We start from the raw sequence: 57,671 nt of genomic DNA on the forward strand, positions 1-57,671 counted from the left end.
GCGCCCTGTGCGGCACCGCCGCGCTCGCCCTGACCCTGCCCGTCCTGTCGGCCGGCCAGGCCTCGGCCGCGTCCAACAGGACGCGGCCGACCCCCTTTTCGGCGTTCTGTGCGGCGTACTACGCCTTCTCGCCCAGCAGCAGCCGGTCGAACTCCCGGCTCACCACCGACCAGTCCCACATCGTCAGCGCGTGCTTCGCCGCGGGCTCCGTCGCCGCGTGCCAGTTCTCCTCGGTGACCGTGAGCTTCAGGATCCGCTCCGCGGCCTCCTCCGGCGTCGAGACGACCCAGTCGGTCGGGAAGAGCGTGCGCGGTCCGTTCTTCAGCGAGGCGAAGAACGGCCAGTCGCGGACGACCGGGAGGGCGCCGCTGACCGTGCCCTCCACCAGTCCGCAGTGGAAGCTCTCGCGGACCGAGCTGCTGAGGATGACGCCGACCTCGGTGAGCGCCGCCGGCACGTCGTCCGTCTGGCCCACCAGGTGCACGGCGCCGGCCGCCTCGAGCTCCGCCAGGTCGGCCTGGAGGAGGTCGTCGTAGGCGCGGACCGCGGCGCCCGCCTTGCGGGGCAGGCCCTCGCCGATGATCACCAGGCGGTAGCGCTCGTCCTTCTCACGCAGCAGCCGCAGCACCTGCACCGCCCAGCGCGGGTCCTTGGCCACGGCGCTGACGCCGACCAGGCCCAGGTTGAAGCGGGCGTCGGGCCCGGTCTTCGCCCGCTCGAAGGGCACCAGGTCCATGGCGTTGGCGACGACGTGGGTCGTGGCGGTGTCCGGTCCGGCCAGCTGCGGCAGGACCTTCTCGACCACCTCGCGCAGGTGGTCGCTGACGAGTATCAGATCGTCGACCCGCGTGAAGTCCACGACGTGCGGCCAGAACGCGAAGGCCTCGTAGCTGTGCAGCCTGATGACCATGCGCGTGGTGCCGGGGTCGACGGCGGTGAATATCCCGGCCGCGTTGGTGCACCAGTCGACGAAGACGGTGTCGGCCCAGTCCAGGTGGGGCCGCAGGGCCTCCTCCAGCTTGGCCTGGAACGCCGGCTGGCCGCCCAGCGCGTGCTCCATGATCCGCTTGATGCCGCGGACCAGCGGACGCAGCGTGTCGTCCTCGTTGACGTCGAGAAAGCGGATCTCGACGTCGGGGTGGTTCTCGTAGCGGTCCCGGATCGCCTTCAGGAAGGCGGCGTTGGCATATGTCGTGACCAGCAGGCGCAGCGGGCGGTCGGTCGGCGCCGGCGCGGCCGGCAGCGCGCGGCCGCGCGGTGCGGAGAGCGCCTGGAACGCGGCGCTCTTGCGGAAGGCGGCGAGGTAGGAGTCGGGGTCGTCGGCCATCGGCGAGGACACGCCGTCGAAGTGCAGACTCCGGTTGAAGGCGAGGCCGAACGCCGTGGAGAGCTGGTCGGCCGCGGCCCCGAGGTCCTTCTTCTTGTACCGCTGGTCCGCGAGGGTCAGCGCGGCCTCGATGGCCTTGTTGCGGAGCTTCGGGTTGTCGTGCGCGCGGGCCAGGTCGGCGCGGGCCGCGTCGGCCAGCAGGGCCGCGCTGAGCTTGCGGTTGCCGATCCGGTCGGCGGCCTGGTTCAGCACCAGCGTGGCGCCCGTCTTCCGGCCGCCCTTGGTCATGCTCAGGCTCACCCGGCGGGCCAGCTTCGCGCGCATCGCGTCCGGCACCCGGGGCGCCATGACCGCGGTCCGCCAGGCCTTGGCGCCGATCGCGGTGCGCATCACGGCGGGCGACGACGCCCGGCGCAGCACGGCGCCCGCGCTGTGCCGCACGCCGCGCTTGGTGGAGCGCAGGGTGACGGCCGGGGACGGGACGGTACGGACGGCGTCCCGCAGCGCGTAGTGCATCGGGCGCTCACCGCGCGCCTGGAGGGCCCGCAGGCCGGGCGCGACGCCGAAGACCGCGTCGGCGCGCCGGTTGCGCTCGGCGAGCCGCCAGACGGTGTAGACGGCGTGCGCGTCCAGGGCGACGAGGACCTGCGCGCGGCGTGCGTGACGGAGGACCCACCGGTTGCGTTCCGTGCCTGCCCAGGTCCTGCGGGCGGGCGGCAGCTTCGCGACGCGCTTGCCGAAGACGACGCTCCGCTCGGTGGCCGCTTCGGGCAGCGAGCACACGTCGGCGGCGTCGAGCACGCCGTCCACCGCTTCGCGTTCGAAGTAGCCGGCCAGCTGAACGGTCGCTCCCGCGGCCCGGAACTGGTCGACGGCGGCTTTCAGCATCGAGAGCGTCGGCGCCGTGCCGGCGATCAGGAGTACGTGGGTCATGTGAGGAGGTCCTCCACCTGTTCTGCGTTCCGTGCCGGGGACATGCTGTGGGCGTCGGTCCGGCGAAGAGACGTTTCCGTCCCTGCGTCGGCCGGACCGACGCCGTAGGTCACAGCCGTCCCGCTACACGGCCTTCCCGTTGCCGGGCAGCAGCCGGCTGTAGATCTGGTCCAGGACCACGGCCTGGGCCTCCCAGGTCCACTTCTCCAGCAGCCCCGGGTCGTCGTAGGCCGCCCGGTACTGCGCCGGGTTGGCGAGGACGGCCTTGACGGCGCGTACGTAGTCCTCGGTGTCCTGCGCCTTGAAGATCTCGCCCTGGCCGGTCTTCTCGACCATCTCCGCCATGGTGCGGATGTCGCTGACCACCAGCGGCAGCCTGGCCTGGGAGTACTCGAAGAACTTGTTGCTCAGGGCCAGCTCGTGGTTGGGCAGGTGGTGCAGCGGGCTGACCGCGGCGTCCGCCGTGGACAGGAACTCGGGCACCTGCCAGTGCGGCACGAACGGCAGGATGTGGGCACGGTCGCCGACGCCCAGCTCCTCGATCAGCTCGATGATCTTCTTCGTGGCGGGGAAGTGCTTGCCCGACGGCGGCAGGGAGACCAGCGCGACGTGCACGTCCGGCATGTGCGTGAGGCCCTCGATGATGGTCTCGACGCCGCGCACCGGGTTGATGCCGCCGCAGTACGCCAGCAGCGGGGTGTCCGCGTCGACGCCGCACAGTTCGCGCAGGTCGGGGACCGGGTCCACGTCGGCGACCTCGTCGGCGGCCGGGTGCATCACCGGGGCGTTCAGGACGACGTAGGGCGTCTCCGTCAGCTTGTGGCCCTTGACGAGCAGCTCGGCGAGCGAGGGCGAGACGGTGATCGCCGCGTCGGCGAACACCGCGTGCTCCTTCTCCCACGCCACGTGACCGGGGATCCAGCGGTCCTGGTGGGAGTGCAGGCCGGGGACGAACTCGTGCGCGTCCCAGACCAGCTTGACCGGGTGTCCCTCGGCCCGCAGTCGGACGGCGGCACGGGCCGCCACGCCCAGCATGCGGAAGTCGTGCGCGTGGATCAGGTCGGGCTTGAGCTCGTCGATGTGCGGGCCGAAGGCCAGCTCGAAGTCCCACAGGTACGGCAGCAGTCGACGCCAGGCACGCCGGCCCATGGTGATCTGCCAGAACTTGATCTGCAGATGGTCGAGCGGCGTGTTGAACTTGGACCGCTTCCGCTTGGCGCGGCCGGTCATGCGCGAGCGCAGCGAGACCCACTTGCCCGTGATCTTCGCGGCGGCCTTGGGCACGATCAGCCGGGCGGCCGCGCCGCTGGCGCTGGGCTTGCCGGGGCCGTCGGCCTTGGCCGCGGCGGCGCGGAAGCGGAGGTCCGCGCGCCAGGCCTTCACCTGCTGCTTGCGGTAACTGGCGATCTGGGGCGTGCGATACGCGAACGGGCTGCGCCAGCGCAGCCCGTGCCTGTCCTGACGGCTGGGACCGAGCGGACCCGGCTTGGGCACCAGACGGACCTCGGCGTCGCCGATGTTCCAGGTCTGGATCTCGGGAGCGGGCGAGATTCCGAAAAGAACGACCTCCCACCCGGCTTCGGCGGCAGATCGAGCCGACTTCTGGACACGCGAGTCATTTCGGACACCGTTGTCGACCAGCATCACAATTCGGCCTCGGGAGGCCTTGGGCCTTCTCTGCCCGTCGGTGCTGTCGAGCTCCATGTATGTGTGCCTTTCCTGAAATCTGAAGCTTCTGGCACGTTGCAGGAGCCCGCAAGGATGTTCGAGCTCGCACACCAGTTCCGTCCAAAGCGGGCGTCTCGTGCAGTGCACTTGGGCGCTAACGGCACGGCTACAAACCCGATAACCCAGCGCAACACAGCATACCTTCAGCGAAGAGCCGCCCAACGGCCCGTGCCCCGCCGTTGCACGGCCGTTGCCGGGTCGTCGCCGGGCCGTCGCCAGGGCGCGACGTCGCTCCCCGCCACGCCCGTATGATCTGGGTTCGGCCGTCCATACGTTTATTTGGCAGGAGCAGCGCACGTGAAGGTCATCAGTGTCGTGGGCGCACGCCCCCAGTTGGTCAAGCTCGCCCCGATCGCGGCTGCATTCGCCGACACCCCTCACGAGCACGTCATCGTGCACACCGGCCAGCACTACGACGCGGACCTCTCCGACGTCTTCTTCTCGGGCCTCGGCATCCCCGACCCCGATGTGCACCTCGGCGTCGGCTCCGGCGGTCACGGAGAGCAGACGGGCGCGGTCCTCGCCGCCATGGACAAGGTGCTGGAGACGGAGAAGCCCGACTGGGTGCTCGTATACGGCGACACGAACTCGACCGTCGCCGGCGCGCTGTCCGCGGTGAAGCTGCACTACCGCGTCGCCCACCTCGAGGCCGGTCTGCGCTCCTTCAACCGGCGCATGCCCGAGGAGCACAACCGGGTCCTCACCGACCACGCCGCCGACCTGCTCCTCGCCCCGACCGAGGAGGCCATGCGCCACCTCGCCAACGAGGGCCTGAGCCACCGCTCCACGCTCGTCGGCGACGTCATGGTCGACGTGTGCCTGCGCATCCGCGACGCCGTGCTCGCCGGTGAGCACCCCCGCCCGGCGCTGCCCGAGGGCATCGACGCCGACGCCCCCTACCTGGTGTCCACGCTGCACCGTCCGGACAACACCGACGACCCCGAGCGGCTCGCCGCCATCATCGGCGCGCTGGCCGCCCTGCCCGTGCCGGTGGCGCTGCTGGCCCACCCGCGTCTGGTGGCCCGTGCCGAGCAGCACGGCATCAAGCTGAACCAGGGCGCGGTGCACGTCGGCCGTCCCCTTCCCTACGCCGGGCTGGTGGGCGCCGTCCTCGGCTCCGCCGGTGTGGTCACCGACTCCGGCGGCCTGCAGAAGGAGGCCTTCCTGCTGGGCCGCGCCTGCACCACCGTCCGCCCGGAGACGGAGTGGGTCGAGACCCTCGAGGACGGCTGGAACCACCTCGTGCCGGACCCGCACGAGACCCCCGGCTTCACCGAGCTCGCCACGCGCCCGGCGCCCGAGACCCCGCGCGGCACGCCGTACGGTGACGGGAACGCCGCCGTGCGCGCCGTCCAGGCCATCATCGAAGCCTGACCGAGCGCCCGTACTCGTCACCGTTCCATCAGTCTCTCGGAGCACCCCTTGCGAAACGTGATCAAGCGCACCAGGACGACGGGCCCACGCCCCGACGGAGTCCGTCCGCACATGATCTACCTGGCCATCGGCTTCCCGCCCGCGGCCAAGAGCTGTGCGTACCGGATGCGCGAGACGGCGAACAAGTTCGTCGAGCTCGGCTGGGACGTGACCGTGCTCACCATCGCGGAGGAGTCCTGGGAGCGCGAGTACGGGCTCGACCACACCCTCTCCGACCCGGTGGACCCGCGGGTGCGGATCGTCGAGCTCCCGCTGGCCCGCGAGGACCTGGAGACCGACATCCGGCTGTTCACCGAGGACCGGGCGCTGAACCCGATCCGCTGGATGCAGCGGGAGCGCGACCGGCACCTCGAGCACTTCCCCGAGCCGGTGTTCGGCGGCTGGCGGGCGGCCCTGGAGCAGGGCGTCGTGGACATCCACGAGGAGTTCCCCGCCGACCTGCTGCTGGCGAGCTGCGCGCCGTACGTCAACCTGGCGGCCGCCTGGAAGCTGTGGGAGACGCACAAGGTCCCCTACGCGATCGACTTCCGGGACGGCTGGTCGGTCGACGTCATCGGCGGCGGCGAGGCGTTCACCCACGACTCCGAGTCCGGTGAGTGGGAGACGCGCGTCCTGTCGCAGGCCGTCGCCATCTGGTGCGTCAACGACCCGATCGCGGACTTCTACCGGGAGCGCTACCCGCAGCTCGCCGAGCGGGTGCACGTGGTGCGCAACGGGTTCGACCCGGACAGCGTCCCCGAGGTGCACGGCCGGCCGGACCCGGAGAAGGGCCTGACCTTCGGCTACCTGGGCTCGGTGAACTTCAAGCCCGCGTTCCTCGCCACCGTCCTGGACGGCTGGCGGGCGGCACGGGAACGCGACCCCCTGGTGGCCAGGTCCCGGTTCGAGATCCGCGGGCACATCGGCGCGGGCGCCAGCCGTGAGGCCAACGCCCATATGACCCTCATCCGGCAGGCCGAGCCCGACGGCGTGCTCTTCGGCGGCCCGGTGCCCAAGGCGGAGGTCGGACCGACCTACGGCCGCTGGGACGCGCTGGTCCTGATGCTCGTCGGCGGCCGCTTCGTCACCTCGGGCAAGGTGTACGAGTTCATGGCCTCGGGGCTGCCGGTGGTCTCCGCCCACGAGGTGGACCACGACGCCTCCGCCGTGCTCGCCGGGCACCCCCTGTGGACCGGGGCCTGCGGCCTCGACGTGGAGGGCATCGCGGACTCGTTCGTCAAGGCGGCCCGGATGGCCGTCGAGACGACCGCCGAGCAGCGGGCCGAAGCACGCGCCCACGCCGCGCGGTTCACCCGCGGCCTGCTGATGGCCCCCGCGGCCGAGCAGTTGAGCGACGCCGTCCGCCCCGCGCTCGCCGGGAGCCCGCGGGCATGACGAACGTCAAACGGGGGGTTCTGCGGCTGCCCGGAGCGGTGGCCCGACGCGCACTTCACCCGAACGTGCTGCGGACCGGCGCGGGTGCGCGCGCCTGGCGGTTCGTGGTGTCGGCTCCAGGCCTGTCCGACTCGTTGCGCTTCCGTATCGCCCAGCGCGTGCGTGAGGGCCTGGACAAGGCCAACCGGCCCGAGGGCGCGGTACTCACCCTCAGCTCCGCCGCCAGCCGCACGAGCAACGCGCGCCACCGGGCCGACCTGCTCGGCGACGCGGCCCGGCTCGAACTGGCGCGCGGCCGGACCCCGCGTGCCCTGACCGCCGCGGTCTCCGCCGAACTCTCCTACGCCGACGCCCAGTTGGCCGACGGCGACGCCACGACAGCCGCCGCCTCCGCGGTCCGCGCGCTCCAGCTCTCCTTCCACCGGGTGCTGCACTTCGACCGGACCTCCTCCCCGCTCGCCAAGGACCCCGGCGCCTACCTGGCCCAGCTGCACGCCAGCTCGGCCGTCCGGGCGCTGACCGAGGGAGCGGGCCGGGCCACCGAGGCCGCCGCCCCGCCGACCGACCGGCCGCTGCGCCTGCTGTTCGTCACCTGGGGCAACGCGAACTTCCTCCGCGAGATCCACGACCACTACCGGGCCCACCCCGACGTCGAGGTGCGCTCGCTGGACCTGAAGGACGAGCCGGACCTCGACGAGCTGGCCGGCTCCCTCACCCGTATCGCGGCCCACCGCCTCGGCGAGGAGCCGGAGTTCGGCCGACGGGCCGAGGAACTGCTGCGTCCGCACCTGGACTGGGCGGACACCGCGTTCGTCGACTGGTGCGTCGGACCGGCCGCGCTGCTGACCTCTGTCGACCCCGGGGACACCCGGATCGTCGTGCGCCTGCACAGCGCCGAGACCTTCAGCCCGTGGCCGTTCCTGGTCGACTTCTCCCGCGTCGACGACCTGATCTTCGTCGGCGCCCATCTGCGCGACCTGACCGTCGCGGTCGTGCCGCAGCTCGCGGCCGGGCAGGACCGGCCGGTCCCCCGGCTGCACGTCATCGCCAACGCCATGGACCTGGCCGCCCAGGCCCGCCCCAAGACGGACGAGGCGCGCTTCACCCTCGGCGTGACGGGCATCTCGTCGGTGGCCAAGGATCCCCGCTGGGCCATCGAGGTCCTGCGCATCCTGCGCGCCGAGGACCCCCGCTACCGCCTCCTGCTGATCGGCGAGGACGTGGACGCGAAGCTCAGCGCCGCCGCCCGCGCCTACGCCCGGCTCTACCGCCAGGACCTGGCCGAGCTCGAGCCCTTGGGCGCCGTCCGCAGGCTCGGCCAACTGGACGACGTCCCCGCCGCGTTGACCGACGTCGGCGTCATCCTGAGCTCCTCCGTGCGGGAGAGCTTCCACTGCGGGTTCGTCGAGGGCGCCGCGAGCGGGGCCGTGCCGGTGGGCCGCGACTGGCCGTTCTTCGCGGGCAAGGCCAACGGCGCCCGCACCCTGTTCCCCGCCGACTGGGTCGTCACCACCCCGCAGGAGGCCGCCGAGCGGATCCTGAAGGTCACGGCGACCCCCGAGAGCTGGCGGCAGGCCGGACAGGCGGCATCCGCACACGCTCTGGCAGCATGGGACTGGCCGGTCGTACGCGAGGAGTTCGACCGCGTCCTGCTGCCCTGAAGCCGAAGGACTCTCCTTGACCTCGATACCCGGGCCTGGTCGCGACCGGCTTCCGTCGCTGACCGGGCTCCGTTTCTGGGCGGCTCTGCTGGTCGTCCTGTACCACCTTTCCCGCCAGGTCGGCACCGTCCCGTACCTCAGCGAGACGGTCTGGTACGGCCGTAGTGGTGTGACGTTCTTCTTCGTTCTCTCGGGTGTCGTCCTCGCCTGGACGTACGACGGCGCCCGGGTCCCCGTCAAGGTCTTCCTGTGGCGGCGCTTCGCCCGCATCTGGCCCCTGCTCGCGGTCAGCGTCGGCCTCTCGGTCGCCGTGTGGCACGTCATGGACCGGGCCGTGTCGCTCAAGGCGGTCGCCGCGACGCTGCTGGCGGTGCACGCCTGGTTCCCGCAGCCGGTGATGTTCACGGGAGGCAACCCGGCGGCCTGGTCGCTCAGCGACGAAGCCTGGTTCTACCTCGTCTTCCCCGCGCTGCTGGCCCTGCTCGCCGGGCGCCGTGCCCGGGTCTGGGTCTGGACCGCGGTCGCCGTCACCTGCGCCGCGCTCGTGCTGTGGCCCGCCCTGTCCGGGTTCTCGCCCACCACCCGCAGCTGGGCGCTGGACTACCTGCCGCTGACCCGCTCCCTGCAGTTCGTGCTGGGCGTGGTGGCCGGGCTGGCGCTCAAGCGCGGCTGGCGGCCTCCCGTTCCGCTGTGGGCGGCCGCCGGGCTCGTCATCGGCTGGCATCTGGCCCTGATCCCCTGGTCGCACGCGGTGCCGGACGCCCTCTGGTACAGCCCCTACACCGCGTCACAGTGGCTGTCCGCACCGATCTTCGCGGCCCTGATCTGCGCCGCCGCCCGCGCCGACCTCGACGGCAGGCGCACCGGTCTCGGCGGGGCCTGGATGATCAGGCTGGGGCACTGGTCGTTCGCCTGGTACCTGATCCACGAGATCGTGATCCGGGCGGCCGTCTTCCACTGGGGCAGACCCGCCCCCGGCGCCGAGACGCTCGTCTTCTGGGCAGGCGTGCTGGCGGCCAGCCTGGCCGCAGCGGGCGCTGCGTACCACTGGGTGGAGCACCCGGCGGAACGCCGGCTGCGCCGCGTCGGCCCGTCCGTCAGCAGCCCCCGGCAGACCGAGCCCCGGACCCCCGTGGGCACGCAGTAGGCGACGGCGACACCGCGAAACGGCTCCGGCCCCTGGCCTCGTCCAAAACGAGGCAGGGGCCGGAGCCGTCGGCTTGTATCGCGTGCTCAGCCGCGTGCTCAGCCGCCGATGACGACGCGACGGACGCCCTTCCAGGCCTCCGGGTCCGTCGTGCGGCGACCGTCGACCAGGACGGTGACGTCCGGCAGGTCCGCCGGGGTCAGGGTGCGGTACTCCGCGTGGTCGGCCTGCAGGATCGCCGCGGTGACCTTCTCGCCGGCGTGCGGGGTGAGACCGTGGGCGGCGAGCTCCTCGTCCGTGTACATCGGGTCCGAGACGAAGGGGACCGCGCCGCGCGCCTTGAGGGCCTCGACGGTCGGGAAGACGCCCGAGAAGGCCGTCTCCTTCACGCCACCGCGGTACGCGGCGCCCAGCACCAGCACGCCCACGCCGGTCAGGTCGCCGTAGGCGGCGGCCAGCAGGTCGACGGCGTACTCGGGCATCGCGGCGTTCGCCTCACGGGCGGAGCGCACGACGGTCGCGGCCGGGTCGTTCCACAGGTACATCCGCGGGTAGATCGGGATGCAGTGACCGCCGACGGCGATGCCCGGCTGGTGGATGTGGCTGAAGGGCTGCGAGTTGCAGGCCTCGATGACCTTCTTGACGTCGATGTCGTTCTGGTCGGCGAAGCGCGCGAACTGGTTCGCCAGGCCGATGTTGACGTCCCGGTAGGTCGTCTCGGCCAGCTTGGCCAGCTCGGAGGCCTCGGCGGTGCCCAGGTCCCAGACGCCGTTGGCCTGCGGCAGGTCGGCGCGCTCGTCGAAGTCGAGGACCTGCTCGTAGAACTCCACGCCACGGGCCGCCGACGCCTCGTCGATGCCGCCGACCAGCTTGGGGTAGCGGCGCAGGTCGGCGAAGACCCGGCCGGTCAGCACGCGCTCCGGGGAGAACACCAGGTGGAAGTCCTCGCCCGCGGTCAGGCCCGAGCCCTCGGCCAGCATCGGCGCCCAGCGGGTGCGGGTGGTGCCGACCGGGAGGGTCGTCTCGTAGGAGACCAGCGTGCCGGGCTTGAGGCCCTGCGCGATCGCCTTCGTCGCGGAGTCCATCCAGCCGAAGTCCGGGGTGCCCTCGGCGTCCACGAACAGCGGGACGACCACGACGACGGCCTCGGACTCGGCGACCGCGGAGGCGGTGTCCGTGGTCGCGCTCAGCAGACCGGCGTCGACGGCCTGCTTCAGCTTGACGTCGAGGTCGTGCTCGCCGGGGAACGGCTCGACGCCGGCGTTGACCAGCTCGACGACCTTCTCGTTGACGTCCGCGCCGATGACCCGGTGGCCCTTGGAGGCGAACTGCACGGCCAGCGGCAGGCCGATCTTGCCGAGTGCTACTACACAGATGTTCATGGAGGGTCGCTACTTCCTTTTGGAACCGGTCGGCTTCTTGAAACCGGCGGACTTCAACTTTCTGACGCCGACCGCTCTCACGCGGCCGGCCAGGGACTTCAGCTTCCGGGGGGGAGCTGCCAGCGCCCGGAGGATCAGTGCCCTCTTCGGCGGGTGCATCTGGGCCGTGTCGATCACCACGCGGCCCTTGTCGTTGACCAGGGCGGACGCCCGGTAGGGGTCCCCCTCCCGCCCCCACTGGCGGGCCAGCGGCATGGGCAGGTCCGTGCCGCGCACGGGGATCTCGTACGTCGTGCCGACGAGAGTCACATACAGGCGCACACCGCGCTTGGCGGTGACGTACTCCAGCGGGATCCGGGCATGCAGCACGCCGGAGGCGCCGTCCTCGGCAGGCTTCACCACCTGCTCGCCGACCGTTTCCGGGAGCTTGGCGCCGCTCTTCAGCTTCCGTGCGCCCGGCTTGTCGGCCGACTTGGGCATGGCGCCGTTCGCGAGCCGCAGGCTGACCCCGTCGAGGCCGCCGAGGACGGGCACCCGCACGGACACCGTGTAGGTGAGGCCGTCGCCCTCCTGCTCCCAGTCGGAGGCGAGCAGCCGGGTGCCCGGGGCGAGCTGGGCGGCGACCGAGCCCCCGGGCAGCACCTCGAACAAGCGGTCGGGCAGGCCGAGTCGCGGGTCGCGGAAGCCGGGGTAGCGGGCGAAGGCGCGGTCGTCCTCGACGAGGAACATGACCCCGTTCTCCGCCTCCGAGCTGATCATCTCGACCAGTTCGTCGACCGCGCCGGCCTGGGCCAGCGCGATGCGCACCCGGCGCTTGACGTCCATGGCGTCCCGGATGCCGTCGGTGAAGTACGCGTCGGCCAGCTCGGCGATGCCCGCGCAGATCCGCCGCTGGAGCTCGCGGTCCAGACCCGGGAAGTCGTCCTGGACCAGCTTGGCCAGCTCCCAGGTGAAGTGCCTGCGCAGCAGGGCGTCACGCTGCGGTCCGGCCTCGATGAGGGCGGCTGCGGAGCCCATCATCTCGGCGGTGCACTCGAGCCGGGAGAGGTGGTCGGCGCGGTAGGTGATGTTGCTGTTGTCGCCGCGCTTGACCGCGTAGTAGCAGGTGTAGTTGGCGACCACGGAGATCTTGCGGGCCCGTACGAGGGCCTCGATGGTGAACGGCTGGTCGCTGCCCACGGCCATGTGCTCCGGGAAACGCAGCCGGTGCTTCTCGACCATCTCCCGGCGGAACAGCTTGGTGTTGGCCAGGGTGTAGGGCACCCCCGGCTCGTCCAGGGCGACTTCGCGGTTGCCGTGCTGGAAGAGCTCCTGGTGCACGTACCGGCCGTTGGTGCCGACCATCTTGCCGACCACGACGTCCGAGTCGTGCTTGTCGGCGTACTTCACCATGCGCTCGAGGGCTTCCTCGCCGAGGTAGTCGTCGGAGCCTATGAAGTACACATAACGGCCGGTGGCCACGTCCAGCGCACGGTTGCTGGGCGCGGCCGGGCCGCCGGAATTCGGCTGGTGGATCACTTTGACGGTGTCCGGGTACAGCGCCGCGAACCGGTCGAGTTCGCGGCCGCTGTCGTCCGTGGAGCCGTCGTCGACAGCGACGATCTCCAGGCGCTCACGTCCGATGGTCTGATTGACCAGGGAGTTCAGGCACTCCGTCAGGTACGGCATCGTGTTGTAGACCGCGACGACGACACTGACGTCAGGCGCAGCACTCATGCTCGGGCTCCTGGTCTCCGCCAGCCGGGACGGCTGGGTCCTGCGGGGAAAGTCTCACAGAACATAGGAGTCCTACCGAGCACGCACCGTTCCCCCGATGTGTGATGCTCAGCTGCCATGGACGGCCAGGTCCTCCACCGGAAGGGTAACGCTGGTGTTCGTCATGGCCGATTCGAGGAGCGCAGCGGCCACCTCGACGGTGCGCATGCCCTGGCGCAGGGTGCAGATGTCGGCTTCCTTGCCGAGCACGGCGTCGCGGAAGAGCTCGTGCTCGACCTGCAGCGGCTCGCGCTTCGGGATGGCGTACCGGATCATGTCGCCCTCGGAGACACCGCGGAAGGCCTGCAGGGCCTCCCACTCGGTGGTCACCGCGGCGTTGGAGTGGAACGTGAGGTCGGCGGTGAGGGTGTCGGCGATGAAGCAGCCGCGCTCACCGGTGACCGAGGTGAACCGCTCCTTCAGCGGGCTCAGCCAGTTCACCAGGTGGTTGACCATGGTGCCGTCGTCGAGCCGACCCACCGCGGAGACCATGTCCTCGTGCTCACGTCCGCTCTTGGAGACGGTGTGCGCGGCGATGGACACGTACTGCCGACCGGTCACCCAGCCGGTGAGGTCGATGTCGTGCGTGGCGAGGTCCTTGACCACGCCGACGTCCGCGATGCGGTGCGGGAAGGGACCCTGACGACGGGTGACGACCTGGTAGACGTCTCCCAGCTCGCCGGCCTCCAGCCGCGCGCGCAGCGACATCAGCGCCGGGTTGCACCGCTCGATGTGACCGACGCCGGCCACCAGCCCCCGCGACTCGAACGCCTCGACGAGACGGCGGGCGCCCTCGACGGACTCCGCGAGCGGCTTCTCGACCAGCGCGCACACGCCGGCCTCGGCGAGCGCCAGGCCGACCGGCTCGTGCAGCGCGGTGGGACAGGCCACGACGGCGTAGTCCACGCCGAGGGCGATGAGCTCCTCGACGGTGTCCAGGATCGGCGCGCCCTGGGCGGCGCCGAACTTGTCGCCCATCGGGTCGACGACGCCGACGAGGTCGACGCCGTCCAGACCCGACAGGACACGGGCGTGGTGACGCCCCATGGAACCGAGGCCGACGAGTCCCGCCCGCAGCGACTTCCCGGTACTCACAGCTGCTCCCCCAGAGCATTGACGGTGGTGACGATGCGCTCCAGGTCCTGCGTGGACAGGGCCGGGTGCACGGGCAGCGACACGACCTCGGAGGCCGCGCGGTCCGTCTCGGGCAGGTCCCAGGTGCGACCCGCCTTCTGGTCCGGCTCCCAGTACGGCTTCAGCCGGTGGATGGGCGTCGGGTAGTACACCGCGTTGCCGATGCCGGCCTCGGTCAGCTTGGCCATGGCGGCGTCGCGGTCGCCCTGGATGCGGACCGTGTACTGGTGGTAGATGTGCCGGGCGCCGTCGGCGACCTTGGGCGTGATCACGTTCGGCGTCGTGATGTGCTCGGTGAGGAACGCGGCGTTGGCGATGCGCTGCTCGGTCCAGCCGTCCAGCTTGCGGCGCTGCACACGGCCGATGGCCGCCGACACGTCCGTCATCCGCACGTTCGCGCCGACGATCTCGTTGGCGTAGCGCTTCTCCATGCCCTGGTTGCGCAGCAGGCGCAGGGTCCGCGCGGTCTCCGCGTCCCCGGTGGAGATCATGCCGCCCTCGAGGCTGTGCATGTTCTTCGTCGGGTAGAAGCTGAACGTGCCCGCGGCGCCGAAGGCGCCGACCGGGGTGCCGTGCAGCGCGGCCGCGTGGGCCTGGCAGGCGTCCTCGATCACGGCGAGCCCGTGCTGCTCGGCGATCGCCATGATCTTGTCCATGGCGGCCGGGTGACCGTACAGGTGCACCGGCATGATCGCGGCGGTGCGCGGCGACAGGGCCGCCTCGACCGCGGCCGGGTCCAGGCAGAACGTCTCCGGGTCGATGTCGGCGAAGACGACGTCGGCGCCGACCAGCCGCACCGCGTTGGCGGAGGCGGCGAAGGAGAACGACGGCACGATGACCTCGTCGCCCGGGCCGAGGCCGAGGGCGAGGAGGGAAAGGTGCAGCGCGGAGGTGCCGGAGTTGACCGCGACGCAGTGGCGGCCGGCGACCAGCTCCGAGAACTCCTCCTCGAACGCGGCCACCTCGGGCCCCTGCACGACCATGCCGCTGCGCAGCACGCGCACGGCAGCCTCGATCTCCTCTTCGGAGATCACAGGCTTGGCGGCCGGTATGAACTCATGGGCGTCGGTCATCGACATCCCCTCCTCGTACGGCGACCTCGAAGGCGCACCACGTCATGCGTCGTCGGGAAGGGGCCGTGTCGATGCTCAGCACGGCCGCATCCCTGGTTGTCCGCCGAGCCTCGGTGCGGGCGGACGGTTTGTATACAGGACCCCGCTCCCCCCAAAGGGTTCCGTGCGGGAAGTCAGCCGTGTCCGGTTGTGAAGACCGGATGTGCTCATCGGCTGTGGTCACGGTGTGCATGTCTCTGGCCACCGGGACCACGGTGCACGTTACCAGCCTGCGGACGGCGATTTTCCCTAGGGTTACCACAGCGAAACCCACCGTACGGGTGGGCTGCACCACAGCGAGACACAGAGTAACTCCCCTGTGAACTCACTGCGACACGGCGCATGGACGCTCACCCGGAGAGACGGCGGTGCGGGCATCCGATGGTTCCGGATGCCCGCACCGCCGTTCGCTCAGACGAACATCAGTCCTCTGTGGTTGCTGTGACGGACGGCACGCTCTGCTGCGCCGCCGCCGTCTTCTTCGACGCGGCCTTCTTCGCCGTCGTCTTCTTGGCGACGGTCTTCTTCGCGGCCGTCTTCTTGGCCGCGACCGTCTTCTTGGTCGCCGCCTTCTTCGCCGTGGCCTTCTTCGCCGTCTTGCGCGCGGCCGTCTTCTTCGCCGGAGCCGCCTCCGCCTCGGCCTCCTCGACGGGCGCCTCGGCCTCAGGGGCCTCTGCCTCGGCGGCGACCTCCGCCGGGGCCGACGGGACGACCACGACGGCCGTCTCCTCGGACGCGGTCGGCGCGGTGGCCTTGCGCACGGCACGGCGCCGCGGGCGGGCCGGGGCCGCGCTCTCGACGACGGGCTCGGCGACCTGCTCGGCCTCGGGCTGCTCCACCGGAGCGACCTCGGCGGCCGGCGCCTCGACGACCGGAGCCTGCGCGGGAGCCGGCTCGGCGACCGTCACCACGGCGGCCTCCGCACCCGCGGGCGAACCGGCCGGCGCGGACACCTTGCGGGTGGCACGACGGCGCGTACGCCCCTTGGGCGCGGCCTCGTCGACGACCGGAGCCTCCGGCGCCTCGACGACCGGGTCCTCCACGGCGACCGGCTCGGCCTGCGCGACGACCGACTCGACGACGGCCTCCGGCGCGGCGGGCGCCGCCACGACCGGCTCGGCGACTTCCTCGACGGCCTCGGCGGGCTCCGCCGCGGCGAACGACTCGGAGCCGCCCGCCCTGCGCGACTGACCGCCGCGCGGCGCACCCGCCGGAGCGGACGCCCGGCGGCTCGCCCGACGACGGCCCCGGCCACGCGTGGCGGCGGCCTCCGCCTCGGCGATGCTGCTGTACAGCTCCTCGTCGGGCGCATAGTCGGGGGCCGGGAGCGCGATCGGCTCGGCCGCCTCGGCGGCGACCTCGGCCTCGCTCTCCGCTTCCTCCTCGGCGCTCACCAGGGTCTCGGCGACCTCGGTGGCCACAGCGGCCTCGTGCTCGTGCTCGTGGACGTCACCGCCGCGGCCGCGCTTCTTGCGCTTGCCACCGCCGCCGACCGCGGTCGGCTGCTCCATGTGGACGATGACACCGCGCCCGTTGCAGTGCACACAGGTCTCGGAGAACGACTCCAGCAGACCCTGCCCGACCCGCTTACGGGTCATCTGCACGAGCCCCAGCGAGGTCACCTCGGCGACCTGGTGCTTCGTGCGGTCGCGGCCCAGGCACTCCAGCAGGCGCCGCAGCACCAGGTCCCGGTTGGACTCCAGCACCATGTCGATGAAGTCGATCACGATGATGCCGCCGAGGTCACGCAGCCGCAGCTGACGCACGATCTCCTCGGCCGCCTCCAGGTTGTTCCTGGTGACCGTCTCCTCGAGGTTGCCGCCCTGACCGGTGAACTTGCCGGTGTTGACGTCGACGACGACCATCGCCTCGGTCCGGTCGATCACCAGCGAACCGCCGCTGGGCAGCCAGACCTTGCGGTCCAGCGCCTTGGCGAGCTGCTCGTCGATCCGGTAGGTGGCGAAGACGTCGACCTCGGAGGTCCACTTCGACAGCCGCTCGGCCAGGTCGGGCGCGACGTGCGACACATACCCGTGGATGGTCGACCAGGCCTCGTCACCACTGACGATGACCTTGGTGAAGTCCTCGTTGAAGATGTCGCGCACGACCCGGACGGTCATGTCCGGCTCGCCGTACAGCAGCGTCGGGGCGTTGCCGCCGTTCTTCGCCTTCTTCTGGATGTCCTCCCACTGCCCCTGCAGCCGCTCGACGTCACGGCGCAGCTCGTCCTCGCTGGCGCCCTCGGCGGCGGTGCGCACGATGACGCCCGCGTCCTCGGGGACGATCTTCTTGAGGATCGTCTTCAGCCGGGCCCGCTCGGTGTCGGGCAGCTTGCGGCTGATGCCGGTCATCGAGCCCTCGGGCACGTACACGAGGTAGCGGCCCGGGAGGGAGACCTGGCTGGTCAGTCGGGCGCCCTTGTGCCCGATCGGGTCCTTCGTCACCTGGACGAGGACCGACTGACCGGACTTGAGAGCGGCCTCGATGCGACGCGGCCCGTTGGCCATGCCGAGCGCCTCGAAGTTGACCTCACCGGCGTACAGGACGGCGTTGCGCCCCTTGCCGATGTCGATGAAGGCGGCCTCCATCGACGGCAGCACGTTCTGCACCTTGCCCAGGTACACGTTGCCGACGTAGGAGGTCGACTGCTCCTTGTTCACGTAGTGCTCGACGAGCACGTTGTCTTCCAGGACGCCGATCTGGGTGCGCTCGCCGCTCTGGCGGACGACCATCACCCGCTCGACGGCCTCACGGCGGGCCAGGAACTCGGCCTCGGTGATGATCGGCACCCGGCGGCGGCCCTGCTCGCGGCCTTCCCGGCGGCGCTGCTTCTTCGCCTCGAGACGGGTCGAGCCCTTGATGGACTGCACCTCGTCGGACGGCTCGGAGGGCTTGCGCGGCTCACGGACCTTGACGACCGTGCGCTCCGGGTCTCCGTCGACCGCTTCGGCCTCGCCGGAGGAGTCACCGGCACGACGACGACGGCGACGGCGGCGACGGCTGCCGGCGGTGGAGCCACCGGCCGCGTCCTCGTCCTCCGCGTCCTCGTCCTCCTGCTCGGCGGTGTCCTCGGCGTCCTCCACGGCCTGCGCGGCGGCGAGCTCGTCGGCTTCGTCCCCGGACTCCCCCTCGCCGTCGGCGGCATCGCCACGACGACGGCGACGGCCGCCACGGCGGCGACGGCGACGCGAGCCGGTCTCCTCGGTCTCGTCGTCACCCTCGTCGGTCTCGTCGACCTCGTCGGGCTCCTCCGACTCGCTCTCCGCCTCGTCCTCGACGGCGGGGGCGGCGGTCTCGACGGGCACGGCGGTGCGGCCGGCCTCCGGCTCCTCGCCGAAACCGGCGCCACGGCGGCGACGACGGCGACGCGAACCGGTCGGCTCCTCGGTGAGCTCCTGAGCCGGCTGAGCCTCCTCGGGCTCCTCGACCTCGGTGGCCTCCGCCTCGGCGGCGGCCGCCTCGGCCGCGGCCCGCAGCGGGGTCTGGAACTGCGGCTCGGCGAACACGGGCGCCTGGAACACGGCGACCGCGGGCCGCGCCGGACGACGCGGCGCGTCCTCCTCGCCATTGCCCTTCACGGGCTCGGGCGCGGAGAAGCCACCGGCGGCCCGACGGACCACACGCCGACGCCCACGCCGCGAACCGGCGTCCTCGTCGGCCTGAGCAGCCTGAGCGGCGGGAACTTCGGGAGCCTTCGGCTCTTCGACGGCGGCGACGGGGGCGGTCTCGGCGGCGACCTCGGTGGTCTCGGCGACCTCGGCCTCGGCGGGCGCAGAGACGCGGCGCGTGGCGCGACGGCGGGTACGGGGAGCGGCTTCGGCGACCTCGGCGGGCGCTTCCTCCGTAGCCACATCCGTCACAGCCGGAACCTCGGCCTCGGCGGCGACGGCGGGCGTCTCCGCCTCCGGGGCGCCGGCGGGCGCGGTGGCCCGGCGGGAGGCACGACGCCGCGTACGCGGAGCAGCCTCGACGACCTCTTCGGCGACCTCGGTCACCTCGGCCGCAGCCTCGGGCTGGGACTCGACGGCGGCGGCCTCGGCAGCCACCTCGGCGGGCGTGGTCACGCGGCGCGTGGCCCGGCGACGGGCACGGCGAGGAGCGGCGTCCTCGGCGGCGGCCTCCTCCACGGGGGCTTCCTCGACGGCCGGTGCGCTCACCTCCGCGGCGGCCACGGGCACGACGGTCTCGGCGACCTCGGCGGCGGCCGGAGCCCCGGCGGGCGCGGAGGCACGCCGGGTGGCCCGGCGGCGCGTACGAGGAGCGGCCTCGACGACCTCTGCCGCCTCCTCCGCCTTGACGTCCTCGTCGAGGACGTCCTCCTCCGCCAACTGCTCGGCGGACTCGACGGCCGGTATGGCCGGCGCCGTGATCTCGGCCGAGGTGTCGGCGGCGCCGACCGGCGGACCCGCCGGTCGGGAAGCGGCCCTGCGCCGACGACGCGGCGGCAGGGTGTCGCTGGGGCTGTTCGATTCGGAGTCCGTCACGGACTCTGTGGATTCGGTTGGCTCGAGCATGCGGGCGTTTCTCCCGTCAGGCTCCCGGGCGCCGCGCCTGGTCCGGCGTCGATCACGGGGGATCGATCGCCGTTGACGTCCGCGGCTCGCGCGATGCGCGGTGCCGCCGTCCGGGGCGCGGGCGCCGCACGGGAGCTCTCTGTGTCCTGTCTCGCCGGTTCCGTACGCCGAATGCGTACGGCCTGGCGAAAGTCTTCTGGTCGGTGCGCTGCCCGACCCAGGTGGCTCCCGAGTACGAGGGCGGCGCTACGACGTCCGTCCCTTCGCGGGACCTTCCCTACGCGGGCGCCTTCGCGGTGGCAGCGGGATCGCCCGTTGTGAGGGCCTGAGCTGCCTCGCGGTCGGGCGCGAGCGGGTCGGTCACCGTGCCGGTCTCTTCATCGAACAGCCCCTGCGCCAGCCTGGTCACCGCAGCGGGGACCGGCGGCGCCAGGTCGGCCACGGCGCGGAGACCGGACAGGACGTCGTCGGGTCGAACGGCAGGCGTCACGTGCCGAACAACCAGCCGCAGTATCGCACAGGGCTGGTCGGTCGGCCTATCAGCAGGTTCACTGTGCGTTTCAAGTTGTACGACCGCGGCACGGGCGTCGAAGGTACGGACGCCGTTCTTGGCCATGCGCTGGACCTCTACGGCGTCGGCCTTGTTGAAGGCGTCCACCGCGCGATCGGCGTCGGCCGGGTCCACGCCGTCCAGCCGCAGCTCCCATACGGAAGCGGTCAGCCGGTCGGCGAGACCCGAGGTCCGGGCCTCGACCGCGTCGACGACGTCGAGCCCGGTGGGCAGCGACTCGTCGAGAAGAGCTCTCAGTTCCTCCGGGTCACGCACCGCGGTGAGCGCGATCTCCAGGTACTCCGCCTCACTGCCCGTGCCGGTGGGTGCGGCATTGGCGTACGACACCTTCGGGTGCGGCGTGAACCCCGCCGAGTACGCCATCGGCACCTCGGCACGGCGCAACGCGCGCTCGAAAGCACGCTGGAAGTCACGGTGGCTGGTGAACCGGAGGCGGCCGCGCTTGGTGTAGCGCAGTCGGATGCGCTGCACCGCGGGTGCGGGCGGCGGGCCTTCGGGCTGTCGCTTGCCCAGTGTCGTTCAGTCCTTCGTGAGAGCGGTCGTGCTGCTACCAAGAGTACGTGTCTCGTCCGCCGATGGTTCCCGACGGACGACCGCCTCCCGCTGCTCCGGCTCCCCGAAGAGCATCCGCCGTACGTCCGCGCGGGCCTGGCGTGCCGTCTCTCGGGCGGTGGCCAGCGCCTGCCGGGTGGCCCGGCTCACGCTGCGCGCCGCCCGGGCGGCGGGACGCAGCACGGCGTCCCGGACGACGTGCCCGACCGGGGTGAGGACGGTCCGGTACACCCAGCGCACGGGCTCCACGAAGATCCACCGGAAGAGCGTCCCGAGGAACCGTCCGGCGGCGAGCGAGATCCGTCCCGCGATCCGCCACGCATGCCCGAGGGCGTCCCCCACCTCACGCGCGACGACCGCGAGGACGCGCCCGACGGGGACGAGCACCCAACGCCACAGAGCGACCGCGGGCAGCACGACCAGCACCCTGGCCGTCCAGTACAGGGCGACCCCGATCCCGCTGACCAGCACCCCCAGGAACCACCCCACCCCACGCGCACACCAGGCGATCGCCCGCCCGACCGGCGCAAGAACCCACTCGTAGACCCACCGGGCGGGTACGACGAGCAGATACCGCGCCAGCCACGCGACGCCGGTGTACGCACCGACGCAGATCCCCTTCAGCAGCCAGAGGACGGCAAGCCCAACGGGCGTGAGCACACGCGCGTACACCCACGCGAGCCCCCGCCCGACCGGCGCGAGAACGTGCCGATGGACCCACACCGCAGGCACGACCAGCAGCAGGTTCCCGAGCCGGCCGAGCACCCTGCCCAACGGCACGACGACATACCGCCACAGCCCGATCAACGGCCAGACGAACAGCGCCTTCCCCAGCCACAACAGCCCCCGCCCGACCGGCCGCAACACGGTGTCCCGAAGAAGCCGCCCCACGACGACGAGCGCATCCCACGCCATCCGCACGGGCAGGACCAACACCAGCACGACAATCCGCACAGGCAACCGAACCGCCACGACAAGACACCCTGCGGGCGCCTGCGCGGGCGGCCGGGCAGGCGGTTCGGCGGGCGATTTCTGCAGGTCCATGTAGACGTAGACGCTACATCCGCCCCGCCGGATGCAGCGCCTGGATGCAGTGCTGAGAGCCCGTCAGGAACGGGCGCGGAGGTCCGCCGACCGGCCTCCGGGCACCCCTCCCCACCTGCGCGGTGTCCGCGTTGCGGAATACACCGAGCGGGTGAAGAGTGGTTTATATCGGCTCTGCCTTGTTCGAGTGCCAGATCTTCTCCGCTCCGGAGTTTCTGTGTTCCGGAGCGTTTCTGAGAGACCGCCTACAAAGCGCATCTGGAATCACTATGCCCAGAACCGGCCGGCGACACGTCTTCGACATGGTCAACACATCCCTCTTGGCTGCAGCGCTCGCATTGCCAACGGGCCTGACGAGTGCGGCGGCAGCACCTCGGACCGACGACGGGACGAACCCGGCCGCAGCACTCGCACAAACGGAATCCGCCTCGCCGACGCCGACGCCTACTCCGCCTCCGTCTCCACCTCCGACAATTACCCCAACGCCTACCCCGACCCCCACTCCCACCCCCACTACCACCCAGCCCTCGACTGATACGTCGCCAACGCCCGCGACGACCCCTCCGTCCACACCTTCCACACCGCCCACACCGAACGACCCGCCGAATGCGGACGATACGGATAATTCAGGGTCCGAACCTCCGGCGGACCAGAAGAAAAACATTGAAGATCTAACGACAAGCCTGAACGAACAGCAGGAAACAGTCCCCGAAGAGCTCGCGCCGACTGTGGAAAATTTGACCACCACCCTGGAAGCGGTCGAAGACCCCGCGACGACACCGCAGGACAGGCAAGCGGTCATCGAAAGCACGAAAGAGCTGACCGCGACACTGGCAGTCATCAGCGACGACAGCGCCCCTGACGAACTGCAAGAACAGTTGACCCCGTTGGTGAAACAGGTAACCGCCACTCTGGAGGTGGGCACCGATCCGAGCGTCCCGCCCGAGGAACGATCCAGGATCCTCCTGGTCGTGAAGCGGACCACATCCGTCCTCGGCGCGATCCGCTCCCCCGAGACGCCGCAAAACCTACGCGGGCAACTGATCGCCATCGTGACGGACGCGAACTCCGCCCTGGAGATGAGCCGCGGCGGGGAGGAGACCGGCACGGCCCTGATGCTGACGAGCACTTCGGCGGAACTGGGCCTCGAACAGGACACACCGCACTCGGACCAGCCCACACCCCACTCGGACACGCCCACACCCGACGCCGACCGGCAAGAGCTTGTGGATGACGCGCAGCAGGGCAATCAACTGGTGAAGAAGATGAGCGACCCCAGAACATCACCGCAGGAGCGAGCCGAAGCCCGGGAAGAGCTGAGGGACCGGACCCCTCGGATGAAGGGCAGGCAAGAGGCAGCCGCCTCCGCGCACAGCCTGCCGGAAGCCCCCCTCGGCAAGGCGGCTGAAGCGTGCACCAACGCGATATTCAACGCCAAGTCGGAGCGTGAACTCGCCAAGGGGCTGGAGGATCTGGTTCCCCGGAAGTGGGACACCGAAGGGGTCAAGGACTTCTGGAAGGCCAAGGAAGAGCGCGACGACTCGCTCGATATCCTCGCCCAGTTGCAGAACGACGAGCGCACCCACGCCCCCTTCCCAGTCGCACCGCTCATCACCGAGCTCGCCGAGCTCATACCGGGGGACGACCTGCTCTCGACTCTCGGCAGAAAGCCTGCTTCCTCCTGCAGGCAGACAGCGGTGTACCTGCAGGCGGACGCCGGGATCACAGTGACTCCCTGGCTCATGGAGTCCGACGGCGGTTGAGGACCGGAACAGCGCCGTCAACGACCGGCAGATCCCAGCAGCTCCGCCACGGACACCTCCGCACCAGCACGAACCGACGCCGCCCCGTACCTGTCCAGCTCCCTCTTCTCTTCCGAATAAAAACCCCGCTCATCCTGGAACCGGAACGACGAGATCGAAGATATGGGCCGGCCCCCGGGCGACCAGATCGCCGTCACATAGCGGGGCTTACGCGTGACATTGATCAGATTATTGTTGTGCCACACTCTCCCGTGATAAATGAGCTGCTTCTCACATCCTTCCTCTGGAGGACAGTAGTATTTCTCGTCACTCTTGTTCCATGAATAATGAACGGCACCGAAATTCTTCACATCGAGCTTCCCACGGTCCTTCCTCATGTACGAAACCTGCACGCGGACGCTTACTATTTCGTACGCGGCATCCACGGGGAGTTGGAGAACGCGCTCAAGAGCGTATTCCTGCCCGACTTCGAGCCGCTCACCGGGACCGTAGAAATGCCCGCTACTGATCATGGTGTATGAGAAGTCGCCGACATAGAGCTCCGCCTCCCCCGCCAAGCCACCCCCCTTCCCCGCACTCTCCTCCCACTCCGCCAACAAGTCCCGACTCCCGGATTTTCTGGAGTAAGCGACATCTCTGCCACGGACCGCATAGCTGTCATTGACGATATAGACCGGGATCCCGCCGGTATTCTTCATGTAAAGCGTCAGCGGGACATGAACGAACGGCTCCCTACGGTCCGGCCGCGCCGTCCCGAATTTTGCGCTCAAGGTAAAATGCATAGGGGCTGCCGCGGGTTGGTACATGGTCGAATACGCCAGGCTGGCACCCGTCAGAAGTGCGGTGACGACCAATCCCGCCGCGAATGTCTTGGGCTGCGGGGCTCCCCGCCAGGGTTTTTCACGCGCAAGGAGGACAAGCGCCCACAGGGACCAGCACCACAGGGGCACGAACGCCAGCAGGTAGGGCGTGTACTCCGTCTCCTCCATCCACATGACCAGAAGGAGACTGTCGGTTGCCAGCGCGATCAGCACCGCGAGCAGGACGACCGCTCCGGAGAGCTTGACCTGCCGTCTCCCCCAGTAGTCGAGCACCATGACGGCGGCCGCGCCCTGCACCAGACCTGACAGGACGAAGAGCCCCCCGGTCATCCGTTGCGCAAAAGTCAGCGCCCCGGCGGCGTCCGGCCATCCGATGACCGCATTGAGCACCATGGACGCCAGCAGTCCGGCCACCATGAGCACCGCGGTCGCGTGCCTTCGCCATGCCCGGTCAGGCCAGGTCCTGCTGTCCCCGCCGCGCCAGCATATGGACGTCGGATCATCCAGATCCATGTTCACCGGATAGCCGCGCCGACCGAGCATTCTCCGCAGTCCACCCGCCGACCAGGCGCTTCCTACCGCCTCGCCGCCGATCGTGACCCGGCGCAGCCCACGATCGTCCGGCTCCTCGACAATGACCCACGGCCGGATGCTCATGGGATCAGGCTCAAACCAGAAACAGCACCACGCACCCGGAACTGCCCCGTTTGGCCCGCCCCCACGGTCGCCGAGCCGAACCACTGGATCGACGCCATCGCGCCGACATACGCCGCCTCAACTGGCCGGCGTCGGCTGCTTCACCGTCAACGGCAGCAACTTCTTGCCGGTCGGGCCGATCTGGATGTGGGTGTCCATCGCCGGGCACACCCCGCAGTCGAAGCAGGGCGTCCAGCGGCAGTCCTCGACCTCTGTTTCGTCGAGGGCGTCCTGCCAGTCCTCCCAGAGCCAGTCCTTGTCGAGGCCCGAGTCCAGGTGGTCCCAGGGCAGGACCTCCTCGTAGGTCTTCTCGCGGGTCGTGTACCAGTCGACGTCCACGCCGAAGGCGGGCAGCGTCTTGTCGGCGCAGGCCATCCAGCGGTCGTAGGAGAAGTGCTCGCGCCAGCCGTCGAAGCGGCCGCCGTCCTCGTAGACGGCCCGGATGACCGCGCCGATGCGGCGGTCGCCTCGGGACAGCAGGCCCTCCACGATGCCGGGCTTGCCGTCGTGGTAGCGGAAGCCGATCGAGCGGCCGTACTTCTTGTCGCCCCGGATCTTGTCGCGGAGCTTCGTCAGACGGGCGTCCGTCTCCTCCGCCGAGAGCTGCGGGGCCCACTGGAAGGGGGTGTGGGGCTTGGGGACGAAGCCGCCGATCGAGACCGTGCAGCGGATGTCGTTCTGGCCGGAGACCTTGCGGCCCTCGGCGATCACGTTCATCGCCATGTCGGCGATCTGCAGGACGTCGTCGTCCGTCTCCGTCGGCAGACCGCACATGAAGTACAGCTTCACCTGACGCCAGCCGTTGCCGTACGCCGTGGAGACCGTCCTGATCAGGTCCTCTTCCGAGACCATCTTGTTGATGACCTTGCGCATGCGCTCCGAGCCGCCCTCGGGGGCGAAGGTGAGGCCCGAGCGGCGGCCGTTGCGCGTGAGTTCGTTCGCCAGGTCGACGTTGAAGGCGTCCACTCGGGTGGAGGGGAGGGACAGGCCGATCTTGTCCGCCTCGTAGCGGTCCGCCAGCCCCTTGGCGACCTCGCCGATCTCGCTGTGGTCGGCGCTGGACAGCGACAGCAGGCCGACCTCCTCGAAGCCGGTCGCCTTCAGGCCCTTCTCCACCATGTCGCCGATGCCCGTGATGGAGCGCTCGCGCACCGGACGGGTGATCATGCCGGCCTGGCAGAAACGGCAGCCGCGGGTGCAGCCGCGGAAGATCTCCACCGACATGCGCTCGTGCACCGTCTCGGCGAGCGGGACCAGCGGCTGCTTGGGGTAGGGCCACTCGTCGAGGTCCATGACCGTGTGCTTCGACACGCGCCACGGGACACCCGACTTGTTCGGCACGACACGGGCGATACGGCCGTCCGGCAGGTACTCGACGTCGTAGAACGCCGGGATGTACACCGCGCCCGTCTTCGCGAGGCGGAAGAGGACCTCCTCGCGGCCGCCCGGGCGGCCCTCCGCCTTCCACTCGCGGATGATCTTCGTCATGTCCAGCACGGCCTGCTCGCCGTCGCCGATGACCGCCGCGTCGATGAAGTCCGCGATCGGCTCGGGGTTGAAGGCCGCGTGGCCGCCCGCGAGGACGATCGGGTCGTCGAGGCCGCGGTCCTTGGACTCCAGCGGGATGCCCGCGAGGTCCAGCGCCGTCAGCATGTTGGTGTAGCCCAGCTCCGTGGAGAAGGACAGCCCGAACACGTCGAAGGCCTTCACCGGGCGGTGGCTGTCCACCGTGAACTGCGGGACGGCGTGCTCCCGCATCAGCGCCTCCAGGTCCGGCCACACGCTGTACGTGCGCTCGGCGAGGACGCCCTGCTGCTCGTTCAGTACCTCGTAGAGGATCATGACGCCCTGGTTGGGCAGACCGACCTCGTAGGCGTCCGGGTACATGAGGGCCCAGCGGACGTCGCAGTCCTCCCAGGGCTTGACCGTGGAGTTGAGCTCGCCGCCCACGTACTGGATCGGCTTCTGCACATGCGGGAGCAAGGCTTCGAGCTGCGGGAAGACCGATTCGACAGACATCGCGGCGTTACCTTCGTGAGCTGAGCTGACAGGGGCGAGACAGCGGTGCGGCAGGGGTGACCATCAAGCCTAACCCGGTCGAAGGACTCCCCCGCCCCAGATGGCTGCGCCGCCGCCCCTCTGAAGCCCTGTCGCCGCTGACTACCTCTGTCTCCCCTGAACCCCTGTCTCCCGCTATACGTCCATGTCGCCCTGGATCGTCTCCCACGCCTTCGGCAGCGCATCCTCCGCCAGCTCCGCCCGGCGTTCCTCACGGCCGTAGAGGAGCCCGTAGGTGAAGGCGCTCTCCCCCGCCGCGTGCGCCACGGCGGACAGCTCGCGCAGGGTCTGGCGGGCCATGACGCTGTCCTGGTGTTCGCCGAGCAGGCTCTGCAGCGACTTCATGGACCTGGTCAGGGTCTTGGCCGGGCCGCCGATCGCCGAGGTGGCCGTCTCTGCCGCGTACCGGGTCCGCTTGGCCTTCTTGCGCGCCTCGTGCAGGGCTTCGTCGCGTTCATGGCCGGACGGCTGCGCCAGGGCCTGCTCGATCAGCGCGGACACCTTGCCGAAGTCCTTGCGCACGGCCTTGGCGAGCACCTCGGACGGACGGCCGGCGGCCGCCTCCAACAGCGGCGGGCCGGCGACCAGCCCATCGAGGGTGTCGAGCAGGGTCAGATAGCGCTTGGAGTCCAGGACGCCGAGGAGTCGCTTGCGCGAGCCGCGGTGCCCGGCCTTGTCCCAGGTCTGCAGCCGTTCGCGGACCGGGCCGGAGACCAGGGTGTGCGGAACGTCGTCGAGGCCCGCCGTGAGGCGTTCGCCGAGCACCTCGTGGTCGCGGCCCACGCCCAGCTCGCCGGCGAGCCACTTCAGCTCGTCGCCGATCGGGTCGGTGACGGTCCGGTCCAGGACCTTGCCGAAGGAGCGGAAGGTGCTGCGCAGCCGACGGGTGGCGACGCGCATGTCGTGCACGGACTCCTCGGCCTCCTGGCGGACGGCAGGATCGAGCTCGACGATCGCGTCCCGCTGGGCACGGACGTACGCCAGCACATGATCGCCCGCGGTCACGGGCTCACGGACGGAAGCCCCCTCCCCCTGCCCGGCCCCCTTGCCGGCGTCCTTCGCCTTCTTGCGCTGCTTCTTCGACCCGGTCTCCGCCAGCGCCCGCGCCAGCTTCGACGCCGACTTCGACGGCCGTACGCCCGCCTTGCGCAACCGCTTCTCCAGCTTGTCGAGCAGGGCCGGGTCACCGCCGTCGGCGAGCTCCACCTCGATCTCGGACCACTGGGCGCTGCCCTCGCCGCCGAACAGCCGGTCCGCCCGGACGGCGTCCACGCTGGCCTCGGCGAGCAGTCGGCCCTCGGCGTCGACGAGGTCGCGGATGTCCCGGTGGGAGCGCAGCCGCACCACGGGCACCAGCTGTCCCTCACGAACACGGGAGCGCACCAGCCCGGCGAGCTCTTCGGGTACGTCGTCGGAGAGCGGGGCTCTGATCTCGTCCCTGACTCCGGTTTCCACCGGCAGTTTCAGATGCCAGCCGGCGTCCGAGCCGCCGGTACGGCGGCGCAGAGTGATCGAGACCGCGGCCAGGCGCAGGTCGGAGGTGTCGTAGTAGATCGCGTCCAGCTCGGCGACGCCCTTGTCGACGACGGAGGCGACCCCGGCCACGCCGGTGAGGTCGGGCAGCCCGCTCTCATCGGATTCGTACTTGCGCTCGATCTCGCGTTTCGTCTCCGCCATGAATTGAATCTAGTCGGACTCGGGCCCGAACGGCAGTGCGCACCGGGCACCAATCAGGGATGAACGCAGGGAAACCGCAAGGTGTCCTGATGTTTACGCGGACATCGGCCGTTGCACCCGGATGGACTGCAACAGCCCCATCGCGACCCACACGGCGAACATCGACGAGCCGCCGTAGGAGACGAACGGCAACGGCAGGCCCGTCACCGGCATGATCCCCAGGGTCATCCCGATGTTCTCGAACGACTGGAAGGCGAACCAGGCCACGATGCCCGCGGCGACGATCGTGCCGTACAGCTCCGTCGTCTCACGGGCGATGCGGCAGGCGCGCCACAGGATCACACCGAGCAGGACGATGATCAGGCCCGCGCCCATGAAGCCCAGTTCCTCGCCGGCGACGGTGAAGACGAAGTCCGTCTGCTGTTCCGGGACGAACTGGCCCGTCGTCTGCGAACCGTGGAAGAGACCGGCCCCGGTCAGACCGCCGGAACCGATCGCGATCCGTGCCTGGTTGGTGTTGTAGCCGACGCCGGCGGGGTCGAGGCTGGGGTTGGCGAAGGCGGCGAAGCGGGCGATCTGGTACTCGTCCAGGATGTGCAGCTGCCAGACGGTGATCGCGCCGGCCGCGCCCGCGCCGATCAGCCCGAAGACCCAGCGGTTGGAGGCTCCGGAGGCCAGCAGCACGCCCAGCACGATCAGCACCATGACCATGACCGACCCGAGGTCGGGCATCAGCATGACGATCAGCATCGGAACGGCCGCGAGGCCGAGCGCCTGGACGACCGTGCGATGGTCGGGGTAGAGCTTGTCGCCCGCGTCGACCCGGGCCGCGAGCAGCATGGCCATGCCCAGGATGATCGAGATCTTCACGAACTCCGAGGGCTGGAGCGAGAAGCCGCCGCCGAGGACGATCCAGGAGTGCGCGCCGTTGACCGTGGAGCCGAGCGGGGTCAGCACCGCGAGGATCCCCAGCAGCGAGAGGCCGTAGAGCACCGGTACCACGTTGCGGAGGGTGCGGTGGCCGAGCCACACCGTGGCGATCATCAGGCAGATCCCGATGCCGGTGTTCATGAGGTGCCGGACGAGGAAGTAGTAGGGGTCGCCCTGGTTGATCTCGGTGCGGTTGCGGGTCGCCGAGTAGACGAGCAGCGAGCCGATCAGCGACAGGGAGATCGCCGACAGCAGTATCGGCCAGTCCAGCCGCCGGGCCAGCGAGTCACGGGCGAAGACCCGTGTCCAGCCGGCCCGCTGGGGCCCGTATCCGGAGACGGAGAAGCTGTTCGCGCCGGTCATGTGCACATCCTCCGGCTTCCCCTCTTCCGCCGTCGCCGGCGGGTGTCTCGGTTGGTGTTCGTGTTCTGCTGGGCGGTGCCCGCCGCCTGCGTCTCGTCCGGCTCCGGCGCGGCCTCCTGGCTGAGGCGCTGCTGCTTCGCCGGGTCCTTGGAGATCTTCGGGGACTTGATCGTGCCGTCCGTCTGGACCTTCGGCAGGCTTGTCAGCGGGGTGGGCAGCAGGGCGTTCTTCTTGTCGATCCTGCCGTCGTCGGAGACGCCGTAGAGCGCGTCGTAGATGTTGCGCACGGCCGGACCGGAGGCGCCGGAACCGGTACCACCCTGCGAGATCGTCATCACGACCGCGTAGTCCTTGGTGTACGTGGTGAACCAGGACGTCGTCTGCTTGCCGTAGACCTCGGCGGTGCCGGTCTTGGCGTGCATCGCGATCTTGTCCTGGGGCCAGCCGACCTGGGCGAAGCGCCAGGCGGCCGTACCGCGGGTGGCGACGCCCGCGAGGGCCTCGTCCATCTGGCTCAGCGTGGCCTTGCTTATCGGCAGCTTGCCGTGCGACTTGGGCTTGATCTCGGTGACCGTCTTGCCGTCGGCGCTGACGACGGCCTTGCCGACCGTCGGGTCGTACAGGGTGCCGCCGTTGGAGATCGCCGCGTAGATCGTGGCCATCTGGATCGGGGTGACGAGGGTGTCGCCCTGGCCGATGGAGTAGTTGATCTCGTCACCGGCGCGCATCTTGTTGCCTTCGAGGCAGTTCTCGTACGCGATCTTCTCGACGTAACTGCCGTCCTTCTTGCCGGTCTTGCACCAGCCGTCCTTGTTGGCGTCCCAGTAGGACTGCTTCCACTGACGGTCGGGGACGCGGCCGGTGACCTCGTTGGGGAGGTCGATGCCGGTCTCCTTGCCGAGCCCGAACTGGTGGGCGGCCTTGAAGAAGTAGTCGTTGGGCTCACCCTTCTTCGGGTTGATGCCGCCGTCCTTCTGCCATTCCTTGTGGGCGAGCCCGTAGAACACGGTGTCGCAGGAGACCTCCAGGGCCCGGCCGAGCGAGATGGAGCCGAAGCTCTGCGACTCGAAGTTCTTGAAGACCTGGCCGCCGACCGAGTAGGAGCTGGTGCAGGGGTAGTTGCCGTTGAAGTCGTAGCCGGCCTCGACGGCGCCCGCCGTGGAGATCACCTTGAAGGTGGAGCCGGGCGCGGACTGACCCTGTATGGCCCTGTTGAGCAGCGGATAGTTGGAGGCCTTGCCGGTCAGCCTGGTGTAGTCCTTCGCGGAGATCCCGCCGACCCAGGCGTTCGGGTCGTACGTCGGGTTGGACGCCATGGCGACGATGCGGCCGGTCTTGGCCTCCATCACGACGACCGCACCGGAGTCGGCCTTGTAGTTCTCGTTGGTGTTGCGGTCGAGCTGCTTGCGGGCTTCCTTCATCGCCTCGTTCAGCTCGTACTCGGCGACCCGCTGGACGCGGGCGTCGATGCTGGTGACGAGGTTGGAGCCGGGCTCGGCCGCGTCCGCCTCGGCCTCGCCGATGACGCGGCCGAGGTTGTCGACCTCGTAGCGGGTGACGCCGGCCTTGCCGCGCAGCTCCTTGTCGTACTCGCGCTCCAGGCCCGAGCGGCCGACCTGGTCGGAGCGGAGATACGGCGAGTCGGTGTCCTGGGCCTTGGTGAGCTCGTCGTCGGTGACCGGGGAGAGGTAGCCGAGGACCTGGGCGGTGTTGGACTTGCCGGGGGCGGGGTAGCGGCGCACGGCCTCGGGCTCGGCGGTGATGCCGGGGAAGTCCTCGGCGCGCTCGCGGATCTGCAGGGCCTGCTTGGCGGTGGCCTCGTCGGTGATCGGGATCGGCTGGTACGGCGAGCCGTTCCAGCAGGGCTGGGGCGTCTCCGCGTCGCACAGCCGGACCTTCAGCATGACGTCCTCGGGGGTCATGCCGAGCACGCCCGCCAGCTTCGTCAGGACCGCCTTGCCGTCGTCCGGCTGCTTCAGCAGGTCGGTGCGGGAGGCGGAGACCACGAGCCGTGTCTCGTTGTCGGCCAGGGGCACCCCGCGCGCGTCCAGGATCGAGCCGCGGACGGCGGGCTCGACGACCTGTTGGACGTGGTTGCCGGAGGCCTCCTTGGCGTACTCCGCGCCCTCCCGGATCTGCAGGTACCACAGGCGGCCGCCGAGGGTGCCGAGCAGGGAGAGGACGAGGATCTGGATCACGACGAGCCTGATCTGGACCCGTGGTGTCCGACCGGTCTCGGGAATATTGGTCACTGCGGCTGTCTCCCCCTCTCAGTACGCGAACGAGTGTGCGCAGCTGTGTGTGCGTACGAATGATGAACGACCGGCCTGTGAGCCCACGTTCCGCCGGAACTTCCCCGTTCGGGTGAATCCCGGGGTGACCGTTCGAGTGAGTCCCAAGGTGACCGTTCGAGTGAACCCGCCCGTGTTCACAGCCGCTTGACCCCCTTGATGCGGCCGGCCCGGGCCCCCCGCGACCTGGCCGCCTTCAGCTTCAGGCCGTTGCGCTGGCCGCCGATCCGCAGACCCGTCCCGGAGGAGAGCCAGCCGGAGGAGATGTCGGGGCTCTTGGCGGCGGAGTTGGTCTCCGCGAGGGGGTCGTTGTCGGCGCGCCGGGCCAGGAACATGACCGCGGGGACCACGAACGGGGCCAGCAGCAGGTCGTACAGCGCGGCCGTGAACAGCAGCCCGGTCAGGCCGACATGGCGGGCGGCGGTGTCGCCGACGAGCGCGCCGACCCCGGCGTACAGCAGCGTGGAGCCGATCGCGGCGCCGACGACCACGACCATCGGGCCGGTGGCCGACTTGATCTGCCCGCTCTCGGGCTTGACTAGTCCGGCGAGATAGCCGATCACGCACAGCACCAGCGCATACCGGCCGGCGGCGTGGTCGGCGGGCGGGGCGAGGTCGGCGAGGAGGCCGGCGCCGAAGCCGATGAGGGCGCCGCCGACATGGCCGTAGATCATGGCGAGGCCCAGGACGGTGAGCAGGAGGAGGTCGGGGACGGCGCCCGGGAGATGCAGGCGGGCGAAGACGCTCACCTGGATCACCAGGGCGACGACCACCAGCGGGACGGAGAGCAGGATCCGGTTGACGCGCATGGGGGTTGTCAGCTCCTACTGCTGCTCTTGCTGGCCGTCGACGGACGCGTTCGGGGTCACCGTGACGGTGACCGTCGGGGTGGGCACCGGCTTGGGCTTGGACGGGAGCACGGTGTCGCGCGGGTCCTTCTTCGGGGCCTCGACGACCACGCCCACGATGTCGAGCTTGGTGAAGCTGACGTAGGGCGTGACGTAGAGGGTGCGGGTGAGGTCGCCGCCGGAGGGGTCGACGCGGGAGACGACGCCGACGGGGACGCCGGGCACGAAGGGCTTGTCGGCCTGCGAGCCGAAGGTGACCAGCCGGTCGCCCTTCTTCACCTCGGCCTTGCCGTTGAGGAGTTCGACGCGCAGCGGCCGGTCGCCCTGCCCGGAGGCGAAGCCGAGCTCGTCGGACGCCTCCATCCGGGTGCCCACGGTGAAGTCGGGGTCGTTGGCGAGCAGCACGGTCGCGGTGTGGGGGCCGACGGTGGTGACCCGCCCGACCAGCCCGTCCCCGTTCAGGACCGTCATGTCGCGCTTGACGCCGTCGTTCGCGCCGACGTCGATGGTGATGGTCCAGGAGAAGCCCTGGGCCGCTCCTATCGCGATGACCTCCGCGCCCTTGATGCCGTACTGGCCCGCGCCGGCGATCTTCAGCATCTTGTCGAGCTGCGTCAGCCGGCTGCGGTTGCGGTCGTCGCTGCCGAGCTTCGCCTTGAGAGCCGCGTTCTCCTGCTCCAGATCGGCGAGTCGGTCGTGGCGTTCACCGGAGTCACGGACGGCGGAGACGGCGTTGCCGACGGGATCGACCGCCGACGACACGCCGTCCTCGATCGGACCGAAGACCGCGGCCGCGGCCTGCCGGGCACCGTCGACCGGGGAGTCCTCCCCGCCGCGGATGTCCACCGTGATCAGCGCGAACGCGATCGCGACCAGCAGCACCAGGAGCAGCCGGCTCTCTCGTGTGTCCCTCACGTGCGGCGGCCGTGCCCTTCCTCGAGAGAAAAAACCAGGAACCAGGAAAACAGGAATTCACGTAGCCCCGGGCCAAGATGACCAAGGGCGCTTTGTGGGAGCTTATGCCTCTATATCAACGATCCGCCGCACGAGAGGAGATCATCTCGTACGGCGGAACCGAAGCGTTACGTCATCTGCGGGGCGCGGCGTCCAGCACCTGCTGGAGCGCCTCGAACTCCTCGACGCACTTGCCGGAGCCGAGCGCCACGCTGTCCAGCGGGTCCTCGGCGATGTGGATGGGCATGCCGGTCTCCCGGCGCAGTCGCTCGTCCAGACCGCGCAGCAGGGCTCCGCCGCCGGTCAGAACGATTCCGCGGTCCATGATGTCGCCGGACAGCTCCGGCGGACATTTGTCGAGGGTGGTCTTCACGGCGTCGACGATGGCGTTGACCGGCTCCTCGATCGCCTTGCGCACTTCGGCGGCCGAGATGACGACGGTCTTGGGCAGCCCGGAGACCAGGTCCCGGCCGCGGATTTCGGTGTGCTGGTCGTCGTCGAGGTCGTAGGCCGAACCGATCGTGATCTTGATCTGTTCGGCCGTCCGCTCACCGAGGAGGAGGCTGTACTCCTTCTTGATGTGCTGGATGATCGCGTTGTCCAGTTCATCGCCCGCGACACGGATGGACTGGGCGGTGACGATGCCGCCGAGCGAGATGACCGCGACCTCCGTGGTGCCGCCGCCGATGTCCACCACCATGTTGCCCGTGGCCTCGTGGACCGGCAGGCCGGAGCCGATGGCCGCGGCCATGGGCTCCTCGATGATGTGCACCTGACGGGCGCCGGCCTGGGTCGACGCCTCGATGACGGCACGGCGCTCGACGCCCGTGATGCCCGAGGGCACACAGACGACGACTCGCGGCCGAGCCAGATACCGCCGCTTGTGGATCTTCAGGATGAAGTAGCGGAGCATCCGCTCGGTGATCTCGAAGTCGGCGATGACGCCGTCCTTCAGCGGACGCACGGCGACGATGTTGCCCGGCGTGCGCCCGATCATCTTCTTCGCTTCGGCGCCGACCGCGAGAATGCCACCGGTGTTGGTGTTGATCGCGACGACGGACGGCTCGTTGAGTACGATCCCGCGACCCCTGACGTACACCAGCGTGTTGGCGGTCCCGAGGTCGACAGCCATGTCACGGCCGATGAACGACATTGAGTTCCCCATCAGGATTCGACTGGCCTTCCATGAGCTTTTTGAGGGCTTATCAGGTCGGCGAGGTGGGTGCTGTGACGTGAAGGCTTCCATCGTAAACGCGCCTGCACGAACACTGCGGAGCGGTCTCCGCCATTGTTTGCAGATGCTGTGTGGGTTCGCTTCTGGAGACGGGCGTTCGGGGATACCCGTTCCCTCGATCGCCCGCTTCAGACCGCTGTCGGGGCGTCTTTCACCGCCCCCGCCGGTGCGTCAGACGCGACCGGGGAAGAAGATCTTCACCTCGCGCTCGGCGGACTCCTCGGAGTCGGAGGCGTGGATCAGGTTCTCGCGGACGATCACACCGAAGTCACCGCGGATCGATCCGGGGGCGGCGGCGATCGGGTCGGTCGGACCGGCGAGCGCGCGCACGCCCTCGATGACCCGCTCACCCTCGACGATCAGCGCGACGACCGGACCGGAGGCCATGAACTCCACCAGCGGCTCGTAGAAGGGCTTGCCCTTGTGCTCGCCGTAGTGCTGCTCCAGCGTGTCCTGGTCCAGGGTGCGCAGCTCCAGCGCGGTGATCTGCCAGCCGGCCTTGCGCTCGATACGGCTGATGATCTCGCCGGTCAGGCCACGACGGACCGCGTCGGGCTTGAGCAGGACGAGGGTGCGCTGGCTCACGGGGTGACTCCTTCTACGACCGGGCTACTGCCGGGGTGTGCGGTGGGATGAGGTTACAGGGCGTGTCCGGGCGCCTGTCACGCAGCGTCAGCAGTATCCGGAGAGCCGGCGGCGGCCTGTGCTGCGAAGCGCGCCTTCGCCTCGTCGATCTCTCTGCCGTAATGCACCGAAGCCCACCACAGGGCGCCGAACAGCACCCCCATGAAGAACATCATCGGGATGAAGAATCCGGATGCGACAAGGGCGATCTGCAGCGCCCAGCCGAGAGCGACGCCCCCGGGCCGGGTGACCAGACCGCACAGCAGCACGCTGAAGAACATGGCGATGCCGCAGACCGTCCACACCGTGGAGGTGGACAGGTCGGGTTCCTTCATCGCGACGAGACCGGCGAAGCCGATGATGAAGAACTCGCCGATCAGGGTCGAGGAGCAGAGCGTACGCATGGTGTGGGACCTCAGCCCTTCCCGAGAAGCAGTCGGGCCTCGCCGACGGTGATGACGGAACCGGTGACCAGCACCCCGCCGCCGGTGAACTCGCCGTCCTCCTCGGCGAGCGTGATCGCCGCCTCCAGCGCGTCGGGCAGCCGCGGCTCGACCTGGACGCGGTCGTCGCCGAACACCTCAACGGCGATCGCGGCGAGCTCGTCGACGTCCATCGCGCGGTGGCTCGAGTTCTGGGTGATCACGACCTCGGCGAAGATCGGCTCGAAGGCCTCCAGAAGCCCTCGCACGTTCTTGTCGCCGCTGGCGCCGACCACGCCGATCAGTCGGCTGAAGTCGAAGGCCTCGCTGACGGCCTCGGCGGTGGCGCGGGCGCCGGCCGGGTTGTGGGCGGCGTCGAGGACGACGGTCGGGGACCGCCGGACGACTTCGAGGCGGCCCGGAGAGGACACGGTCGCGAAGGCCTTGCGGACCGTGTCGATGTAGAGCGGCTCGGGGCGCTGGGCGCCGACGCCGAAGAACGCCTCGACGGCGGCGAGCGCGACGGCCGCGTTGTGCGCCTGGTAGGCGCCGTGCAGCGGCAGATAGACCTCGGGGTACTCGCCGCCCAGCCCGCGCAGGGTGACCAGCTGCCCGCCGACGGCGACCTGACGTGCGACGACGCCGAACTCCAGACCCTCCCGGGCCACGGTCGCGTCGACCTCGACGGCCTTCTTCAGCAGGACCTGGGCCGCGTCGACCGGCTGCTGGGCCAGGATGACGGTGGCGTCCTGCTTGATGATCCCGCCCTTCTCGACGGCGATCGCGGCGGGCGTCTCACCGAGCCGGTCGGTGTGGTCCAGGTCGATGGGCGTCACGACGGCGACGTCACCGTCGATCACGTTCGTCGCGTCCCAGGAGCCGCCCATCCCCACTTCCACGACCGCCACGTCGACCGGCGCGTCCGCGAAGGCGGCGTACGCCATGCCGGTGAGCACCTCGAAGAAGGACAGCCGGTACTCCTGCGACCCGTCGACCATCTCGATGTACGGCTTGATGTCCTGGTACGTCTCGATGAACCGCTCGGCGGAGATCGGGACGCCGTCGAGGCTGATCCGCTCGGTGATCGACTGGACGTGCGGGCTCGTGTAGCGGCCGGTGCGCAGCTCGAAGGCGCCGAGCAGGGCCTCGATCATGCGGGCGGTGGACGTCTTGCCGTTCGTGCCCGTGATGTGGATCGACGGGTACGCGCGCTGCGGCTCCCCCAGCACGTCCATCAGCGCGGAGATACGGCTGACGGAGGGCTCCAGCTTGGTCTCGCCCCAGCGGGTGGCCAGCTCCGACTCCACCTCGCGCAGGGCCTTGTCGACCTCGGGATCCGCAGGACGCGCGGGCACATCGCCCTGCCCTGCGCTGCCCTGGGTGCGCAGGGTGCGGCTGCCGGCCTCGATGACGGCGAGATCGGGATCGCGGTCTGTCTCCTCCGCGATGATCTCGTCGAAGGGGTCGAGGGGGCGGGGCTGGTCGTGGTCACCGTTCGGGGGGAGCTCGCTCACGGGGCCAGTCTACGGACGACCACTGACAGACGTAGGCGAAGGCCCCCGGAACCGTACGGATCCCGGGGGCCTTCGCCTACGCGGTGCCTCACGCCTGCGGCAGGCGCTCCAGCTGGCTCTGGATGCGGGCGATGTCCTCGTCCGCCTTGGCGAGGCGGCCGCGGATCTTGTCGACCACGTTGTCCGGGGCCTTCGCCAGGAAGGCCTCGTTGCCGAGCTTGGCGTTGGCCTGGGCCTTCTCCTTCTCGGCGGCCGCCAGATCCTTGGCCAGACGCTTGCGCTCCGCGACCACGTCGATCGTGCCGGAGAGGTCCAGCGCGACCGTGGCGCCCGCGACGGGCAGGGTCGCCGTCGCCGAGAAGTCCTCGCCCTCCGGCGTCAGGCGCAGCAGCTGGCGGACGGCCGCCTCGTGCGCCGCGAACGGCGTGCCGTCCAGCGTGAGACGGGCCGGGACGCGCTGCCCGGGCTGCAGACCCTGGTCGGCGCGGAAGCGGCGGACCTCGGTGATCACGCTCTGCAGGCTCTCGATCTCCTGCTCGGCCGCCGTGTCCCGGAAGCCGCTGTCCGTCGGCCACTCGGCGACGACGACCGACTCGCCGCCGGTCAGCGTCGTCCAGAGGGTCTCCGTGACGAACGGGACGATCGGGTGCAGCAGCTTCAGGGTGACGTCGAGGACCTCGCCGAGGACCCGGCCGGAGACCTTCGCGGGCTCGCCGCCGGCCATGAACGTCGTCTTGGAGAGCTCGACGTACCAGTCGAAGACCTCGTCCCAGGCGAAGTGGAACAGCGCGTCGGAGAGCTTCGCGAACTGGAAGTCCTCGTAGAGCGCGTCGACTTCGGCGACGACCGAGTTGAGACGGGAGAGGATCCAGCGGTCGGTCGCCGACATCGCGGCGGCGTCCGGCAGCGGGCCGTCGACCGTCGCGCCGTTCATCAGCGCGAAGCGCGTCGCGTTCCAGATCTTGTTGGCGAAGTTGCGGGAGCCCTGGACCCAGTCCTCGCCGATGGGCACGTCGACGCCGGGGTTGGCGCCGCGCGCGAGGGTGAACCGGAGCGCGTCGGAGCCGTACTTGTCCATCCAGTCCAGCGGGTTGACCGCGTTGCCGAAGGACTTGGACATCTTCTTGCCGAACTGGTCACGGACCATGCCGTGCAGGGCGATGGTGTGGAACGGCGGGGTGCCGTCCATCGCGTAGAGGCCGAACATCATCATCCGGGCGACCCAGAAGAAGAGGATGTCGTAGCCGGTGACCAGGACGGAGTTCGGGTAGAACTTCGCGAGCGACTCGGTCTGTTCGGGCCAGCCGAGCGTGGAGAACGGCCACAGGCCGGAGGAGAACCAGGTGTCGAGGACGTCGGTGTCCTGACGCCAGCCCTCGCCGGTCGGGGCCTCCTCGTCGGGGCCGACACAGACGACCTCGCCGTTCGGGCCGTACCAGACCGGGATGCGGTGGCCCCACCACAACTGCCGCGAAATGCACCAGTCGTGGAGGTTGTCGACCCAGTCGAAGTACCGCTTCTCCATCTCCTGCGGGTGGATCTTGACGCGGCCGTCGCGGACGGCGTCACCGGCGGCCTTGGCCAGCGGGCCGACCTTGACCCACCACTGCATGGACAGGCGCGGCTCGATGGTGGTCTTGCAGCGCGAGCAGTGGCCGACGGAGTGGACGTACGGCCGCTTCTCGGCGACGATCCGGCCCTCGGCGCGCAGGGCGGCGACGATGGCGGAGCGGGCCTCGAGCCGGTCCAGGCCCTGGAAGGGACCGTGGGCGGTGATGACCGCGTGCTCGTCCATGATCGTGATGGCCGGCAGGTCGTGCCGCTGGCCGATCTCGAAGTCGTTCGGGTCGTGCGCCGGGGTCACCTTGACGGCGCCGGTGCCGAACTCCGGGTCGACGTGCGTGTCGGCGACGACCGGGATGGAGCGGTCGGTCAGCGGAAGGCGGATCTCCTTGCCGACCAGGTGCTTGTAGCGCTCGTCGTCGGGGTGGACGGCGACGGCCGTGTCACCGAGCATCGTCTCGGCGCGGGTGGTGGCGACGACGATGGTGTCGTCACCCTCGCCGTACTTCATGGAGACGAGCTCGCCGTCGTCGTCCTGGTACTCGACCTCGATGTCGGAGATCGCGGTCAGACAGCGCGGACACCAGTTGATGATGCGCTCGGCGCGGTAGATCAGCTCGTCGTCGTAGAGCCGCTTGAAGATGGTCTGGACGGCCTGGGAAAGCCCTTCGTCCATCGTGAAGCGCTCACGCGACCACGCGACACCGTCGCCGAGTCGGCGCATCTGGCCGCTGATCTGGCCGCCGGACTCGCCCTTCCACTGCCAGACGCGCTCGACGAAGGCCTCACGGCCGAGGTCGTGCCGGGACTTGCCCTCCTTGCCCAGCTCGCGCTCGACGACGTTCTGCGTGGCGATGCCGGCGTGGTCCATGCCGGGCTGCCACAGCGTCTCGAAGCCCTGCATGCGCTTGCGGCGGGTGAGGGCGTCGATGAGCGTGTGTTCGAAGGCATGCCCCAGGTGCAGGCTGCCCGTGACGTTCGGCGGGGGGATGACGATGGTGTACGGAGGCTTGTCGCTCTTCGCGTCGGCCTCGAAGTAGCCCCGCTCTACCCAGCGCTCGTACAGCGGCCCCTCTACATCGGCCGGCGCGTACTGGGTCGGCAGTTCGGTGTGGGGCGCTGATGGCTGCTGCTGAGCGTTCTCGGTCACGGGGCCAGTTTAGGGGTGTCACCGCGCCGTCCCGAAACGTGTTTGCTCTGTAACGGTAGGGGCCCCGCTGCCGTGCAGGTGTTGGCTTTGAGCCAGGATGTGAAAATCACATAAGCATCTGGAGGGGAACCCAGAAATGAGTCACAACCAGCCGGGCCCTTACGGTGGGCAGCCCCAGCAGCCCGGACCGTACGGCCAACCGGGTCCGTACGGCCAGCCGCCGCAGGCACCCCAGCCCGGCTACGGCCACCCCCAGCAGCCCCCCGCGCCGCAGCCCGGCTACGGCTACCCGCAGCAGCCCCCGCAGGGCGTCCCCCCGCAGGCCCCGCCGTACGGGCAGCAGCCCGGACCGTACGGGCAGCAACCCCCGTACGGCCAGCAGCCCCCGTACGGCCAGCAGCCGCCCTACGGCCAGCCTCCCTACGGCGTTCCGCAGCCCCCGGCGGCGGGCGGCGGCAAGAAGAAGGCCGGCATCGTGATCGGCGCGGTGGCGGTCGTCGCCGCGATCGGCGTGGGCGCCTACTTCGTGCTCGGCGGGACCGGCGCGGGCGGCGGCCTGAAGGACGACGGCGCACACAAGCTGGACACCCCGGCGACCGCGCTCACCGAGTACAAGCGGGTCGGCAAGGGCGGCGAGAGCAGTGACTCGGACACCACCAAGTACCTGACGGCCAGCGGTGTCACGGGCGGCAAGGCCGTCGTCGGACAGTGGTCGACGGCCGACTTCGGCGACTACGACCCGCAGAACCCCGACCCCGCGGACCTGCCGAGCGAGGCCGAGCTGCTGACCGCCAAGGGCATCACGATGCTCGGCGGCTACGGCAAGATCGCGGACCCCGAGAGCACCCTGGACAAGTACTTCGCCGCCATCCAGCAGGAGCTCGAGAGCACCGACTCCTCCAGCTCCTCGAGCAGCACCGAGGGCAAGACCGAGCTGATCGGCGAGCCCGAGGCGGCCGACATCGACGGCGCGGTCATGAAGTGCCAGTCGGCGAAGAGCACCAACTCGCTGACCAAGAAGGAGTCGACCGACTGGTTCTGCGTCTGGTCCGACTACAGCACGATCGCCATGGTGTCCCCGGGCGACAACACCAAGAGCATCACCAAGGACGCGGCGATCGACATCACCACGAAGCTGCGCGACCAGGTCCGCATCAAGGCGTAGGCCAGGACGTAGCGTTCTTGGCGCTCTCAACCGCGAAGGGGCCCCGGTCGGTTGACCGGGGCCCCTTCGTCGTACGTATCGCCGTGCCTGTGCCGGCTAGGCGGTCTTCTGCTCGCCCGGGCCCCGCCCGCCGCGCGCGTCGCGAGGGATCAGGGTCGGGTTGACGTTGGACAGGACGACGTCCGCCGTGATGACGACGCGCGCCACGTCCTTGCGGGACGGGACCTCGTACATGACCGCCTGGAGGACTTCCTCCATGATGGCGCGCAGGCCGCGCGCGCCGGTCTGGCGGAGGATGGCCTGGTCGGCGATGGCCTCCAGGGCCTCGCGCTCGAAGTCCAGCTCCACGCCGTCGAGTTCGAAGAGCCGCTGGTACTGCTTGACCAGCGCGTTGCGCGGCTCGATCAGGATCTGCAGGAGCGCCTCGCGGTCCAGGTTGTGGACCGAGGTGATGACCGGCAGACGGCCGATGAACTCCGGGATCATGCCGAACTTGACCAGGTCCTCGGGCATGACGGCCTCGAACTGGTCCTTGGACTCCAGCTCGCGCTTGGAGCGGATCGTGGCCCCGAAGCCGATGCCCTTGGCGCCCGCGCGGGTCTCGATGATCTTCTCGAGGCCGGAGAAGGCACCGCCCACGATGAACAGCACGTTCGTCGTGTCGATCTGGATGAACTCCTGGTGCGGGTGCTTGCGGCCGCCCTGCGGCGGGACCGAGGCGGTGGTGCCCTCCAGGATCTTCAGCAGGGCCTGCTGCACGCCCTCGCCCGACACGTCACGGGTGATGGAGGGGTTTTCACTCTTCCGCGCGACCTTGTCGATCTCATCGATGTAGATGATCCCGGTCTCGGCCTTCTTGACGTCGTAGTCGGCGGCCTGGATCAGCTTCAGCAGGATGTTCTCGACGTCCTCGCCGACGTATCCCGCCTCGGTCAGGGCCGTGGCGTCGGCGATCGCGAACGGGACGTTCAGCATGCGCGCCAGAGTCTGCGCGAGGAGCGTCTTGCCCGAGCCGGTGGGGCCGAGCAGGAGGATGTTGGACTTCGCCAACTCGATGGCGTCCTCGCGGCCTTGGGCGCCGCCGTTCTCGCCGGCCTGGACGCGCTTGTAGTGGTTGTACACCGCGACCGACAGGGCCTTCTTGGCGGGCTCCTGGCCCACCACGTAGCCCTCGAGGAACTCGTAGATCTCGCGCGGCTTCGGGAGTTCCTCCCAGCGGACCTCGCTCGTCTCCGCGAGCTCTTCCTCGATGATCTCGTTGCAGAGATCGATGCACTCGTCGCAGATGTAGACACCGGGCCCTGCGATGAGCTTCTTGACCTGCTTCTGGCTCTTGCCGCAGAACGAGCACTTGAGCAGATCGCCGCCGTCACCGATGCGTGCCACGGTGTGCTTCCCCTTCGCCTGGGAGACGACTGGACGCTTTCGAATCCAGCGGCTCCTGGTGCTGCCTTATTCCGACGGTACCTTGCCTGGCCCCCCGTTCGGGCCCCCCTTGGCACGGTTCACTGCGACGTGGACCGTGTCACACCGTGCCGAGGGGCCCTCTGACGGGACGACCGCGCGCGTCAGCGCAGAGAGTTGTTGTTCATCTTGCGGGTGGAGATGATCTGGTCGATCAGGCCGTACGCGAGCGCGTCCTCGGCCGTGAGGATCTTGTCGCGCTCGATGTCCTCGCGGATCTTCTCGATCGGCGTGGTGGAGTGCTTGGCCAGCATGTCCTCCAGCTGGGCGCGCATCCGGAGGATCTCGTTGGCGGCGATCTCCAGGTCGGAGACCTGACCGCGGCCCGTCTCGCTGTACGGCTGGTGGATGAGCACGCGCGCGTTGGGCAGCGCCATGCGCTTGCCCGGCGTGCCGGCGGCCAGCAGGATCGCGGCGGCGGAGGCCGCCTGGCCCATGCAGACCGTCTGGACGTCGGGCTTCACGAACTGCATCGTGTCGTAGATCGCGGTCAGCGCCGTGAAGGAGCCGCCGGGGCTGTTGATGTAGACCGAGATGTCCCGGTCGGGGTCCATCGACTCCAGGCACAGCAGCTGCGCCATGACGTCGTTGGCGGAGGCGTCGTCGATCTGGACGCCCAGGAAGATCACGCGCTCTTCGAAGAGCTTCGCGTACGGGTCGTACTCGCGCACGCCCTGGGAGGTGCGCTCGACGAAGCGCGGGATGACGTAGCGGGATTCGGCGCGGGGGCCGGTGTATTCGGCCTCGGTGCGGGCGTAGAGGCCGCTGCCGGGGAAGTCGTTCACGGTGTCTCCTGGAGAGAGGGCTGGGGCGGTGACTGGAGGGGCTGGAAGGGGGTTCTGACGGCCCTGACGGCTTCCGGGGTCCCCGGGCCCCTCGACCACCCCCGGGGAGGCTCCGGGAGGCCGGGAGGGCTTCCTGGAACTCCGGGAGGGCCTCGGAGGGCTCCTGGAACTTCGGAAGGGGTCAGGGGCTCAGGGGACTCAGCGGGCTCCGGAGAGCCCCCTGAGCGGCCCTGCCGCCGTCAGAGACGGCCCTAGGCCGCCCCGGTACCGCCGCCGCCCGGCATGCCGGCGGCCGTCGGGATGACGTCGTCGATGAGGCCGTACTCCTTGGCCTCGAAGGCGTCGAACCAGCGGTCGCGGTCCGAGTCGCGGGTGACCTGCTCGACCGACTGACCGGTGTGCTGGGAGGTCAGCTCGGCCATGCGCCTCTTGGTGTGCAGCAGCCGCTCGGCGTGGATCTTGATGTCCGAGGCCGAGCCGGCCAGGCCCGCGGAGGGCTGGTGGATCAGGATCTCGGCGTTCGGCAGCGCGAAGCGCTTGCCGGGGGTGCCCGCGCTGAGCAGGAACTGGCCCATCGAGGCCGCGAGACCCATCGCGATGGTCACCACGTCGTTCTTGATGAACTGCATGGTGTCGTAGATCGCCATGCCCGCCGTGATCGAACCGCCGGGGCTGTTGATGTAGAGGTAGATGTCCTTGTCCGGATCGGCGGCAAGGAGCAGCAGCTGTGCGGTGATCTTGTTGGCGATGTCGTCGTCGACCGCCTGGCCGAGGAAGATGATCCGCTCGCCGAGCAGCCGGTTGTAGACCTGGTCGCCGAGGCCACCACCGATAGGGTCGCCGGCGGCTGTGGGCATCAGATTCGTCACGTATCCACCTGCTCGTCTTACGACGGCGCCGGGCCGTCTCACGTGTACTGCCGGGGGCAACGGGGACTCCCCTGCCCTCGTATTCATGGACCCTAACGCGCGGGCCCCTTCGGGGAATCCCGGAGAGGAGAGTGTTCGCCGGGGGCGTAGCCGGTGCCGTCGGCGGCGGGGCCGCGGATCGTCGCCGCCCACGCGCCGCCGGGCAGCCCTCGGGCAACCCTCAGGCAGCCCCCGCGCGGACCCGTGCAGGCCCGGCACGGGCCCCAGGTACGCCGACGGGCCCCGGGACAGGAAGTCCGCGGGGCCCGTCGTACGCACATCAGAACAATTCAGAGGTGACTCGAGGCTCAGGCCTCGGGCTTCTCCTCGGACTCGGACTCGGACTCGGACGCGGCGTCGGCAGCGCCCTCGACGGCCTCGACCGTCTCGGTGGCGGCCTCGACCTCGTCCTCGTCGTCCAGGTCGACGACCTCGCCGTTGGTGTCCTTCACCGTGGCGGACTCGACGACCGTGGCCAGCGCCTTGCCGCGGGCGACCTCGCCGACCAGGAGCGGAACCTGGCCGCCTTCGACGACCGCCTGGGCGAACTGGTCGGGCGACATGCCGGAGGAAGCGGCACGGCGCATGAGGTGCTCGGTGAGCTCCTCCTGGTTGACGTTCAGCTTCTCGCGCTTGACGAGCTCGTCGAGCACGAACTGGGTCTTGATGCCCTTGACCGCGGCCTCACGGGTCTCGGTCTCGAACTCCTCGGCGGTCTTGCCCTGGATCTCCAGGTACTTGTCGAGGTCCAGGCCCATCTGGCCGAGCTGGTGGTGCTCCAGGTTGTGCTTGCGGGTGTTGATCTCGTCCTCGAGCAGCTTCTCGGGGACGGGCACCTCGACGAGCTCCAGCAGCTTCTCCAGGACGCGCTCCTGGGCCTGCGTGGCCTGGTCGTACTGCTTCATGTTCTCGAGGCGCTTGCGGCTGTCCGCCTTGAGCTCGTCGAGGGTGTCGAACTCGGAGGCGAGCTGCGCGAACTCGTCGTCCAGCTCGGGGAGCTCACGGGCGGCGACCTGGGTGACCTTGACGGTGACCTCGGCCTCCTTGCCGGCCGCGGAGCCGCCCTTGAGCTCGGAGGTGAAGGTGGCCTCGCCACCGGCCTCCAGGCCCTTCACGGCGTCGTCGATGCCGTCCAGCAGCTCGCCGGAGCCGATCGTGTAGGAGACGCCGCTCGCGACGCCGTCCTCCAGGATCTCTCCGTCGACCTTGGCCTCCAGGTCCACGGTCACGACGTCGCCGTCCTCGGCGGCCCGCTCGACCGGGGAGGTCGAGGCGAAGCGCTCGCGGAGCTGCTCGACCGACTTGTCGATGTCCTCGTCCGACACCTCGACGGCGTCGACCTCGACCTCGATGGAGGAGAAGTCCTCGGGGAGCTCAAGGGCGGGACGGACGTCGACCTCGGCGGTGAAGTTCAGCGTCTCGCCGTCCTTCAGCTCCGTGATGTCGACCTCGGGCTGGCCGAGAACGTCGATCGAGGCCTCGTTGACGGCCTCGGTGTAGAACTTCGGCAGCGCGGCGTTGACGGCCTCCTCCAGCACGGCACCGCGGCCGAAGCGCTGGTCGATGACCCGGGCGGGGATCTTGCCCTTGCGGAAACCCTTCACCGTGACCTGCTGGTTGATCTTCTTGTACGCCGCGTCGAGGCTGTCCTTGAGCTCCTCGAAGGGCACCTCGATGCTGAGCCGAACCCGAGTCGGGTTCAGGGTCTCCACGGCGCTCTTCACGGTTCGGTCTCCTTGGGGGCTGACTTCTTGGGTTCTGCAGGAGCCAGACCGGCTCCCGCGGATTCGCCGCCCGGAGGACTTCAAGAGAGATGAGACATACGGGCGTGCAGCTTGCATAGTAACGGCAGCGAGGACACGCCCCAAAGGCGATCAAGCGAGGTGACCGCACAGGTGGCCGGTCGCCGGTCGGTCGATTGCCGGTCGGTGGTCGGGGTGGCGGGATTTGAACCCACGGCCTTCCGCTCCCAAAGCGGACGCGCTACCAAGCTGCGCCACACCCCGTCTGGTGCGAGACGTAGGGTACATGCCCGCAGACCGCCTGACCGTCGCTTTTGCCGAGTCCGCGGGCGAGCCGCGGCGGGGACGGGAAACGGGGTGTGCGACACACGGTTCCGACCCGCTACGATGCTGGCAGTGCCGCGGTCCACCGACCTGCGGCGCGCACTGTGCGGGCGTAGCTCAATGGTAGAGCACTAGTCTTCCAAACTAGCTACGCGGGTTCGATTCCCGTCGCCCGCTCTGACACGACCCGGGCCGGGTCGGAGATTCACTTCTCCGACCCGGCCCTCGTCGTGTTCGCGTTCGGGTGCGTGGCCGGAGTCGACGAGGGCCGGCCTCAGAAGCTGATCGAGTTGATCGATTCGGCGAGGGAGTCGAGGAAGCGGTTGATCGACGGGGCCATGCCGGTCGAGGCGAGGAAGAAGCCGAACAGGATCGCGACTATGGCCGGGCCCGCCTTGATCGACCCTCCTCTGATCAGTACGACCAGGATGATCGCCAACAGCAGCACCACTGACAGTGAAATGGCCACAACTGATCACACACCCTCGATTGGTCCGCACTCCCGACTCCATCGTGCCACCAACACGGCCTCCCTATGCTGCCCGTGACGCATCATCGCGCGGGCCTTCCGCCTCCGCGAGTGCCGTACGGCAATGGGATCGCGCACCGGCACAGGGAATTGAGGGAGTTCGTTTCCATGTCCACACAACGCCTGTACAGCTAATTCGAATTACGGCCGCAGGCACGCCAACTACAGGCACACAACCGGCGTTATGCACCTTTTAGTGTGGATGAATCGTGACATCTTGGGTGGTGTGAGGTGATCGTGAGGCAGTGCTTTGCGGTGCGGGCATGCGTTCCGGCTTTGCGCACGAAGGGCAATAACGAGGAATGACCTGGGGCGTTTTACGAATGCGCGCACTCGACGCTAGGGTGCCTCGAATGTTCCACGCCGCTTCGTCTCTCGTTCCGAGTTCGCGCTCGCGCTCGCCGTCCCCGCGACCCTCCGCGAGGCGGGACGCGTTCTTCGACAACGCCAAGTACCTGGCGATCGTGCTGGTCGCCGTGGGTCACTCCTGGGAGCCGCTCAAGGGCGGCAGCCGGGTGCTGCAGGCCGCGTACATGTTCGTCTACACCTTCCACATGCCGGCGTTCATCGTCGTCTCCGGCTTCTTCTCCCGCAGCTTCGACGGGAGTCCCCGCCGGCTCAAGCGCCTGATCACGGGCGTCGCCGTCCCGTACGTCGTCTTCGAGACCGCGTATCCGATCTTCCGGCGGGTCGTCGACCACAACCCCGCCCAGGAGATCAGCCTCCTCGACCCCTGGTACCTGACCTGGTTCCTGTGCGCGCTGTTCATCTGGCGGCTCACCACCCCCGTCTGGAAGCTCGTCCGCCATCCGCTGCCGCTCGCGCTCGGTGTCGCCATGCTGGCCGCCCTCACCCCCGGCATGGGCGACGACCTGGACCTCCAGCGGGTCCTGCAGTTCCTGCCCTACTTCGTCCTCGGTCTGTCCCTCGGGCCCGAGCACTTCCGGCTGGTGCGCCGCCGCTCGGTGCGGATCGCGGCCGTGCCGGTGTTCGCCCTCGCGCTGACCTTCGCCTACTGGGCGGTGCCGCGGATGAACGCCTCGTGGCTCTACCACCGCGACGCCGCACAGGAGTTGGGCGCACCCTGGTGGACCGGACCCGTCATGCAGCTCGCACTGTTCGGCAGTTCGCTGCTGCTGACAGCCTGCTTCTTCTCCTGGGTGCCGGGCCGCACGATGTGGTTCACGGCGCTCGGCGCCGGCACGCTGTACGGCTATCTGCTGCACGGCTTCCTGATAAAGACCGCCGACTACCGCGGCTGGTTCGACCACCCCTCGCTGCACCGGCCGCTCGGCGAGATCGCCGTCAGCATCGCCGTGGCCGTGGCCGTCACGCTGCTGTGCACCCCGCCCGTGCGACGGGTCTTCCGGTTCGCGATCGAGCCGAAGATGGAGTGGGCCTTCAAGCGGGACGCCGCCGAACTCGCCCGGGAGCGGGAGACCCAGCGCGAGAACCGGCGTGTCGAGGGCGGCAAGGTCCGCGCCTAGCGCTTCACCCCGGGTGAGGCGTCAGGCCGAGAAGGCTGTGCATTCGTGCGTACTTCTCGGTCAGACGGGTCCGGGTCGGCGCGTCCAGGGCCGCCAGCCGGGCCGGGTCCGCGTTGTGGGCCAGATCCGCCTGCTTCACCAGCAGGGCGCCCGGCGTGGCCAGGATGCGCCCCGCGTACGCCTCCGGGGGCTCCCCCGGCCGCTTGGTGACCGCCAGGACGATCGCCTTCGTGCGGTCGCTCAGCGGGGCTTCGTCCAGCCAGGTCTCGGACAGGGCGTCGTCCTCGACGGCGTCGTGCAGCCAGGCGGCCGCGATCTGGTCGGCGTCGCCGCCACGCGCGCATACGCCCTCGGCGACCGCCTGGAGGTGCTCGGCGTAGGGCCGGCCCGCCTTGTCGGTCTGTCCCTCGTGGGCGGCGCGGGCGAGGGCCTCGATCTCGGACAGGGTGAGCAGCACGGGTCCCCCTCGGGAGAGCTCAGCAGGGCTCAGGACAGCGACACCGCTTGGGACGTCGGGCCCTCTCGGCAGACCAGCAGCAGGGCCCGGTCGTCGTTGACGTCCTTCGCCACCGCCTCGATCAGGTGCCAGGCGGCGCCCTGGAAGCCGCCGGCCACATAGCGGTCCGCCTCGCCGGTGAGGCGGTCGATGCCCTCGACGATGTCCCGGTCGGAGGTCTCCACCAGGCCGTCGGTGAACAGCATCAGCACGTCGCCGGGGCGCAGCGAGCCCTTCACCGGGTCGAACTGGGCGCCGTCGTACACGCCGAGGAGGGGGCCCTCGGCGGCCTTCTCCTCCCAGCGGCCGCTGCCCGCGCTCAGCTGGAGGCCCGGCGGATGACCGGCGGAGTACAGCTCGTAGTCGCCGGAGTCGAGGTCGAGGACCAGGTGGATGGAGGTCGCGAAGCCCTCGTCCCAGTCCTGGCGGAGGAGGTAACCGTTTGCCGCCGGGAGGAAGGCGTGCGGGGGCAGGGAGCCGAGCAGGCCGCCGAAGGCGCCCGAGAGCAGGAGGGCCCGGGAGCCCGCGTCCATGCCCTTGCCGGAGACGTCCGTGAGGACGACCTCCATGGTGCGGCCGCCGTTCGTCCGGGCCGCGACGACGAAGTCGCCGGAGAACGACTGGCCGCCGGCCGGCCTGAGCGCCATCTCGCGGTGCCAGCCCGTCGGCAGGCTCGGCAGCTTGCTCTGCACCCGGATGCGCTCGCGCAGGTCGAAGAGCATGGTGCCGCCGCGCCGCCAGGGCACGCCGACCCGGCTGCGGAACTGGGCGATGAGGAGGCCGAAGAAACCGCATGCGGCGACGACCAGGACCACCCCCGGGGTGACTCTGGACGGGCCCTCCGTGTACGGCCCCAGCTGCACCGACTCCACGATGAGGGCCGTGGCCGCCGCCGCGTACAGACCGAGCAGGCTCGACGGGCGCAGCAGCAGGCCGCCCGCGACGATCGGCAGGACCAGGGCGGCCGGTGAACACCACACGGAGTTGGCGAGCGTGGTGACGGCGATCAGCGGAACGGTGAGCAGGAGGAAGGCCAGCGCGATCCAGTCCGAGCCGTCGCCGCGGAAGTAGTCCACGGCGCTTCTGCGCACGCCGGTGCGGACCCGGTGCAACAAGTGCTTCAACCGGGCCGTGAACGTCTCGGCTTCCGCGCGCCGCTGTCGTCCTGCTGCCATTAGTTCGGGACCCTATCCATCGAACCCGCCGCTTGGCACGGGAGGTCCCACTTGTCCCCCGTCCGAGGCCCAACTTCACAGTGAACTTCACGGAAAGCGCTCGCGCCGCGAAGAGGGAGAAATTCCCTGGCTCGTCCCGCATTGGACTGCTAGGCATGGACCCATGACGAGTGAGGCGAGGGACGGTGCGACCCGGTCGGCGACCGGTCCGCGGGTGCTGCGACCGGACGAATGGGACGAGTGGTACGACACCCTGGTCCGCGCCTTCGGCGGGGTGCCCGAGACGACCGAGGAACGGGAGCTGTGGAGGGCGCTCACCCCGTTCCCACGCTCCATGGGGGTGTGGGAGGAGGACGACGGAGGCAGCGGGAACGGCGGCTGTGTGGGAACCGCGGGGGCCTTCGACTTCCGGCTGACGGTGCCCGGCGGCGCCTCGGTGCCCACGGCGGGCGTGACGATGGTCAGCGTGCGGGCGACGCACCGGCGGCGCGGGGTGCTGACCTCGATGATGCGGCGACAGCTGGACGACGTACGGGCGTGGGGCGAGCCCCTCGCCGCCCTCACCGCCTCCGAGCCGGACATCTACGGACGGTTCGGGTACGCCGCGGCGACCTTCGGGCTGCACGCCGAGATCGACACCAGCCGAGTACGGCTGTCCGTCCCGGCCGGCACGGACGACGTACGGCTGCGGTACGTCGACCCCGCCGCGACACTCGACGTGTGCGAGGCGGTGTACGCGCGGACCGTGCCCGAGCGGGCCGGGATGCTCGCCCGGCGGCCCGGGTGGGAGCGGCTGGCGCTGCTCGATCCGGAGAGCGGGCGGAACGGGGCGTCTCCGCTGCAGTGCGTGCTCGCCGAGCGGGACGGGGAGGTCGTCGGGTACGCCCGTTTCCGGGTGCGGCCCGAATGGACGGACCGCGGGCACAACGGGCAGGTGCTGCTCCAGGACCTGACGGGGCTCGATCACATGTCCGAGGCGGCGCTGTGGCGGTTCCTGTTCGGGATCGACCTCACGACCACGCTGAAGGTGCGGGGGCGGCCGATGGACGAGGCGTGGCAGCATCTCGTCTCCGACATCCGACGGTGCGAGCTGCGGGTGCGGGACTCGCTGTACGTGCGGCTGGTGGACGTCGGCGCGGCGCTGGAGGCGCGGACGTATCAGACGCCGGTGGATGTGGTGTTGGACGTCGAGGACGCCTTCTGCCCCTGGAACTCGGGGCGTTGGCGGCTGTCCGGCGACGCCAAGGGGGCGGTGTGCGGGCGTACGTCCGACGCCGCCGATCTCGCTCTGTCGGTACGGGAGTTGGGGGCGGCGTACCTCGGCGGGGTGAGCCTGGGGGCGCTCGGTGCGGCCGGGCGGGTGCGGGAGCTCAGGCAGGGGGCGTTGGCGGAGGCGGCGGTGGGGTTCGGGGCGGTCGCCGCGCCTTGGCTGCCGCACGGGTTCTAGCGGGCCGGACTCAGTTTTTCTGGCAGGTGGGGCACCAGAAGAGGTTGCGGGCCGCGAGGTCTGCCGTGCGGATCGCTTCGCCGCAGAGGTGGCAGGGCTGGTTCGCACGGCGGTAGACGTACACCTCGCCGCCGTGGTCGTCCACGCGGGGCGGGCGGCCCATCGCCTCCGGGGTGTGCTGCGGGCGGACCGTGTCGATGCGGTTGTTGCGGACGCCCTCGCGCATGAGGTCGACGAGGTCGGTCCAGATCGCGTCCCACTCGGCGGGGGCGAGGGTCCTGCCCGTGCGGTAGGGGTCGATGCCGTGCCGGAAGAGGACTTCGGCGCGGTAGACGTTGCCGACGCCGGCGATGATCTTCTGGTCCATGAGGAGGGCGGCGATCGTCGTACGGCTGCGGGAGATGCGGGTGTAGGCGCTGTGCGGGTCGGCGTCGGCGCGGAGGGGGTCCGGGCCGAGGCGGGCGTGTATGGCCTGCTTCTCCTCGTCCGTGATCAGGGCGCAGGTGGTGGGGCCCCGGAGATCCACGTAGGAGGTGGGGCCGGTGAGGCGGAGCCGGACCGTGTCCGTGGGCGGGGGCGCGGGGGTCGGGCCGAAGTTGACCTTGCCGAAGAGGCCGAGGTGGATGTGGATCCAGCGGGCGTCGGCGAAGCCGAGGAAGAGGTGTTTGCCGTGGGCCTCGGTGTGGGTGAGGGGGGTGTCGGTGAGGAGTGCTGCTGCGGCGGTGAACTTGCCCTGGGGGCTGGTCAGTTGGGTTGGCTGGTGGGTGAAGTGGGCGTAGTCCTGCGCCAGTCGGTGAATCGTGTGCCCTTCCGGCACCGGGGTCTCCCTTGTCTTCCCGCCCACCCGCCCGACTCGGTCGGCCGAGAGGTCACCCTCGCCCGGGGCTCCGCCCCGAACCCGTATCGCCCACCCACCCACCCGACTCGGTCGGCCGAGAGGTGAGCCTCCTCCGGGGCTCCGCCCCGGACCCCCTGCGGGCGCGCGAGCCCCTGCAGGCGCGCCCCAAAACCCTCGCCCACCCACCCACCCGACTCGGTGGGCTGGAAGGGGAAGCTGGTCTGGGGCTCCGCCCCAGACCCCTGCGGGGGCTCCGCCCCCTGCACCCCGGCTGGTGCTGCTCCGCCCCTGCACCCCGGCTAGCCCTTCGGCCCTCCACCCCGGCGTGGCGCTTCCGCCTTGCATCCGGGTGGCGCTGCCTCCCCGCACCCCGGCCGGAGGCTACTGCTGGGGGTGGTGGGGCGGGATTTGCGGGAGGGTGCCTGTGGTTTCGTAGGTGGTCAGCATTTCGATTCGGCGGATGTGGCGGGCGTCCTCGGAGAACGGGGTGGCCAGGAAGGTCTCGACGAACTTCGTCGCCTCGTCCTGGGTGTGCATGCGGGCGCCGACCGCTACGACGTTGGCGTTGTTGTGCTGGCGGCCCAGCGACGCCGTCTCCTCGCTCCAGGCCAGGGCCGCACGGACGCCCTTCACCTTGTTCGCCGCGATCTGCTCGCCGTTGCCCGAGCCACCGATCACGATGCCGAGCGAGTCGGGGTCGGCGGCGGTGCGCTCAGCGGCGCGGAGGCAGAACGGGGGGTAGTCGTCCTGGGCGTCGTAGATGTGGGGTCCGCAGTCGACCGGGTCGTGACCCGCCGCCTTGAGCCATTCGACGAGGTGGTTCTTGAGTTCGAAGCCGGCATGGTCCGAGCCGAGATACACGCGCATGGGATGAGTGTGACACGGGTGTTGCGGGGTGGCAGCGCCGGGTGCTGCGTCCGAAAACTGTAGGCAATCCCACAGAAGCTCAGGAAAACCTCAAGTAACGATCTGGAATCAAAGGTTCCTGAATTCATTCACCTCGGATTCACTGGACCGGCTCGTACGCCCCCCACGTGTCGACACGTATCGATCCACCTGATTCCCCCCTCACGCGGCGCAAAGGAAAGCCATCCCATGACTTCGCAGCCGACCCTCGCCAAGGCCGACCGCGGCCCCGGAGGCCCCGGAGAACCCGGAGAATCCGGTTCCGGGCTTCACGCAGGGCTCAAGAACCGGCATCTGTCGATGATCGCCATCGGCGGCGTCATCGGTGCCGGACTGTTCGTCGGATCCAGCTCCGGTATCGCCACCGCCGGGCCCGGCATCCTGCTCTCGTACGCTCTCGTCGGCACGCTCGTGGTGCTGGTGATGCGGATGCTCGGCGAGATGTCCGCGGCCAACCCGACCTCCGGCTCGTTCTCCGCCCACGCCGACCGGGCGCTCGGGCGCTGGGCCGGGTTCTCCATCGGCTGGCTGTACTGGTTCTTCTGGGTCGTCGTGCTGGCGGTCGAGGCCACCGCCGGCGCCAAGATCCTCGAAGGATGGATTCCCGCCGTTCCCCAGTGGGGGTGGGCGCTCATCGTGATGGTCGTGCTCACCGCCACGAATCTCGTGTCCGTCGGCTCCTACGGTGAGTTCGAGTTCTGGTTCGCCGGGATCAAGGTCGTGGCGATCGGCGCGTTCATCGTCATCGGCGGGCTCGCCGTCTTCGGTGTGCTGCCCGGGGTCGACAGCGACAAGGCCGGGCTGGACAACCTCACCGGACACGGCGGCTTCCTGCCCAACGGGCCCGGCGCCATCCTCACCGGCGTGCTGCTCGTCGTCTTCTCCTTCATGGGCAGCGAGATCGCGACCCTGGCGGCCGGCGAGTCCGAGGACCCGCAGCGGGCCGTCACCAAGTCCACGAACAGCATCATCTGGCGGATCGGCGTCTTCTACCTCGGGTCGATCTTCGTCGTCGTGACGCTGCTGCCCTGGGACGACGCGTCCATCAAGGAACAGGGCTCCTACGTCGCCGCCCTCGACTCCCTCGGCATCGCACACGCCGGTCAGATCATGAACTTCATCGTGCTGACGTCCGTGCTGTCCTGTCTCAACTCCGGGCTCTACACGGCCTCCCGCATGGCCTTCTCCCTCGGCGAGCGCGGCGACGCGCCCAAGGTCTTCGCCCGGACGACCGGGCGGGGCGTTCCGCTCGCCGCCATCGTCGTCTCCGTCGTGTTCGGATTCGTCGCCGTCTTCTTCAACTACAGGTTCCCGGACTCCGTCTTCCTCTTCCTCGTGAACTCCAGCGGGGCCGTGGCCCTGTTCGTCTGGCTCGTGATCTGCTTCTCGCAGCTGCGGATGCGGAAGATCATCCAGGCCGAGGCGCCCGAGAAGCTGGTCGTGAAGATGTGGCTGTACCCGTACCTGACCTGGGCGACGGCCGCCCTGATCGTCTTCGTGCTCGGCTACATGCTGACCGACACCGAGGGTGAGAGCAGCGGGCGGACGACCGTGCTGCTGTCGCTGCTCGTCGCGGCGGTCGTGGTCGCCGTGGCCTTCGTGAAGCAGGGCAGGCTCAAGGCCAAGGGCAAGGACAAAGTGAGCTAGCGCCACTTCGAGACATGTGGGGAAGGGGTCCGCTTCAGCGGGCCCCTTTCCCTTCTTCCCTCTGTTCTTTCGTCGTCTCTCACATCACCTTGAAGCTGTCCTTCACCCTCTCGTACGTCTCCATGGCCGCCGTCTCCGTCTCGGGCTGATACCAGGTGTTGATCTGGAACGACTTGCCGTCCTCGTCGAAGCCCAGGAGACGGGCGTGCCAGGGGGTGCCCTGGAGGGTGAAGGTGTACTCCCAGACGACCGCCGGGCGGCCTCGGAACGTCGTCTCCTCCAAGCGGATCTTGCGGTAGTCCTGGCCCTGATGGGCGTTCCGCTCGGAGGTCCGCCAGGTGTCGATCAGGTCGCCGCGGGCCAGGGAGGACTTCGCGACGAGTTCCTGGGTGCCGTCGGGGGACGTGTAGTGCACCTCCGCGCCCGTCTTCACGTCCCGCCGCCAGCCCTTGGGCGTCGCCCACGCGAAGCCGCCGGCCTCCTGGTGCGTGCCCGGCGGCAGACTCGGCGGCCTGAAGGTCCCCTCGACCGTCGACGACGGTGACGGCGGTGACGGCGACGGGGTTGCGGTTGCGGTTGCTTCGGAGATCGTGCCGGTGGCGGCTGACGGCTTGGGTGAGGCGCCGCCTGCCCGGTCGTCGCCGTTGTGCGCACCGGGGGCCGACGCCAGCACGATCGCCACGACCGTCCCTACGGCTACGACGCCCAGGGCGGCGACCGCTCCGGTACGACGACCCCGGCCTGTCCAGCCCGCCGTCCACCCGCTCCGGGAGGCTGCCGGGACGGCGGGACCGGGCAGCTCGCCGCCCGGCGGCAATCCCGCTCGGCGGGTCTGGACTGCCGGGCGCGGTGCTGGGGTCTCCTCCCCCGCACCCGCACCCGCTCCCGCTTCCGCCCCCGCTCCCGGGACAGGCCTGCGTTCCGTCACCGCCTGGGAGCGGGCCAGTGAGACTCCGGAGCGAGGGGGTGGGGTTCCGGCCCCGCTCGGAAACGGGGACGGGGACGGGGATGGGGATGGGGATGGGGAGCGGTACGGGGACGGGGTCACGGGCGGGGGTTCGGAACCCGACTCCGAGCGCATCTCTGATGCTGCTTCGGTGGAGGGATCGGGGGGTTCCGGCGGGGCCGGTGTCCTGGTGGCGTCCAGGAGCGCGCGCGTCGGCAGCTCCCTCAGCGGCAGCTCCCCCGCGGTCGGCCTGGGCTCCACGGTCGGTGTGGGTCCCACGGTCGGTGTGGGGCCCGCCCTCCGGTCCCCTTCTCCCAGGCCTCCTCCCAGGCCTCCTCCCGGAGCTTCTCGCAGAGCTTCCTCTGGCCCTTCCTCCTCCTCTGCAGCGCGTGGGAAGGCGATGGGGGCGAGGGCGGATTCCAGGTCGGTGAGGGTCGGGCGGGCTGTGGGGTCCTTCGTCAGGAGGCCGGCCAGGACGGCCTGCAACGGGCCCGCATTGACGGGGAGTCGAGGCTCCTCGTAGAGGACCGCGTGCAGGGTGGCCAGCGTCGTGTCCCGGGAGAAGGGGGAGTGGCCGGCCAGGGCCGCGCAGAGCGTCGCGCCCAGGGACCAGATGTCGGAGGGCGGGCCCTGTGGACTGCCGGAGATGCGCTCGGGGGCCATGTAGTCGGGGGAACCGACCAGCATGCCGACCATGGTCAACGCCTTCGCGTCCTGGATCGCGGCTATGCCGAAGTCGGTGAGGACGACGCGTCGATCGCCGGTCGCCCTGTTCTCGACGGTCTGCGCGCTCGGCACACCGTGCGCGCTCCGCACGCCGTGCGCGGTCTGCGCACTCCGTGCGTTCTCCACCAGGACGTTGCCCGGTTTGATGTCTCGGTGCAGGACTCCCCCGGCGTGCACCTGGCGCAGCGCCATGACCAGGCCGAGGCCGATACGGGCGGTCTCGCGCGGGCCCAGCGGACCTTCCTCGGCCATGATGCGCTCCAGGGAGCGGCCGGCGACCAACTCCATGACGATCCAGAGGCGTTCGCCCTCGTCCACCACGTCGTAGACGCGCACCACGTTGGGGTGGTCGATGCGGGCGGTGGCCCTGGCTTCGCGCAGGGTGCGTTCGCGGCGGGTGCGGGTGTCCTCCGAGTCGAGGCCGTCGATGCGCATCTCCTTCACCGCGACCTGCCGGTCGAGCACCTCGTCGGTGGCTCGCCACACCCGTCCCATTCCCCCCTGACCGAT

General features: G+C 69.9%; 40 protein-coding genes and 2 tRNA genes (1 of these 42 running past the window's edge). 10 read left to right on the top strand and 32 right to left on the bottom strand.

Annotated elements, in window-relative coordinates:
* Positions 1–118: 118 nt before the first annotated feature.
* Together ABZ725_RS49175 and ABZ725_RS49180 are read right to left on the bottom strand one after the other, a co-directional pair.
* Entirely contained in the window at positions 119–2,260 is a 2,142-nt protein-coding gene (locus ABZ725_RS49175) for a glycosyltransferase (protein WP_358808903.1), read from the bottom strand.
* 123 nt (positions 2,261–2,383) lie between these two features.
* Positions 2,384–3,964, bottom strand: a complete 1,581-nt coding sequence (locus ABZ725_RS49180) for a glycosyltransferase family 4 protein (protein WP_358808904.1) — start codon at positions 3,962–3,964, stop codon at positions 2,384–2,386.
* 321 nt (positions 3,965–4,285) lie between these two features.
* On the opposite strand from ABZ725_RS49180, the gene wecB reads away from it, so the two are divergent.
* The 4 genes from wecB to ABZ725_RS49200 all read left to right on the top strand — a co-directional run bounded on the left by wecB (position 4,286) and on the right by ABZ725_RS49200 (position 9,604).
* Positions 4,286–5,362: a UDP-N-acetylglucosamine 2-epimerase (non-hydrolyzing) gene (wecB, locus tag ABZ725_RS49185; RefSeq protein ID WP_351916944.1), complete on the top strand. Its 1,077-nt coding sequence runs from the start codon at positions 4,286–4,288 to the stop codon at positions 5,360–5,362.
* A 111-nt stretch (positions 5,363–5,473) separates the two neighbouring features.
* Positions 5,474–6,796, top strand: a complete 1,323-nt coding sequence (locus ABZ725_RS49190) for a glycosyltransferase (protein ID WP_351916942.1) — start codon at positions 5,474–5,476, stop codon at positions 6,794–6,796.
* Positions 6,793–8,457: a glycosyltransferase gene (locus ABZ725_RS49195; protein ID WP_358808905.1), complete on the top strand. Its 1,665-nt coding sequence runs from the start codon at positions 6,793–6,795 to the stop codon at positions 8,455–8,457. The genes ABZ725_RS49190 and ABZ725_RS49195 overlap by 4 nt, the downstream gene beginning before the upstream one ends.
* 16 nt (positions 8,458–8,473) lie before the next feature.
* Positions 8,474–9,604, top strand: a complete 1,131-nt coding sequence (locus ABZ725_RS49200) for an acyltransferase (RefSeq protein WP_358808906.1) — start codon at positions 8,474–8,476, stop codon at positions 9,602–9,604.
* Between the two features lie 98 nt (positions 9,605–9,702).
* Here ABZ725_RS49200 and ABZ725_RS49205 read toward each other — a convergent pair whose 3' ends face one another.
* From ABZ725_RS49205 to ABZ725_RS49235, 7 genes are all read right to left on the bottom strand, one after another.
* Entirely contained in the window at positions 9,703–10,986 is a 1,284-nt protein-coding gene (locus tag ABZ725_RS49205) for a nucleotide sugar dehydrogenase (protein ID WP_351916937.1), read from the bottom strand.
* A gap of 9 nt (positions 10,987–10,995) precedes the next feature.
* Positions 10,996–12,702 (bottom strand): glycosyltransferase family 2 protein, encoded by a 1,707-nt coding sequence (locus tag ABZ725_RS49210; protein WP_358808907.1) that lies wholly within the window; start codon positions 12,700–12,702, stop codon positions 10,996–10,998.
* 108 nt (positions 12,703–12,810) lie between these two features.
* Positions 12,811–13,836, bottom strand: coding sequence for a Gfo/Idh/MocA family oxidoreductase (locus ABZ725_RS49215; protein WP_358808908.1), 1,026 nt, complete (start codon positions 13,834–13,836; stop codon positions 12,811–12,813).
* Positions 13,833–14,948 carry a DegT/DnrJ/EryC1/StrS family aminotransferase gene (locus tag ABZ725_RS49220; RefSeq protein ID WP_358808909.1) on the bottom strand — a complete coding sequence of 372 codons (1,116 nt, stop codon included), beginning with the start codon at positions 14,946–14,948 and terminating at the stop codon, positions 13,833–13,835. The genes ABZ725_RS49215 and ABZ725_RS49220 overlap by 4 nt, the downstream gene beginning before the upstream one ends.
* A gap of 461 nt (positions 14,949–15,409) precedes the next feature.
* On the bottom strand, positions 15,410–19,501 hold the full coding sequence (locus tag ABZ725_RS49225) for an Rne/Rng family ribonuclease (protein WP_358808910.1): 4,092 nt from the start codon (positions 19,499–19,501) through the stop codon (positions 15,410–15,412).
* Between the two features lie 277 nt (positions 19,502–19,778).
* Positions 19,779–20,543, bottom strand: a complete 765-nt coding sequence (locus tag ABZ725_RS49230) for a TIGR03936 family radical SAM-associated protein (RefSeq protein ID WP_358808911.1) — start codon at positions 20,541–20,543, stop codon at positions 19,779–19,781.
* A 48-nt stretch (positions 20,544–20,591) separates the two neighbouring features.
* Positions 20,592–21,668: a hypothetical protein gene (locus ABZ725_RS49235; protein ID WP_358808912.1), complete on the bottom strand. Its 1,077-nt coding sequence runs from the start codon at positions 21,666–21,668 to the stop codon at positions 20,592–20,594.
* Positions 21,669–22,405: 737 nt separating this feature from the next.
* On the opposite strand from ABZ725_RS49235, the gene ABZ725_RS49240 reads away from it, so the two are divergent.
* Positions 22,406–23,431 (top strand): hypothetical protein, encoded by a 1,026-nt coding sequence (locus ABZ725_RS49240; protein WP_358808913.1) that lies wholly within the window; start codon positions 22,406–22,408, stop codon positions 23,429–23,431.
* A 17-nt stretch (positions 23,432–23,448) separates the two neighbouring features.
* On the opposite strand, the gene ABZ725_RS49245 is transcribed toward ABZ725_RS49240, so the two are convergent.
* From ABZ725_RS49245 to ABZ725_RS49300, 12 genes are all read right to left on the bottom strand, one after another.
* Complete coding sequence (locus tag ABZ725_RS49245; protein ID WP_358808914.1) at positions 23,449–24,909, bottom strand: hypothetical protein; 1,461 nt, start codon at positions 24,907–24,909, stop codon at positions 23,449–23,451.
* 117 nt (positions 24,910–25,026) lie between these two features.
* Positions 25,027–26,967 carry a TIGR03960 family B12-binding radical SAM protein gene (locus ABZ725_RS49250; RefSeq protein ID WP_351916921.1) on the bottom strand — a complete coding sequence of 647 codons (1,941 nt, stop codon included), beginning with the start codon at positions 26,965–26,967 and terminating at the stop codon, positions 25,027–25,029.
* A gap of 174 nt (positions 26,968–27,141) precedes the next feature.
* Positions 27,142–28,683 carry a CYTH and CHAD domain-containing protein gene (locus ABZ725_RS49255; protein WP_358808915.1) on the bottom strand — a complete coding sequence of 514 codons (1,542 nt, stop codon included), beginning with the start codon at positions 28,681–28,683 and terminating at the stop codon, positions 27,142–27,144.
* Between the two features lie 93 nt (positions 28,684–28,776).
* Positions 28,777–29,976 (bottom strand): rod shape-determining protein RodA, encoded by a 1,200-nt coding sequence (gene rodA, locus ABZ725_RS49260; RefSeq protein ID WP_358808916.1) that lies wholly within the window; start codon positions 29,974–29,976, stop codon positions 28,777–28,779.
* Positions 29,973–32,228 (bottom strand): penicillin-binding protein 2, encoded by a 2,256-nt coding sequence (gene mrdA, locus ABZ725_RS49265; RefSeq protein ID WP_358808917.1) that lies wholly within the window; start codon positions 32,226–32,228, stop codon positions 29,973–29,975. Before mrdA ends, rodA begins: the two co-directional genes overlap by 4 nt.
* Before the next feature lie 176 nt (positions 32,229–32,404).
* Positions 32,405–33,076 (bottom strand): rod shape-determining protein MreD, encoded by a 672-nt coding sequence (gene mreD / locus ABZ725_RS49270; protein WP_351916913.1) that lies wholly within the window; start codon positions 33,074–33,076, stop codon positions 32,405–32,407.
* Positions 33,077–33,091: 15 nt separating this feature from the next.
* The gene (mreC, locus tag ABZ725_RS49275) at positions 33,092–34,030 is read right to left on the bottom strand and encodes a rod shape-determining protein MreC (RefSeq protein ID WP_351916911.1); all 939 of its coding nucleotides are present in this window, start codon (positions 34,028–34,030) and stop codon (positions 33,092–33,094) included.
* Positions 34,031–34,202: 172 nt separating this feature from the next.
* The gene (locus ABZ725_RS49280; protein ID WP_020127820.1) at positions 34,203–35,222 is read right to left on the bottom strand and encodes a rod shape-determining protein; all 1,020 of its coding nucleotides are present in this window, start codon (positions 35,220–35,222) and stop codon (positions 34,203–34,205) included.
* 252 nt (positions 35,223–35,474) lie between these two features.
* The gene (gene ndk, locus ABZ725_RS49285) at positions 35,475–35,888 is read right to left on the bottom strand and encodes a nucleoside-diphosphate kinase (RefSeq protein WP_351916909.1); all 414 of its coding nucleotides are present in this window, start codon (positions 35,886–35,888) and stop codon (positions 35,475–35,477) included.
* A gap of 77 nt (positions 35,889–35,965) precedes the next feature.
* Positions 35,966–36,331, bottom strand: coding sequence for a DUF4233 domain-containing protein (locus tag ABZ725_RS49290; protein WP_351916907.1), 366 nt, complete (start codon positions 36,329–36,331; stop codon positions 35,966–35,968).
* Positions 36,332–36,342: 11 nt separating this feature from the next.
* A complete protein-coding gene (locus ABZ725_RS49295) occupies positions 36,343–37,863 on the bottom strand; it encodes a folylpolyglutamate synthase/dihydrofolate synthase family protein (RefSeq protein WP_358808918.1) in 1,521 nt (506 codons plus the stop codon).
* Positions 37,864–37,951: 88 nt separating this feature from the next.
* Positions 37,952–40,576, bottom strand: coding sequence for a valine--tRNA ligase (locus tag ABZ725_RS49300; RefSeq protein ID WP_358808919.1), 2,625 nt, complete (start codon positions 40,574–40,576; stop codon positions 37,952–37,954).
* Positions 40,577–40,712: 136 nt separating this feature from the next.
* Here ABZ725_RS49300 and ABZ725_RS49305 point away from each other — a divergent pair, with 136 nt between their 5' ends.
* Positions 40,713–41,741, top strand: coding sequence for a hypothetical protein (locus ABZ725_RS49305; protein ID WP_351916901.1), 1,029 nt, complete (start codon positions 40,713–40,715; stop codon positions 41,739–41,741).
* Positions 41,742–41,837: 96 nt separating this feature from the next.
* Here ABZ725_RS49305 and clpX read toward each other — a convergent pair whose 3' ends face one another.
* The 5 genes from clpX to ABZ725_RS49330 all read right to left on the bottom strand — a co-directional run bounded on the left by clpX (position 41,838) and on the right by ABZ725_RS49330 (position 46,904).
* Positions 41,838–43,127, bottom strand: a complete 1,290-nt coding sequence (gene clpX / locus ABZ725_RS49310) for an ATP-dependent Clp protease ATP-binding subunit ClpX (protein ID WP_351916899.1) — start codon at positions 43,125–43,127, stop codon at positions 41,838–41,840.
* A 182-nt stretch (positions 43,128–43,309) separates the two neighbouring features.
* A complete protein-coding gene (locus tag ABZ725_RS49315) occupies positions 43,310–43,990 on the bottom strand; it encodes an ATP-dependent Clp protease proteolytic subunit (protein ID WP_266397397.1) in 681 nt (226 codons plus the stop codon).
* Positions 43,991–44,241: 251 nt separating this feature from the next.
* Positions 44,242–44,847: an ATP-dependent Clp protease proteolytic subunit gene (locus ABZ725_RS49320; protein WP_351916950.1), complete on the bottom strand. Its 606-nt coding sequence runs from the start codon at positions 44,845–44,847 to the stop codon at positions 44,242–44,244.
* 359 nt (positions 44,848–45,206) lie between these two features.
* The gene (gene tig / locus ABZ725_RS49325; RefSeq protein ID WP_358808920.1) at positions 45,207–46,622 is read right to left on the bottom strand and encodes a trigger factor; all 1,416 of its coding nucleotides are present in this window, start codon (positions 46,620–46,622) and stop codon (positions 45,207–45,209) included.
* Positions 46,623–46,827: 205 nt separating this feature from the next.
* Positions 46,828–46,904, bottom strand: a tRNA-Pro gene (locus tag ABZ725_RS49330).
* 166 nt (positions 46,905–47,070) lie between these two features.
* Between ABZ725_RS49330 and ABZ725_RS49335 the strand changes: the two genes are divergently transcribed.
* A tRNA-Gly gene (locus ABZ725_RS49335) sits at positions 47,071–47,141 on the top strand.
* A 97-nt stretch (positions 47,142–47,238) separates the two neighbouring features.
* On the opposite strand, the gene ABZ725_RS49340 is transcribed toward ABZ725_RS49335, so the two are convergent.
* On the bottom strand, positions 47,239–47,433 hold the full coding sequence (locus tag ABZ725_RS49340; protein ID WP_351916893.1) for a hypothetical protein: 195 nt from the start codon (positions 47,431–47,433) through the stop codon (positions 47,239–47,241).
* Between the two features lie 413 nt (positions 47,434–47,846).
* Between ABZ725_RS49340 and ABZ725_RS49345 the strand changes: the two genes are divergently transcribed.
* Positions 47,847–48,980, top strand: a complete 1,134-nt coding sequence (locus ABZ725_RS49345) for an acyltransferase family protein (protein ID WP_358808921.1) — start codon at positions 47,847–47,849, stop codon at positions 48,978–48,980.
* 4 nt (positions 48,981–48,984) lie between these two features.
* Here the strand turns inward: ABZ725_RS49345 and ABZ725_RS49350 are convergent, their stop codons facing one another.
* Both ABZ725_RS49350 and ABZ725_RS49355 read right to left on the bottom strand, forming a co-directional pair.
* Positions 48,985–49,434, bottom strand: a complete 450-nt coding sequence (locus ABZ725_RS49350; RefSeq protein ID WP_358808934.1) for an HD domain-containing protein — start codon at positions 49,432–49,434, stop codon at positions 48,985–48,987.
* Between the two features lie 32 nt (positions 49,435–49,466).
* A complete protein-coding gene (locus tag ABZ725_RS49355) occupies positions 49,467–50,651 on the bottom strand; it encodes a PP2C family protein-serine/threonine phosphatase (protein ID WP_358808922.1) in 1,185 nt (394 codons plus the stop codon).
* A 163-nt stretch (positions 50,652–50,814) separates the two neighbouring features.
* Here ABZ725_RS49355 and ABZ725_RS49360 point away from each other — a divergent pair, with 163 nt between their 5' ends.
* Positions 50,815–52,098 (top strand): GNAT family N-acetyltransferase, encoded by a 1,284-nt coding sequence (locus ABZ725_RS49360; RefSeq protein ID WP_358808923.1) that lies wholly within the window; start codon positions 50,815–50,817, stop codon positions 52,096–52,098.
* 10 nt (positions 52,099–52,108) lie between these two features.
* On the opposite strand, the gene ABZ725_RS49365 is transcribed toward ABZ725_RS49360, so the two are convergent.
* Positions 52,109–52,915: a DNA-formamidopyrimidine glycosylase family protein gene (locus tag ABZ725_RS49365; RefSeq protein WP_358808924.1), complete on the bottom strand. Its 807-nt coding sequence runs from the start codon at positions 52,913–52,915 to the stop codon at positions 52,109–52,111.
* A 402-nt stretch (positions 52,916–53,317) separates the two neighbouring features.
* On the bottom strand, positions 53,318–53,803 hold the full coding sequence (locus ABZ725_RS49370) for a ribose-5-phosphate isomerase (RefSeq protein ID WP_358808925.1): 486 nt from the start codon (positions 53,801–53,803) through the stop codon (positions 53,318–53,320).
* A gap of 228 nt (positions 53,804–54,031) precedes the next feature.
* Between ABZ725_RS49370 and ABZ725_RS49375 the strand changes: the two genes are divergently transcribed.
* On the top strand, positions 54,032–55,489 hold the full coding sequence (locus ABZ725_RS49375; RefSeq protein ID WP_358808926.1) for an amino acid permease: 1,458 nt from the start codon (positions 54,032–54,034) through the stop codon (positions 55,487–55,489).
* Positions 55,490–55,568: 79 nt separating this feature from the next.
* Here ABZ725_RS49375 and ABZ725_RS49380 read toward each other — a convergent pair whose 3' ends face one another.
* A protein-coding gene (locus tag ABZ725_RS49380; RefSeq protein ID WP_358808927.1) for a serine/threonine-protein kinase crosses the window boundary here: on the bottom strand, positions 55,569–57,671 show its 3' portion. The gene runs 30 nt beyond the window's last position; 2,103 of the gene's 2,133 nt are visible here — the last part of the coding sequence; the start codon falls outside the window, past its right edge; it ends in the stop codon at positions 55,569–55,571.

The sequence above is a fragment of the Streptomyces sp. NPDC006872 genome, assembly GCF_040635845.1.
Taxonomy (GTDB): domain Bacteria; phylum Actinomycetota; class Actinomycetes; order Streptomycetales; family Streptomycetaceae; genus Streptomyces.

What these genes read in the sequence shown, in the direction of transcription:
- ABZ725_RS49175 (WP_358808903.1), bottom strand. Translation starts at nt 2,260, where the DNA reads ATGACCCACGTACTCCTGATCGCCGGCACGGCGCCGACGCTCTCGATG.
- ABZ725_RS49180 (WP_358808904.1), bottom strand. Translation starts at nt 3,964, where the DNA reads ATGGAGCTCGACAGCACCGACGGGCAGAGAAGGCCCAAGGCCTCCCGA.
- ABZ725_RS49190 (WP_351916942.1), top strand. Translation starts at nt 5,474, where the DNA reads ATGATCTACCTGGCCATCGGCTTCCCGCCCGCGGCCAAGAGCTGTGCG.
- ABZ725_RS49195 (WP_358808905.1), top strand. Translation starts at nt 6,793, where the DNA reads ATGACGAACGTCAAACGGGGGGTTCTGCGGCTGCCCGGAGCGGTGGCC.
- ABZ725_RS49205 (WP_351916937.1), bottom strand. Translation starts at nt 10,986, where the DNA reads ATGAACATCTGTGTAGTAGCACTCGGCAAGATCGGCCTGCCGCTGGCC.
- ABZ725_RS49210 (WP_358808907.1), bottom strand. Translation starts at nt 12,702, where the DNA reads ATGAGTGCTGCGCCTGACGTCAGTGTCGTCGTCGCGGTCTACAACACG.
- ABZ725_RS49220 (WP_358808909.1), bottom strand. Translation starts at nt 14,948, where the DNA reads ATGACCGACGCCCATGAGTTCATACCGGCCGCCAAGCCTGTGATCTCC.
- ABZ725_RS49225 (WP_358808910.1), bottom strand. Translation starts at nt 19,501, where the DNA reads ATGCTCGAGCCAACCGAATCCACAGAGTCCGTGACGGACTCCGAATCG.
- ABZ725_RS49235 (WP_358808912.1), bottom strand. Translation starts at nt 21,668, where the DNA reads ATGGACCTGCAGAAATCGCCCGCCGAACCGCCTGCCCGGCCGCCCGCG.
- ABZ725_RS49245 (WP_358808914.1), bottom strand. Translation starts at nt 24,909, where the DNA reads ATGAGCATCCGGCCGTGGGTCATTGTCGAGGAGCCGGACGATCGTGGG.
- ABZ725_RS49250 (WP_351916921.1), bottom strand. Translation starts at nt 26,967, where the DNA reads ATGTCTGTCGAATCGGTCTTCCCGCAGCTCGAAGCCTTGCTCCCGCAT.
- ABZ725_RS49255 (WP_358808915.1), bottom strand. Translation starts at nt 28,683, where the DNA reads ATGGCGGAGACGAAACGCGAGATCGAGCGCAAGTACGAATCCGATGAG.
- rodA (WP_358808916.1), bottom strand. Translation starts at nt 29,976, where the DNA reads ATGACCGGCGCGAACAGCTTCTCCGTCTCCGGATACGGGCCCCAGCGG.
- mreD (WP_351916913.1), bottom strand. Translation starts at nt 33,076, where the DNA reads ATGCGCGTCAACCGGATCCTGCTCTCCGTCCCGCTGGTGGTCGTCGCC.
- ABZ725_RS49280 (WP_020127820.1), bottom strand. Translation starts at nt 35,222, where the DNA reads ATGTCGTTCATCGGCCGTGACATGGCTGTCGACCTCGGGACCGCCAAC.
- ABZ725_RS49290 (WP_351916907.1), bottom strand. Translation starts at nt 36,331, where the DNA reads ATGCGTACGCTCTGCTCCTCGACCCTGATCGGCGAGTTCTTCATCATC.
- ABZ725_RS49305 (WP_351916901.1), top strand. Translation starts at nt 40,713, where the DNA reads ATGAGTCACAACCAGCCGGGCCCTTACGGTGGGCAGCCCCAGCAGCCC.
- ABZ725_RS49320 (WP_351916950.1), bottom strand. Translation starts at nt 44,847, where the DNA reads ATGCCCACAGCCGCCGGCGACCCTATCGGTGGTGGCCTCGGCGACCAG.
- ABZ725_RS49345 (WP_358808921.1), top strand. Translation starts at nt 47,847, where the DNA reads ATGTTCCACGCCGCTTCGTCTCTCGTTCCGAGTTCGCGCTCGCGCTCG.
- ABZ725_RS49355 (WP_358808922.1), bottom strand. Translation starts at nt 50,651, where the DNA reads ATGGCAGCAGGACGACAGCGGCGCGCGGAAGCCGAGACGTTCACGGCC.
- ABZ725_RS49360 (WP_358808923.1), top strand. Translation starts at nt 50,815, where the DNA reads ATGACGAGTGAGGCGAGGGACGGTGCGACCCGGTCGGCGACCGGTCCG.
- ABZ725_RS49370 (WP_358808925.1), bottom strand. Translation starts at nt 53,803, where the DNA reads ATGCGCGTGTATCTCGGCTCGGACCATGCCGGCTTCGAACTCAAGAAC.
- ABZ725_RS49375 (WP_358808926.1), top strand. Translation starts at nt 54,032, where the DNA reads ATGACTTCGCAGCCGACCCTCGCCAAGGCCGACCGCGGCCCCGGAGGC.